This window comes from Endozoicomonas sp. G2_2, assembly GCF_017744135.1.
Taxonomy (GTDB): Bacteria; Pseudomonadota; Gammaproteobacteria; order Nevskiales; family Salinisphaeraceae; genus Salinisphaera.
In genome coordinates, this window is the sequence record NZ_JAGHQU010000006.1 from 1 (window position 1) to 57,671 (window position 57,671).

A 57,671-nucleotide genomic window follows, 5' to 3' on the forward strand; every position below is an offset into this window, starting at 1 on the left:
GGCCATGGAGATCTCGCAGGACTGGCAGACGGGGCGACGCTATCTGAATATGAGCGAGGACGACAGCGAATAGAACGATTACGCCAACGTCAGGATCGCGTTTTTACAGAAAGAATGTTGCTTAATCACCTGCCGCCGCGACTGGCACAACGCATTCGATAACGCTTCATGAAAATACTCGTCACCGGCGGCGCCGGCTTCATCGGCTCGGCACTCATTCGCCATCTCATCCGCGAAACCGGGCACGAAGTCGTCAATATCGATACGCTAACCTACGCGGCCAACCCCGACGCGCTCGAGAATGCTGCCGACGATCCGCGCTACGTCTTCGAACACGTCGATATCTGCAATGGTGACGCCGTGCGGCGCGTGCTGGCGACCCATCAGCCCGACGGCATCATCCACCTCGCCGCCGAATCACACGTGGACCGCTCTATCGACGGCCCGGACGATTTCATCCAGACCAACATCGTCGGCACCTTCAACCTGCTCGAGGCCGCCCGCGCGTACTACGAAGAGCTCGACGGCCAGCGCAAGGCGCGTTTTCGTTTCCACCACGTCTCGACGGACGAAGTCTACGGCTCGCTCGGCGCCGACGGCCTCTTCACGGAAGAAACCCCCTACGCGCCCAACTCGCCCTACTCCGCGTCGAAAGCATCCTCCGATCACCTGGTACGCGCCTGGCAGCACACCTATAACCTGCCGACCGTATTGAGCAACTGCTCCAACAACTACGGCCCGTGGCAGTTCCCGGAAAAGCTTATCCCGTTGATGATTCTTAACGCCCTGCGCGGCCGCGCCCTGCCGGTCTATGGCGACGGGCAGAACGTGCGCGACTGGCTTTACGTGGAAGACCACGCCAACGCACTCCAGCAGGTCTTCGAACACGGCCGAATCGGCGAGCGATACAACATTGGCGGTCGCAACGAGGTCACCAACCTGGATCTGGTCCACACGCTCTGCGCCACGCTCGACGAACTGGCGCCAGACCCCGAACTGGGAGCACGCGAACAACTCATTACTTTTGTCGAGGATCGCAAGGGTCACGATCGTCGCTACGCCATCGATGCCACAAAGATGGTCGGTGAACTGAACTGGCAGCCGCAGCAAACACTGGAAACCGGCCTTCAACGTACCGTGCAATGGTATCTAGACAATCCCCATTGGGCGGCGTCGATACGCAACGCGGGCTACGATGGCCAGCGTCTGGGGCTGGCAAGCAGTCATCGCGCCGCCCCCCGATGACGAGCCGCGACGCTCCATACTCCGCGAAGCTGGGTTCTAATACCGCGCTCCTGGTCGCCAACACGGACTGGTACCTATTCAATTTCCGACTCAACCTGCTCAAAGCGGCAGAACACAACGGCTGGCGCGTCCAGTTCGCCGCGCCGGATACCGGCTATTTCGCGCGTCTACAATCGCAAGGCTATACGGGCCATGTCGTACCGCTCGCATCCTCCAGCCTCAACCCTTGGCATGAACTAAAAGCGCTCATCGCACTCGCGCACACGTTCCGGCGCACCCGGCCGGCGGTGATTCACCTCTTCACGCTCAAATGCGTGCTCTATGGCTGCCTCGCGGCGCCGTTCGCGCGCCGCGCACGCATCATCGGTGCGATCACCGGTATGGGGCATCTGTTCACCACCCATAGTTGGCGTACGCGCCTGCTCAAGACACCCGTGCTCGTCGCGCTCAAGCTTGCGCTCAAGATCGCCGATGCGCATCTGATTTTTCAGAATAGCGCAGACCGCGACGAGTTCGTCGAACACCGGTTGATACTGTTCGAACGCACCACCGTCATCCGCGGCTCCGGTGTCGATTGTGACCGTTTCGAACCCGCGCCAAAGCCACGCGATAACCACAAACGGCCCCGACTACTCTTCTGTGGCAGGCTCATCGAAGAGAAAGGCATCCGCGAATACCTTGAAGCAACACAAATGCTGCGCGACAACGGCTACGTTTTTGAAAGCCAGATCGCCGGCGCACCGTATCCAGGCAATCCGAGTTCGCTAAGCGAAAACGAAGTGGAGCGATTGGCAGAGAGCAACGAACACAGCTTCCTCGGCCACCACGAAGACATGGCGACTCTTTTTAAAGAGACCGATATCGTCGTGCTACCCACTTACCGCGAAGGCACACCCAAGGCTTTGCTCGAAGCCGCAGCGTGTGGCTGCATCATTGTCACGACCGATATCCCGGGCTGCCAGGGTATCGTGGACCACGGCCAGAACGGCGCACTTGTCGAACCGCGAAACGCCGGGGCGATCGCCTCCGCCCTGGAAAAGATTCTGAGCAGTACACTCGAAGAGCGCCAGGCCATGCGCAAGTGCTCACGCGCAATCGCCATCGAGCGATTCAGCGACCACGAAGTCAACCGAAAAACGCTCGACCTCTACGCCCCATAGGCAGGACTGGCCCATAACGCGTAACTCGTAGGTCGGATTAGCCAAAGGCGTAATCCGACAAAACAAGTCGCAAACGCCAGAACACCGTCTTACCTGATACTCATCCCAAAACCCGGATATCTATAATTACCCGGACCAACTCGAACCATCACAACCGCCCATCCGTGTCCGCAACAGGGAACGCATACTTCACGTCATAAACGATATGCGGATCGCGACAATAACCACGAATCACCTCGACCCCGGCTTCTTGAAAATCCCGATGCGCCACGGCGACCACCGCAGCGTCATAGGTGCCGGCTTCCGGTTCTTCGGCTAGCGTCAACCCATATTCGTGATCGACCGTGGCCGCATCCGCCCAGGGGTCGTAAATATCCACGGCCACGTCCATCGACGCCAGTTCCCGCACAATATCGACAACGCGCGTATTCCGAATATCGGGGCAATTTTCCTTAAATGTCAGCCCCATAACCAGCACTCGGGCACCGTTGACTTGGATGCGCTTGCGCAGCATCAGCCGAATCACTTCCTGCGCGATATATCGGCCCATCCCATCGTTTATGCGACGCCCCGCCAGAATCATCTCTGGATGCAGGCCAACGGCCTGCGCCTTATACGTCAGGTAGTATGGATCCACACCGATACAATGGCCACCAACCAAACCTGGCCGAAAAGGCAAGAAGTTCCACTTGGTCCCGGCCGCTTCCAACACTTTCTGTGTATCGATACCCAGCCGTGAAAAGATCTGGGCCAACTCGTTCACCAGCGCTACGTTGATATCGCGCTGAACGTTCTCTATCACCTTGGCGGCTTCTGCCACCGCGATACTGGATGCGCGGTGGATACCCGCCGGCACGATCTCGCCATAAAGCACAGCCAGTCGATCCGCCACGGCCGGTGTCGATCCGGACACCACTTTCACGATGTGAGCGAGGCCATGCTGGGTGTCACCCGGATTGGCCCGCTCTGGGCTGTACCCCACGAAGAAATCTTCGTTGAAGATGAGCCCTGAACCCGCCGCCAACAACGGCACGCACTTCTCTTCCGTGGCCCCTGGATATACCGTGGATTCATAGACCACGACATCGCCGGAGCGCAGGTGCGGCGCCAGCGTTCTAGATGCCGCTTCCAGCGGTCCGAAATCGGGCACTCGTGCGTCGGTGACCGGCGTCGGGACTGTCACGATATAAAGATTCGCCGTGGCGAGCGCATCAGGGTCACTGACAAAACTCAATTGCGACGCACTCGACAACTCGTCTTCCGGTACTTCGCGGGTTCGATCATGGCCGGCCTGCAACTGCGCAATTCGCTGTCCGTCAATGTCGAACCCTAGGGTCGAATACCTCTTGCCGAACGACACCGCCAACGGCAAGCCGACGTAACCCAATCCCAGTACAGCGATACGCGGCTCACTTAACATCGACTCTTTATGCATGAATTGTCCTAGTTAGAATCAAGGGATAGGGCAGTTACCCGCTAACCATTGGCCAGAAACGGTACGGTAGCCACGCATTGCTGTGCGCCGCGTAGTTAAGCCAAACGAACTGCACCAGCGCATAAAACGCGATGATCGCGCCACGCGCCATGAAACGGCTATTGCCGCGCACAAGCTGCGGTAGATAGCTGAAGACCACTAGCTGGATCGGCATGAAATATAACGCGACACGATCTACCGCTGTAGGCGCTTGAAACACCAGCGGCAAGCATATGATCGAGAACGCCGACATCCAGAACCAAAGCTTATGCTCTTCTGCGGCCATACGAAATCGGTCGCGATACAAGAGAAACAGTGCGGCCGGAACCACATTCATGGCAACACGGATTGGCCCACCCTCAGAGGCCTGTGAGTATTCGGCGATGACATAGTTTTGCCACAAACCAGATATACGTTCGGCAAGAAATAACCAGTAAAGTAGCCCGCCGACGATCCCGACCCACAATGATGTCCAGACACGGTTGCGGGTACTGGCGAGCGCCGCCAGCGGCGCGAGGATCACCGCGGATTTGTGGAAAGTGGCAGCGATCGCCAGAAGCAGCATGAAACCGACAATCCTGCGGTCAAGCAGATACGTCAGACCACAGAGCATGAAGCCGAACGCCACGGCCTGGCGGGTATACCCCATCGCCAGGACAATGACCATATAAGGGATTGCGACCGTCACAGCCAACATAGGCGCCGGCAGACGACGCACGAAAAGAATTAGGCCAGTGGAAAAAACGGCCCCCGAAAACAGGTTAACCAACCAGACGCCTGCACCGAGCTGCGCTACGACCCAGTTCAGCAGATAGTAAGCGGGATCTGAAAACGCGAAGAGTTCGACAAAAGCGACATTGCCGGCGCGATAAAAAATCGACACATAAGTGCTCCAGTCGCCGCCAACCTGAAATCTCAGGCCAATAAACGCGCAAAGCAATGCACTCAATAACAGCCAGCTGGCGGATGAAACGCGCAGCTTAACCATCGCACCGGAAGCGGCCAGCACAAAGGCGGCCCAATAAGTCAGCATGTGTGCCGTTATTAGCTAGGGGTTTGGCTTAAATCGACCACTTTCAGCCGATCATTGTAACGCAAAGGCGATAGACCGTATCGATGACGACCGAACTCCCTACAGCAAACCTCTAGAGATAGCACCGCATCGACCTCCGGTATCAGCGATTTCGCACCCTGCATTCTCAAACCAATAATGCAGGAATCCGCGGAACGTAAAGCATGCGGCTCAACTACAGCTCCTTGTCAGGGCCATATCGTTAGTTACAAGCTTTGAATGGAGCAAACGCTTCGAAAATATCAAACATGGTAAAACTTTTTCTACCCCGAAAAAAGCCAGAGATCGACTACCCATCATCACCTTCGCAGACAGCAGTCGAGCTTTTGCCATAAGTCACGGTGATGGGTTTCTCGCGCTTTCTGGCAACATGGCTCATAACAAGACTGACCTTACCATTCGGGCCTTTAGGCAGTATTTCGACAATCTCAGTATCGAGGCGAATATTGTATCCCAGCACACGCTCAAAGCTGTTCTTCACAGCTTGCGATACTGTGGCTTCATCGAATCCAGGTACGAGCACCGCGCGAAGCTGAAATCGATCGTATTCACGTTGTATGACTTGAGATTCTCTCAATCCATCAACGTATTTCAGTGTACGGTAAGTAAACATGCCTAGCGCTCGACCGTCTGGCGTATAAATTAGGTCCTCAACTCGCCCCACCACTCCTTCAACGGTTGGGGTCGTCAAACCGCAAGTACAGGTCGCCAGTTCTTGCTGCTTTAGTCCCGAGACGAGATCGCCGGTACGGTAACGAATTAGAGGCGTTCTATCCTGAACGAAACTTGTCGCAACAATCTCTCCGTCACCTTCATCGCTAACACCGTCGGGCGTTAAAACTTCTAGTATTCCGGACTGCCAACGCACGTGATATACGCCAGCCCGACATTGCTGTACCAACGGCAACCCCTCGCTTGCCGAGTAATAATCAAGGACCGGCGCTTTAGTTTTGAGCTGCAACTCGTCTTTGACCTCGCCTTGAAGCGTCTCAGCAGTTGTGACAATTGCCTTAAGCGACGAGAGCGTTTTGGGTGACCGGGAAAGCAGCCTAACCAACTGCAAGATTGCGGATGGATAGCCATCGATAACGCGTGGCTGCAAGTGCTCTACACGCCGACAAATCGCCCATGCATGATCATCGTCCAAGTGATATGAGGAAACGAAAAGCTGCTGCTCTGCTGCATTATAGACCCAGGGTTTGGCTACCTTTCGCCCCGGCGGTGCAACAAGCCGACCAGAGAGTCTGACGCTAGGCTCGAGAATACCTGCTCCTCCGGCATGCCGGATATGATCAGCTTGAAAAGCAAACCGCCTCTGTATAGATGCAAGATCGTGTTCGACCCGCGTAGGCATGCCAGTAGAACCACTAGTAGAAGACTCGCTATACCGTCGAATACTCTGATTGAGAAAGGCATCGAGATCTTCCTTTAAAGCCGCTTTTCCGAGAAGAGGCAGCATTGCTAACGAATCATAAAGTGACGCGTTTTTCATCTCCAAAAAATCAATGTGCTCGAAGGCTTCCCGATAATGCCTACAACCTTCTCGCGCTGATTCTGCGAGCTGCAGAAGTCTCTTGTGCTGCCACTCTCTTTGGCGCTCGGGATACCAGTCTTCGGAATATTCCACGAAGTCAAGCGTACGGTGAAACTCGCCGCGGTAGCGTACGATCCGATTGCGCACACCCAGGCCGAGGACAAACGCTTGACGCAGTGGCCATGGTAGTGACTCAAAATTTATTTTCACTGGTTACGCGCCACCTATAAAGATATTTGAGATCGACTTGCAAACCGCCGGTCGGGACAGCTACCCCGCGCTCCTGTAAACTGCCAAGTAATTTTCCGCCGTTGTAGCCAACGAAAATTTTTCGATAACTCGTTTTCGTGCGTCATGTCCAAGCGCACAAGCCTCCCGTTTGGATAATTTCAGTGCATTGCTCATGCTTTCCGCGAGAGATTCCGGATCGCGTGGCGCAACTAAAAAGCCGCAGTCGCCTAGAACCTCTTTGACGCCGCCACAATTGGTGGCAACAACGAGTCTTTCACAGGCCATCGCTTCGGCGACTACTAGTCCGAATCCTTCGTAGGAGGAAGACAAGACGAAAACGTCACAAATCGACATCAGTTCGGGTACGTCGTGTCGCACGCCCAAAAAACGTACTTGCGGCGCCACACCTAGAGACTCGGCCAAATCGACTAATTGGGCTCGCAGTGGTCCGTCGCCCACTATTAGCAACTGAGGACAAAAATCCATATTTGAAAGTAGAGCGACAGCGCGCAATAAATTTGGGTAGTCCTTCTGGTTCCATAACCTCCCTACCGCAAGCAGCACGGAAGTATTTTCACCTATCGACAATTCCGCGCGCAATCGCTCACGCACCTCTGGATCGAACACGAAAGCCGTAGTATCGATACCGTTAAACACCGTAATCATGCGTCCAAGAGTAGTGCCGCCTTTTTGACGGAATAACTCAACCGCCTCATCAGACACATTCGTCGAAATATCGGCGAGCCAGTCAGTAACGCGATAAGCCAACATACGCGCGGGCTTCCCTTCGTTGGTGATATGAGCGCTGGAGATCAGCCGCCGCATTGGCGTAACAATCCTAAGCAGTCGCGTAAGAACATTCGCATGTACTAAGTGACTGTTCACGACATCTGGTTCGAACTCACGGATCAACCGCCTCAGCCGCCACAAGCTCCGGATCACCGCATACGGACGCCGTGCCATGCAAAGATCGACTAGGCTGACTCTCGCGTCCAATGGCTTGAGCGAAGCAGGACCGTGAAAATAAGAGAGCACGACTTCATGCCCTTCGCTGACAAATTTATCCGCCAAAGTTGTGACCATGCGCTCGGCACCGCCGACACCAAGGCTCGTAATCACGAAAAGTATTTTCATTTATTTTCAGCCTCGGCGCAGTTCTCAATAAGCTTCGTGATAATCACGTGGATATTTACCTAATGCTCTCTCTTCGCGGCATAACATCGCGTTCTCAATACAGGCGTCTTTGCAGCTCTCGCTTTCGTTAAGCAACGTAAAAAGCTGCTCGATAAACTTCTCAATTTCTAGACACAAGGGATCGATCGAATGCCGCCAACGGCAAGACGTCTTCTATAAATTCAACACAGTAATAACCTGCACTGCGCGCTGATCGCTGGAACGCCTCGCGTATGCACCTCGATGAGAGGTGTAGCGGGGCATTTATGATGGCTGGTAAACGCGAAACGTTTCAAGGGTAATCTTTCTTTTCGCCGAGGGGTGAAGATTGATCAGTTAATGGGCTCTACCCCGTTTCGGCGGACGACTGAGAAAAGGTTAACGGATACTTTCGATCATCAGCCGCCATGCGCTGTCGGATACGCGGATTATGGAAGCGCTCGATGTAATCGAAGACATCGGTTCGGGCTTCGGCCAACGTCTGGTAACGGCGCCGGTTCACGCGCTCTCGCTTGAGCATGCCGAAGAAGCCCTCCGCAGCGGCATTGTCACCGCAATGGCCGACAGCGCTCATACTGCAGATCAGGTTGTGGCCGCGTAGAAAACGCTGGTAGTCGTCGCTCGTAAATTGCGTACCGCGATCCGAATGCAATACGACCGGCTCGTCGTGCGTCTCGCGTTGCCAGAGCGCCATCAGCACGGCTTTGAGTACGAGATCCGGGGTCTGACGGGCGCTCATCGACCAGCCGACCACGGCCTTGTTATAAAGATCGACGACGACGCACAGATACAGCCAGCCTTCGGCGGTCCGGATATAGGTGATATCCGTCACCCATTTCGTGTTGGGTTCGAGCGCGACGAAGTCGCGCTCGAGGTGGTTGCGAACATGATCCGGACGAACACCGGAGGGCTTGGCCCGCCAACGCCGCCGTTGGGGGATGCCCTGAAGGCCGCTGGCGGCCATGAGTCGAGCCACCCGATTGCGGCTGACGCTCTCGCCCTCGAACTGCAGCGTCTCCGTGATCCGCGGTGCACCGAACACGCCATCGCTGTCGCGATGCAGCGTGTGGATCTTCTCGGTCAGGCGCGCATTGGCACGGGCCCGAGCGCTTGGCGACCGGCTCGCCCAGGCGTAATAGCCACTGGTCGAAACTTTCAGGCAGCGGCACATTAGCTGGACAGCGTAATCAGAGCGACAACGCCGGATCGTCGCGTACCTCACGATGATTCCTTGGCGAAGTACGTTGCCGCGTCGCGCAAAAATCGCGCTCCTTCTTGACCTGTGCCAGCTCGCGCTTCAGACGGGCCAATTCCTGGTCACGCGGCGTACCGGTGCCTTGGAACGCGCCTTTTGGCGCACGCCAGGCCTCGCGGCACCAGCGGTTGAGCATCGTCGGACTGAGTCCAAGATCGCGAGCGACTGCGCTCGCACTGCTTGATGACGAGCGCACCAGCTCAACGGCTTCGGCCTTGAACTCGGCACTGTACTTCTTGCGTGGCATAACACTCCTTGTTCGGTTCCATGATGAGCCTTCTTTGAAGTGTCCGCATTAACGGGTGAGAACCCCAACATATCCTAGCGATCAATGCGCTCATAGAAATAAAAATTCGCTAAGGATGTATTACTGGCATCTGCAGGATCAAACGGATATCGATTTAAAACCTTATCTATTAACACAAAGTCATTGACTCTCCGATCGACCCAGTCAGTAAAGATTCGATGTCTCTCATGACCTGATCCAGTGTCGTCGTTAGTATGATTTGATGAGAAAATACCGACATAGCGCTTACCTGCGGCAAATAGCTCCTGCATATAAAGGTCGAAAACGTCATCTTCGACAAGATGATAGATCACATCTAAAGAAAGACTAAGATCTGCGCGCTGCCCACTATAATTAGTTCTCGAAACGAAAGTCTTTGAAACATCACAGCCGAAGCTAGCGCGACACATCTCTACAGCTCTCTGCGATACGTCGACGCCAATATATTCGGGGAAGCGAAATAGTCCGAGTTGATTCCCGTCACCGCACCCAAATTCGATTACGGAACGAATATCGTGAGTCTCGACAAAATTATTCACAACTTCTGCTTTAAAGTCGGCCAGCCTTCCATAGCTGCCGGCCCCGGACGTGCCGGCGTTTGTATATCTTCTTTCCCAATAGTGTGCGCTATTATCAAAGGGAATCCGCTCTGTTCGTGTTATTTTTCGAGCTAAGCTTTCGAGCGGCGTTTCTGCAATGATTTTTTTAGCGAGATCTGCAACTTTGCGAATCATAAATACGTTGTTCCATGACTTGTCTTCTGGTGATTGCGATAGCGATAGCCTTGCCATATGAGATAGCTAGTCCGCGACTCAAGGCGATCGCTGACTCCGCGAATGAAGCTAAGTTTTAGCGCAGTTTGGAGTTGAACCAGCAAGCCTGCTCAGTTTCATTTTAGATCAAATTCACCGAACTAATTCACTCCCAAACTTTTCGGGAATAGCAATGACCAACGAGTGATCGAACGCAGGCATGTCCGACTAATTATAGATGCAATCGCTCCGTCAGAACACATATTCAAAAACGTTTTCAACGATCAAGGGACAGGCCAGGCTTTGCTGTGACGAGCGAGCCAAAAAAGCGAGCATTCATTATCGCTTGCGGAGCAGTCGAATCGACTGGCTCCCGCCGCTAAGGAAATCGTCTGTAAGCTGCTTAATTGATATAACCGGCTAATGCCTAGTGAACAATGCCTATCCGCGTTGAAGAACGGTCGATGCAGAGCCTTTCACTTCGATTTTCGCCAGACTCGCATTAAGGAGTTTCCTTTCCAGCTCGTCAAGAATAGCAACCTTGACTTGGCTGCTTTTATTGGCACAGGGCGTTCCTTCGGAAGTGAGCCACCGCTCGGGACTCCATGTTGGTAGCGCGTGAGTTCATCGTCCCGGCACACTTCGCTAGAAGAAAGCAGTTCGTCTCGCTCTGATTTCCGGATAGGAACGGACATTGAACTTGAAGAGCTCAAACGTTTTGTCGTTTCGCTTAAAAACTGACAACCGCGCTGAACAGGTTGCTAAAATGGATTGAGTGGTTACCGACGTTGTCGCCGATGTTCAATGCAGCCATCTGCGATGATGGACCGGGTGCTGTTCAGAAACTTAAAGATCGCCTCCAATATATCCAATTTGCAACAACCGAATATATCGATTTGGTAACCAATGAAATCATTCGCGAATACGGCTATAGTGTGCTTGCGCGAAGAGCGTGTTTTCGCCACCTCCTTGCCAAGATGATGGGCAACTCATTTCTCCCTAACTTTATCGAGGCCTGAGGCGGCGTCTGTTTCGAGAGACTTCCTGCCTCATATGCCCGCTTCCTTTTCTCTATAGCACCTTCGGCGCAGACGGATACCGGCCCCATGTCGGTTCTTCATAAGAAAACGGTGGTTCAGGCATCAATTACAGCGCGATCGGGTCGCCTACTCTCGCCAAATAAATATCGCGCAGCTTCGCCGCTTCCATCTGCACATCGTAACCCTCGTCGCGCAGGAGAGCGATGTGAGAAGAACTGTTGTTCGCCCTGATCGGCGAAAGGGCGAGAATTCGAGAGACCCATGCGTCGACAGGCAAATTCAAACTCACGGGATAAACGCCGGGACATATGATCGCATCGTTCGGTATGTTCTTGGATATCACACACTGCAATCCGTTGGCCTGCGCTTCAATAAGCGAAATACCTAAACCTTCGAAATGCGAGGGCATCAAGAATATATCCATTGCGCTCATGAATGGACTAACATCGTCTTGTTGGCCGACGAAGAGCACTCGATCGAGCACACCGAGATCATGCGCGAGTTGCTCGGTTGCCGAACGCAGCGGCCCCTCACCGACCAGCATAAGACGCGAATTCGGGCGCTGCGAAGACAACGCTGAGAAAACCCGCATAAGCCATTCATGATTTTTCGCAAAGGCGAATCGACCCGTATGGCCCAATACGAGCGCATCAGCCGGGATACCGTGGGCGCGACGCACTTCTTCCCGACGCTCAGCAGAATAGCGAAAACGGTCAAGGTCGATGGCGTTCCTAATGACCGTAAACGGACAATTGGAGAACATAAAGCGACCGGCCGGCTCGGAACAGGCTAGCCGCGTGGTCGCAAACCAGCTGGCCAAAGGAGCCAATAACGGTTTTGCATAGGCCCTGCGTGAACCTAGAAAACTATAAGTGTGAGAATGGACGATCCGGACCATGTCGTACTTTCGGACCGCAGCAAGCAGGGGCACCCCCCTCAACGCGGAGTGAACGTGCAAGGCCCGATACTCATGCGCGTGATCGCGCAGGATCCCAGCAAACTTGCGCTGGTAGCGTATCGGCGCGTCCAGGTAACGACCCATTGACCATATACGGCCTCCCAACTGCTCGATTTCGTCAAATTGCGGCATCCGCTCTAGCGTATCGACTACGAAATCATATGCAAGACCCATTTCAGCATGGATACGCAGGAAATCGAGTAAAAAACTTTCCACTCCGCCGAAGCGAAATCCAGGTACGAATTGCAGCACTTTCGCGCGGGCGATCATTGTTTCTCAGATTCAATTTTAGACTTTTTCGCGCGTATCACGGTTTTTCCCGGCATTTTTAACCCGATTGCGTCATTTAGATATACTAACGGGAAATGTATGCAGGCCATTCTCATACGTGCCCAAATCGCATTGCCGTCCGAGAGCCATCGCCTCGATAAGGTTTGCTTCGGCATCAAAACGTTCGTTCCGATCTATAACTCTCTCTTGCGATGTATGGAATGCATTCTCCCGCAGTTTCCTTATATCGATTTCATCGTTAAGGATCTTCTCAGTGATATCCACTGCCTCGTCGAAGTCATCCACAAGAAAGCCATTTTTGCCATTCTCGATGTAACCGTCCAGTGAGCCATCGTTCAATCCGATCACCACAGAACCGGTAGCGAAAGATTCGAAAAAGACATTGCCAAGGTTCGAAAAGTCGTAGAAAAACGGGTTGGCTACGGCATAATAGGCGTAGAAGCGGAGATCATCCTGAGCGATGGAGCCTAAGAAGCAAACGTATTCTTTCAACCCGAGCTCCGCGATCAAAGCTTTCACTTCGCTGAGATACTTTTCCGACTGAACGCTGCCGCAAAAATACAAGTGAATTGCATACCCCTTTTCATGTAGGTTTTTCAACATGCGCACCACCTTGTCGTGACGTTTCCACGGATCGAAACGCGCAGCGAAAAATAAATAGGGGTGAGTCGGAACTTCCCGCCTGCTTCGGACCTTATCAATCGGCTTAACCTCTACCCCAGTTTTCCAAAAGAGATACTTATAGCGCTCTTTGCGCGGCCTCCAGGCCTGATAGACAGCATCGCCTCGGGTGCCGTCATCCGTCATAAGAAAATAGCTCTTAGGGAGTCGGAACGATAAGTATTCGGCCGGTTTGCGTAACGCAAGCTTAAAAGCGCCCTGGCGTTGTAGCTCGGGATAAAGCATGGTCCCCATGGCCCGCATTCCGCATGGAATGCCATAAACCTTGGCAAAAATATTGCCGACCAGTCCTTCATAGAAAGCCCAGCAAACAATGAAGTCGTATCGCTCCCGTCTTATCGCTCTGTTTGTATGATAAGCAAGCCGCCCTAACCTACTGAGCCGCCGAAAAATACGTTTGTGCCAAGACGCCTCCAAGGCCGGATCGTAGATATTCGCTTTAAGATTATTTTCTGAAAACCAATCGACTTTAACGTCTGCTTCAACATTGTCATTCGATGTGACGACGAAATCGACCTGGTGGCCGCGCTTAGCCAGCCGGTACCAGGGCTGGAAGAAACCCGGAAGGTGCCTTGCGTCCTCTGCCGTCTTGCCAGACAGGATGTCACGTAGTGGGGTTGCCATTCTGCCGACATAAAGTATTTTCAGCTTCTTTCGGGTTTCGAGCTCTCGCGGTCGGTGTTCGTCCATCGGTCGATATCCTTGATCTTAAATTTTACAGCCTCTCAACGTGCGTCTAGGAACAGCCCATCAACTCAGCGACAATCTTACCGGCAGCATCGCCGGAGCCGTAGTCGACCGACCTCTCTTGAGACTCGGGAGCCGACTCCCGGATCCACTTGGATATAAGATGAGAATTAGCTCCCGCGAGAATATTCCAACCTGACGATATCAACTCGCTCCATTCAGTTTCATCCCGAAGGACGATACAGCGCTTACCGTGAAACCATGCCTCCTTCTGGAGGCCGCCGGAGTCAGTAGCAACTTTGGCGCAATTCTGAATTAGCCACGTCATTTCCAGATAACTGACGGGATCGACCATCCGCACCTGCTCGGCCAAGTCTTCGACCAGCGTGCCGATCTTGCCGCGAAGGCGCGGGTGTACGGGCAGGATTACGGGCGTGTTGCTTTCGGCTAACCCGCGGAAAATGCCCTCCAGCCGCAGCGGATCGTCGGTGTTTTCGGCGCGGTGCACGGTGGCGAGTACAAACTCGTCGGCATGCAGCCCGGTTGCCGCGAACCAGTCGGGGCGGGCGGCCCGCTCGCCGTAGAACAGCGCGGCATCGTACATAACGTCACCGACCTGCCGGACCTTGTCGGTATCGATGCCCTCGTTGCGCAAATGGCCGACGGCTTCGGCGGTTGGCGCAAAGAGTCGGTCGGCAGCATGGTCGGTCAATATGCGGTTGATTTCTTCCGGCATTTTGCGGTTGAAGCTCCGCAGGCCCGCCTCGACATGGGCTACCGGAATGTGCAACTTCGCGGCCGCAAGCGCGCCGGCGAGCGTGGAGTTGGTGTCGCCATAGACAAGCACCCAGTCCGGTTTTTCGTCTATGAATACGCCTTCCACCGCCTCCAGCATCCTGCCGGTCATCTGTCCGTGCGGACCGCCGCCGATGTTCAGGTGGTGGTTGGGCTTCGGAATCGACAATTCATCGAAAAACACGTCAGACATGTTCGCATCATAATGCTGTCCGGTATGCACGATGATTTCCTTGACGTCGTGACGCCCGGCGACCGCCCGCGACACCGTCGCGGCCTTGATGAATTGCGGCCTCGCGCCGACGACGGTCACGATTTTCAAAGCTGCCATATTACTCTTTGTGCCTTGCCGGTTCTGAGAGAGGCCGAAAGTCAGGACAAGATATCGGCATAGATTTGCTGCCATTCCCGCGTGATCGCGACCGGTCCAAAACGACGTTCGCAGCTATTCCGTAATTCCTCGGCGTTCCATTTCTCGCGCTGGCAGTACAGGTTCTCCATCGCATCCGCCAATGCCAAAGCGTTATCATTTGCGACCAGAAACCCTGAGTCTTCGTCGACGATATCTTCTGGGCCGCCGCAGCGCGTCGCAATGACCGGGCGACCCGTGGCAAGTGCTTCTATAAGAACTACTCCGAACGTCTCGAATCGGCTGGACAATACGAATACGTTGCAGTCGCGCATTTCCCGGCGAACCTCTATTCGAGATAGCTTGCCGGGGAACTTGACCTGCTTAGAGATACCAAGTCTCTTTGTCTGTTCGATTAGTGCCGCACGAAACGGCCCATCCCCACCGATAACCAGCTCAACAGCTTCATGCCCAGCGAAGCGTTCGGCAAAGGCGGAAAGGATGATTGTGGCGTTTTTGTTTGCGTCGAGACCGCTTACATGTAAAAAGCGAAATGCCTTTCCTGTTTTCTCTATGAGCGGCGCTTCAAGGAAATCTACGGCAACCGCATTGGGCATAACCGACCATTTGTCGTACGGCATCCCCAGCTTTTCTGCGAGCATTTTCGCAAAGGAGGAACTCACCGCAAAGCGCGCTTCGGCTACCTCTGCTATTTCGCGCGCCACTCTTAGGCCTACCTGGGGCATCTTTGGGCGCCTGAATACCGAACTGTGTTCGCTAACCACGAAAGAGATACCGTATTTCTCATGCAACGCCATCGCTCCCGCGCCGGCGAGCAGCGAGGAGTGGACATGAACTAAATCTGGGCGACCAAAGCGCGCTTCGTATCGGCCATAAACATTCAATGTCAGTCGCGCGAACCGTCGGGCCGCGAGGCGCCACATTTTCGGCGTCCAGTTAATCATCGCACCGCGATAAGTGGCGATTCCCTGGTCGTTCTCAAAATAGAGTCCGCCTCGCTTTCGCCATGAGGACAGCGGATTGCGTAACGAGCGCATTGTCAGCGACAGAACGCCTACATCAATCCCTGCGTCCTTCAACGCAAGCGCCTGGTCTCGAAAAAAACTTCCGCCGATGTCGTCAGCCGATGCCGGATACCAGGACGGCAGGATGAGGATATGCCTCGCATCCGTCCTAGCCTCTCCGACCCTCAGCATGTCCTGCCCATCGGGTTTCATGTCTGCTGTCCCCGAAACAATGACCGGGCATTTTTCATGTCCTCTCCCGGCGATAGGATGAACCGCCACCATTGAACCCGCGAGATTCGGTGCATGAGCAGAAGCCGCACTACGAAGTCCGACGTATAGGCGATGCTTGTCGCTAAGGCCGCTCCGACGATCCCGTAGATCGGAATGAGCAGGATGTTGCCGATCACGTTCACCACGAGAGTGAGGATGGCCAGATACATGTTGATGCCGACCATTCCACGCGCGGCGAGATCATTGGCGATCACGCGCCCGCTGGAGATTAGGACAACACCTGGCAGGAGAACGATAAGCGCCGTTGCCGCACCACGAAACTCTTCGCCGAAAAGCAATTCGGTCAACGGTCCAGAGGCCGCCGCGAGGACGGCTGAGGCGAGTAGCGTGGCCCACATCGTGAGACGTGAAACGAGTGAGGTCAGCGCCCCCCTGCCGACTTCATCCCCTACCATCGCTGACAGTCGAGGTAGCAATACCGTCGATACGGCGGTCGATATCAGCCACAACTGCTCGATAAGTCTTACCGCAACGGAGTAAAGCCCCGTCGCCGCCGGCCCGAGCAGCAGGTTTACTAGGAAAATATCGAGACGGTAATTCAAGAACGCCACGATACTCCCCAACTGCGTCTTGAGACCGAAAGGCAGTGCGAGGCGGAGATATTCAGCACTGTCATCCTTCGCTTCGAGAGGCCCGACGATCCGTCTTACACGCGAGAGCCCCAGTGCCAGCGCGATAACGTGAGAAAGCACCATGGCGACCAGCACTGAGGGCAGACTGAAACTGTCCAATATCCACAACGCAAGCAGAAACGCTAGCGCCACCGTCGGCTGAGCCAGAACTAAAAAGTTATATTCGCGGAAATTCTCAGTTGCTTGAACCAAAGACACCGCGATCATCCTTATCATGTTTGGCGGAAACATCAACAGTGCCAACATCAATATATGCGGTTGCGTGCCGGGAAATAGCACTTCTCCCGCAACCAGAATGACCGACGCGCCGAGCATCAGACCGATCGCGGACATCGCTACGGCTATCTTCCGCGACGCACGCCAAGCTTGGGCCAAGGTATATTGCCCAGAAGCCACGAAGTAGACATTGGCGGGCCCAATTCCAAGGTTCATCAGCAAGGCAAGCAATGCCGGAACCAGAATTGCTACCGTGTATTTCCCAGCTCCCTCAGGACCCAACAGCCTGCTAACAAGAAGGATGATGCCGAGCTGACAAAGGCCGCCTACAAATTGCCGGCCGAATGTCAGAAAAGTATCGAACGATAACCTTCGCAGGCCGAGAGACCTCATGCTAAGCCATCGACGTTGAATTGGGGAGGCACGCTATTTCAGCTGCGTGTAGCTGACATGATATCGATACTGCCCTTGCGCTGGTCTTAGAGTTCGCCGCGCTCACCTTTCACGGCGCCCGAACTTACGCAAGTACGACAGGGCACGTTTGATTCCGTTGGCTCGTCCACGTGACAGCTCAAGCGTGACACCACTCAGGATCTCCCGTCGGGCAGGCTGCTCCGAACGGAGGCTTTGTTCAACAATAAAAGCCAGCGCATCTTCGACCAGCTCCATCCGTCCGGCTTCGGTCTGGTGCCGCTCCAAACTGGAAAAATAATAGTCCCAGCCGACTTTCAGAACTTTCGTCCAACCAAGCTCATTTAGCAGGTCGAAAGTCTCCTTGAATCTCGGTGAGCTTTCGTGAAGTTCAATCTGCATAATGCCATGGTTGGTTCTGAGAAGATCTCGAGCGCCAAGCAATACGCTGTATTCATGCCCCTCCACATCGATTTTTAAAACGATGTTCTTTCCCCGCATGCTCAGTAGTTCGTCAAGCGACTGGGTCCTGATCGTGTCTTCAGACGCATAGGGAAGATCCTTGAACAAGTGCGTATCGCTGATTCCGTTGCCTCCGGAATAATCGGACATTCGACGAAAGCTGGCCGTTCCAGCCTTATCCGAGAGCGCTACATCCATGATTCTGATCTTATCCGCAAAGCCGTTCATTTCGGCATTGCGCCGAATCTCATAAACACAGTCTGACATCGGTTCGAAAGTAAACACTTCCGATATGTTGGGTCGCGCCGCCAGGAAGATCGAATAGACCCCGATATTGGCACCAATATCGAGAAAGGCGACATCGGGCAAGCTTTCGGCCATTTTCCATAGAAAAAATGGTTGAACCGGCTCGAAGACTTGCGTGAGCTCGTTTCGTTTTTTCGAAACAGAAGTCCAGCGAAATTTGTCGTACATTACATACGCCTTTTCGACTTAAGGGCGTCGCACACCGCCCCAATAATCTCGTTTTGGGCCGCCTCGTCCATATAGGGATGCATGGGCAGGCTCATGACCTGTTCGGCAGCCTGCTCGCTTTCGGGGAGCGCGGCTTTAATGTCTTCGACGGCGGGCTGGCGGCTGAGCGGGAGCGAATAGTGCACGGCGGTGGGGACGCCCTGCTTCTTCAACTGCGCCTGGACCGCCTCCCTGTTCGAGACGCGAAGCGTATATTGCGCCCAGGCGCTCGTCCTGTTCGGCCCGATCACGGGCACGGCCAGACCGGCGTCCGCGAACGCCGCATCATAGCGGTCGGCCACGCGCTGGCGGGCGGAAATTTCATCGTCGAGAATCGCCAGTTTGGGCAGCAATATAGCGGCCTGAAGCGTGTCCAGCCTGCTGTTTATTCCCACACGGACGTGATAATAGCGGCGTTCTTGACCGTGCCGCGCGATTTGCCGCGCAACCTTGGCAATTTTGGGGTCCGAGGTTAAAAGCGCCCCGCCGTCTCCATAACAGCCGAGCGGCTTGGAAGGGAAAAAACTGGTGCAGCCGATGGTCGCCAGGCCGCAGGACTTACCGCCCTCATACGACGCGCCAAAGCTTTGCGCTCCGTCCTCGACAACGGCAAGGCCGTGCCGCCCGGCAATGGCGTTGATCGCGTCGAAATCGGCCGGCTGTCCGTAGAGTGATACCGGCAGGATGGCCTTCGTCCGCTCGGTCAGCGCGGGCTCAATCAGCCCCGGGTCAATGTTGTAACTGGCGGGGTCGATATCGACATAGACGGGCTTCGCGCCCAGAAGCGCCGCGGCTTCGGCTGTTGCGATATAAGAGAAACCGGGCGTGATGACCTCGTCGCCCGGCCCGACGCCCAGCGCCATTAGCGCGATCTGCAACGCATCGGTGCCGTTCGCGCAGCTTATGCAATGATCCACACCGCAATATTCAGCGAGCCTTTGCTCCAACTCGTCGACTTCCGGTCCGAGTATGTACCGACCGTGCGCCATAACACCGTTTATGGCGGTCTCGATTTCGGTGCGAAGCCGCTCCTGCTGTGCTGCTAGATCGACAAAGGGAATCATGCCGCTTCTCTCATGCGGACCTTGCCGTCGACCAGCTCGTAGACGTCTCCCGTCGCGCTGCATGTGGCAGTAGCATTACCGGCGAGCGGAAGGTCGAGCCGCACTCCATGCGAGCTCATCCAGCCGATCTGGCGGGCGGGCACACCCGCCATCAGGGCGAAATCGGGCACATCGCGCGTAATAACCGCACCGGCACCGACAAAAGCGTATAGGCCGATGCTCACTCCGCAAACTATCGTGCAATTGGCGCCCAGCGTCGCCCCGCGTCTAACATGAGTAGCGCGATACTCATCCTTGCGCTCCACGAAAGAACGTGGGTTATAGACGTTGGTAAAGACCATAGAAGGCCCACAAAAAACGTCGTCTTCCAGCGTTACTCCATCGTAGATGGGGACGTTATTCTGTACTTTGACGTTTTTTCCGAGCGTCGCACGGTTACCAATAAAAACGTTTTGCCCCAAGGAACAATTCTCACCGATAACGGCACCGGCCGATACGTGCACCCAGTGCCAAATTCGCGTTCCCGCACCCACCATTGCCCCCTCATCTACAATAGCGGTGTCGTGTTTCTGGTAATCGCAACTTTCACGTGTCACGTCTAGTACTCCAGGGGCAACGCAACTTGCCGACCGTCGCGCGCAGAGAGATACGTCGCAATGAGCAGCTCCAATGATTTAAGACCTTCCCGGCCATCGGTCAGAGGTTTGGCCTCCCCACGCAACGTCGCAATCACGTTGTCGTAATATGCAGGATGGCCGAAACCATATACCGATCTTGTTTCGTAATTTACCCGTGTGATCTGCTCATCTTCGGGCTTAGGCTCGTCGAACTCCCAGTGCTGGATTTCGTTTACTGCAACACCCCCAACGCGCACTGTTCCTTTCTCTCCGAGAATGGTGATCGAGCCTTCTAGATTTTTGGGATAGGTCAGCATTGTGACCGCCATGCTGCCGAGGGTGCCATTTCGCCAGCGAATATTTAAGACTCCAGAATCCTCAACTTCTATATCGCGCCCCTGCGTCGCAGTAAAGGAGTGCACGCACTCGACTGGGCCGATAAGCCATTCAAGCAGGTCTACGTAATGACTAGCCTGATTCATGAACGCGCCACCATCGAATTCCCAAGTACCGCGCCAGCCGGCACTGTCGTAATACTCTTGGGGTCGCGTCCAAAACACGTTCAAGTTAACCATGTAGATGCGCCCAAAGCGGCGATCTTCCACTGCTTTCTTGAGTACTTGTAACGTCGCGTTATGTCGGTTCTGTTTGACCACGAATAGCCGTACACCTGCGGAGTCACAAGCTTCCACCATGCGTGTGCCGTCCGACCATCGAGTTGCCATCGGTTTTTCAGTAATCACATGCCTCCCCTCCTGCGCCGCCATAATCGCTTGTTGCGGATGAAGACCGCTCGGAGTGCACAGCACAACTGCGTCGGGATCACTCTGACTGAGCAATTCGCCGAGCGTCTCGTGACCCTTGGCACCAGTTCGGCACATCGCCTCCTGTAATGCTTGCGGATTATCATCACAGACGGCGACTAACTCTAGATTCGCGCTATGCTGCTCGATAGCTTCCAAATGCTTCTGCGCAATGCGACCGCAGCCGACAAGTGCTAAACGTATTTTTCGATTCGTTATTGGCTTCGACGTTACGAACATAGGTCGGAGTGCCTTATGACTTAGTAATATTTGCTGTAAGGCATATTAATGCCTCAGGGTTGGTAACAGTGGGTTTACGGCATCTTGCCTATTAAAAACCACCTTCAGTCGAACTCAGCCCATCTCATTAGTATTGATAGGCGTAGTACCCGTATTTGCCGTAGCCATACTTACGACGATCGACTCTCAGCCCGTTGAATATGGCGCCGGTGAGCTTGATTTCGTCCCGGTGCATGCGGCGGATGGCTTGATCCACTTCGTGTCCGGTACTGTGTTCGCTGCGCACAACAAGGAACGTGGCGGCGGTGCGGTTGGCGACGATATTGGCATCGGTCACGTTCAGGACCGGGGGCAAATCGAATAGGACGTAATCGTACTGGTTTTCGAGTTGCGCTTTCATTTCGTTGAAGTGGCGTGAGATGAGCAACTCGGCGGGGTTGGGCGGGCGTTTGCCCGTTGTCAGCAGGTCCAGGTTATCGACCTTCGATTGCTGGATAACGTCCTTGACGGCGGCATCGCCGGATAGCACCTCCGAAAAGCCAGGGGTCTGCTCAAGATTGAAAGTGCGGAACAGCTGGCCGCGACGGAGATCGGAATCCACAAGAAGCACACGGGCACCGGTCTGGGCGATGAGTGCCGCGGTGTTCGCGGCAATGAAGCTCTTGCCACAGGCCGGTGTGGGGCCGGTGATCGCTATGAACTTGGTATCACCCTCGATCATGGCGAACTGCAGGCTGGTGCGCAGGCTGCGGATGCTTTCGACCGTGGGATCGTCCGGCTTGTGCACGGCGAGCAGATTGAAATCGCGCTTGCGGCGCTTGATGGTACCGACCCAGCTCGAATGCGGGACCGTGGCGTAAACGGGCAAACCGTATTTCGACTCGACTTCGTTCGGGTCGTCAACGGTCACGCGCAGCAGCGCGCGGGTGAGAATGAGCAGCACGGCGATGACGATTCCGCCGAGCAGCCCCACGAACAAATACATTGTTCGGGCGGGCGACACCTTGCCGCTACTGGCATAGGCGCTATCCACGATATGGGACACGCCGGTGATGCCGGCCTTGGTAATCTCAAGACCTTGGGAGGTGTTGAGCAGCTGTGTATACAGCTGGTTATTGACCTCAACGTCGCGGCGCAGTTGCAATAGATCGGACTCTGCCTGGGGCAAAGTCTTGAGTTGTTCCTGCAGTTCCTGGCGCTGGCGCACAAGGCTCTGGCGTTTTTCGTTCGCGGCCTGCACCTGCGGTGCGCGCTGCGTGTACTCCTGAAGGAGTTCCTGGCGCTGGAGTTCGGTTTGCGCGATTTGCTGGTCAATGTTTGTGAGGCGCTGGAAGATCGACTGCGCTTCGGCGCTGAGATCGAGCGTACCGCTCTCGGTCTGATAGGCGCGCAGTTTGGTTTCGGCCTGATCGCGCTGTTCGCGCAGCTCCGGCAGTTGTTCCTTCAGGAAGTCGAGACGGCGTTGGGCCTGTTCCGATTGCTTCTCGACGTTCTGTTCGATATAGGACGCCATAACCGCGTCCAGCCGGCGTTCGGCTTCGGCAGAGGAACTCGCGGTAAGCGTGAGGTTCAACAGGCCCGAGCCCTGCGGCTGCTCCACGATCGATAGCCGGGATTGCAGGCCGGCGACCGCTGACGGATGCGGAACGTAGCGCACGGAAAAATAAGTGCCGGGCTGGGCGTTGAGCGATTCGACGAACAGACGGACAGTACCAATGCCCTGCAGGTTTCCGGTCGCGGTGGTGCCGACGCGACCTTCGAGCACGCGGTCGCCTTCCGGCGTACGCAGTGTGTATTGACCGCCCTCGCCCGCGATCAGTTTGAACGCGGCCGATTTAACCTCCGCCGGCATTTCGATACGGGTGACGTTGACCGATTCATTGCCCCAGGCGTAACCGCCGACGAGCGGCACGCTAAGCGTGCCGCCGAAGTTCGCGCTCACGAATCGGGCAATAGGCTCGCCGATGAGCGGGAAATAATCCGGGGCTGCACGCACGCGCAGGTGCAGCTCGTCTACCGCGTCGCTGATGACAGAGCGAGAGCGGAGAACCGCGGCTTCGGCACTGACGGCCTTGAGCGCGGAACCGCTGCTGGCCATCTGCTGTTCCATGAACGCCTGCGGCGCCATGTTCTGGCTCTGCTCCACGCGCATGAGCGACGTGGCCTGATAAACGTTCGGCGCTTTCCAGGCGAAGTACGTCGCAAGCAGCAGCCCGACGATGGCGAACAGCAGAATCCACGGCCAGCCGTCCAGAATGGTGCCGATATATTCGCGAAGGTCGATCTCCTTTTCTTCGTCGCCGTTGCGTTCGTCGGTAGGGTTCTCTGCTGCTGCCAAAATACGCTTGCCTAGTTGTTGTTGTCGCTGATGTTGTCGTACAGCAGATAGCTCTGCGTGATCGCGCTAAGCGAAGGGAGTACAAGCGCCAGGGCACGGTTGAAGTTCACGAAACTGGCCGGCGCGGCGAAGATGACGTCCCGCGGTTGCAGCTGGAACTGATTGGCCAGCAGCATGCCGCCCGGATTGCTCATATCGAGCTCGAACACATTGGGCCGCATGACGGTGCGCAGGCCGCGGCCCTGCTCGGTCGTGGTGCTTTCGACGAAGCCGCGGATGACATAGATCGCGCTGGTATCGGCGCTGGCCAGGCTTACGCCACCCGCGTCGGCAATCGCGTCGCTCAGATACATGCCGCCAGTAGAATACGGCAGGGCTGTCTGCTGGCTGAACTCGCCCACCATGAACACGCGGTTGGCGCTATCGTCGATCAGCAGACGGTCGTCCGGCTCGAGCGGAACAGGCCGGCCGGTGGCGTAGATTTCGTTGAGATCCAGCGCGATCGATTCGCCGTTGCGCATGAGCACGACGTTCTGTACACCGACGCCGCCGCCCTCTTTCGAGGCCAACGTGTCGCACTGATCGAGCGCCTGCAGCACCGTGAGTGTGATGTCCGTAATGGGCACGGTACAGGGTTTGACGATATCGCCCGATATATAGACGCGCTGGCTGCGGTATTCACGCACGCGCACATCCACCTGCGGTTGGCGAATGAACTCGGACAGGCCGTCGGCAATGCGTTCACGCATTTCCTGCAACGTGCGCCCGGCCGCCTGCACCTGGCCGACGTACGGGTAATAGATATTGCCGTCGGCACTGACCAGTTGGCCCTGGATGCCATCGTTGCTCGTCGTGCCCGCCGGATTGGTCAGCTCCGGATGGCCGAAAACGATAATCTGCAGAATATCGCCCGCACCGACCGTGTAGTTGACCGGCGCCGAACGTGCAGCCGAGATCCGCTGTTGGTCTTCGCCGAGTGTACGGCTGGCCTGCTGCTTCTGTTGGTAATTGATCAGCCCGGGGGTGATCTGCAGCACGCGCGGCTGGTAATCCACCGGTTCTTTCGACAGTTCTTCGTCGTATGTCGCCGAGTCGTCATTGCCGAAGTCGTACCAGCGGCCGTCGACCGAGCCGGAGTCGTAGCCCGGTAACGCACAGGCGGTTGTCAACAGACCGCCCAGTACGAGCGCCGCATAGACTTTTAGCGTTCGTGCCCGGGCGCGCGTCGCGCCGCCACCCACAACTTCGTTATTCATACCGACTTCCCCCAAAACCACTGGCCGCTCTGCTTTGTCTGATGCATGCAAAATAATTGCGGCAAATATCCGAACCGCCGCTCCGGTGTTGCGCGTTAGTATGCCGCACGGCTGGTTATTACGTCCCAAAATTTTTTGTTTCAGGAGGCGTCAAGCGCGCCCGCCACTGTTCCAGCGCCTCAACGAGCTCGGCGTAGACCTGCTCGAAAACATCGGCACTCAAACGATACGGGTCTTGTATATCGAGACCGGTCGTCCAGTGGCTGGCCAAAAATATACGTCCGCGTGCTTCCGGATAGTTGGCCGCCAACCAGTCGCGCTGCGCCTTTTCCATGACCAGCACAAGATCATGCGCCTGAAGCATCGGGCGGGTGATCTGGCAGCCGCGGTGTTCGGCGAGGTCGAGCTTTTCCCGCTTGGCGATCGCGATCGCGGCGTCCGGCATGCGCCCCCCATCGACCGCGCCCACACCGGCTGAGGCAATGGTCAACGACGGCAACTCGCGGCGTAGCCAGCCTTCCGCCAGCGGGCTACGACAGATATTACCCGTACAAACGCACAATATGCGGTTAATATTCATACACTTACGGAATCGCAACTCAAGCCAAGCGCGGCTCGTTATCTCACGCTCGCTTCACCGCGCAGGTTGTCGATCTGATCAACCACACGAATTTTGCTGTAATCCCCCTTGGGCGGCCGCAACGCGACGCAGGAGGCAATAAGCGCCTGGCTGACCGCTGCGTCGAGGCGCGGCGCGTTCCACTCCATGCCGATGGTGAGCGTACCGTTTTCGATGGCGGTCTTGCTGTTATCCAATCGGACGTTATACCCGCCGGTTGGCCGCTGCCCCATCTCGACAATCACGACGCCGCCGCTTGCCATTTCGGCATCGAATTCGTTGATGCCGCGGTAGTCGACCCAATCACCGAACGCTGAGGCATCGGGGAAATACAACACGTTGGAGTCCTGCGACGCGGTCCCGCAATACTGGCTTTCGCCAATAACCTTGGCCTGCGGGCCACCATGGCTGGGGCCCATGGCACAGGCGGCCAAAGCCATGAGCGTCAAACCGGAGAACAACAGTCGATACATAGAAGAACTATCCAAACGTGGCTCGATCGAGCGATGCGGTCGCGATGGCGACGAAGCCTATCATGTTGCGGTTCGGCAGAAGATGAACGCACGCGCAATCTTGCGACGCTTCGGTCGGATTAGCGGTCCGGCGTTGCACGACATCTACACGCAGCTGCGTGACGCGAACGACGACAACGGTCCTGCTCGGCCCTGATTTCAGTCCACAGCAGCAACGAGCTCGTTTTCGATGTAACCGTTGCTACACAGATAGTCGACGATCTGCGTCACGCCGTCGGCGATGCTGGTTTCGCCAGTGCGCACGTGAATTTCCGGGTGGTCCGGCGCCTCGTAGGGCGCGCTGATTCCGGTGAAGTTCGGGATGCTGCCGGCACGGGCTTTCTTGTACAACCCTTTGGGGTCGCGCTGTTCGCAGACGTCGAGCGGCGCATCGACGAATACCTCGATGAAGTCATCATCGCCGCGCTGCGAGAGGTTTCGCGCCATATCGCGGTCCTGACGGTACGGCGAGATGAATGCGGTGAGATTGATGATGCCGGCATCGCGGAATAGCTTGGCCACCTCGCCGATGCGGCGGATATTTTCGATACGGTCTTCCGGGCTGAACGCCAGATCGCGGTTGAGGCCGGTCCGCACATTGTCGCCGTCCAGCCGATACGTGCGACAACCCATACCGTAGAGCCGCTCTTCCAGAGCGACCGAAAGCGTGGACTTGCCGGAACCGGACAGGCCCGTGAACCAGATCGTGAACCCACGATGCTGGTTCAGCACTTCACGATGCTTTCGCGTGATCGTGCCTTCATGCCAGACGATGTTCGAGCTTTTGCTTTTGTTCATTACAAACCTTCAGACAAGCAAACCACGGCGCCGTAGCGCCGAGCGAACCCTCGTTCAAAACCTGCTATTCAAAATCAGCATTCAAGACCCGACGCGAGCGCAGGAAGGACTTGTGCCGCGCGCGCACGCAATCGAACGTTGCACCATTCAGACAGCGCCGTACGCGCCGGGTTGATCTCGATTGTCGCATGACCGGACGCGGCAGCCTGTTGCACGGGTGCCGCGATGTACGGAAAAACCGCCGTTGTACCCACAGCGATCACGAGATCGAAGCCCTGCGACAACGCGAACTCGTAGCGGCGCACCGCGTCGTCGGGCAGCATCTCGCCAAACAATACAACCTCGGGCCGGACGATTCCTGCGCACACCGTGCACCGCGGTGGCAGCGAGGCAAATTGCGCATAATCCTCGACAACGCGGCGATTGCCACAGCGGGTACAGCGCAGCCGATGGGTCGTGCCATGCATCTCGATCACGTCGCGACTGCCGGCCGCTGCGTGAAAACCGTCGACATTCTGCGTAAGCACGCAGAAACGATCGAATCGCGGCGCCATCCGTGCCAGCGCGGCGTGGCCTTCATTGGGCTTGGCGCCGCGACAGGCGCGTTCGATCTGCGCGATGTACTTCCAGGTCAACGCCGGATCACGCGCGAACATGTCGCCCGACAACGCGTCCTCGATTGCGATGCCGTCGTCAGTCAGATCGCGATCGTACAACCCACCGACACCGCGATACGTCGGCAACCCCGAATCCGCAGACATGCCCGCCCCCGTAATGACAAGCACGCGACGGGCAACGCGCATCATCGCAACGGCGCGTTCCATATCTTCCTGCGCGAGCGCGGTGTCTTCCATGCGCTGCGCATGGGACGTCGAGTGATGCATCCGGTTAACGATGACGGGCTGGCTTTGCCCGGCTATTCTGCCCGACCCGTTCGATGTCGCCAAAGCTGACGACAGGTGTGGGCGACGACTGGGAGAAAACACCTCTTGGCGCATATCCGAAATCTCGTGATCGTCCTCGGCGATCAGCTCGACCCCGACCTGTCGGCGCTCGACGACTTCGACCCGGAGCGCGATGTCGTGTGGATGGCCGAGAACGAGACCGAGGCGAACCATGTGTGGTGTCACAAGAAACGCCTCGTGCTGTTCTTCGCCGCCATGCGCCACTACCGCGTAGCGCTCGAAGACCGCGGCCTGGCCGTGGATTACCACGCGCTGACGGCCGACCGCCGACACGACAGCGGCAACGACTTCGACCAGATCCTCACGGCTGCGATCCGACGCCTGAAGCCGCACAGGCTGGTGATGACCGAATGCGGTGATCACCGCGTACGCGAAGTGCTCGAGACCTGCGCCCGGAACAACAACCTGAACCTGCAAGTTCGCCCCGATCGACATTTCTATTGCGATCTGGACGCGTTCGACGCCTGGGCCGACGAGCGCCAGTCGCTCGTGCTCGAGGACTTCTACCGCGCCATGCGCCGCGAGCACGGTGTGCTGATGGCCGGCGACAAGCCCCGCGGCGACGCCTGGAACTTCGACAAGTCCAATCGTGAAAGCTTCGGCCGCGGCGGGCCTTCCGACCTGCCCCATGTACGCCAGTTCCGACCCGACGAGATCACCCGTGACGTGATCGACATGGTCGACGCCCGCTACACCGAGCATCCCGGCGATACCGACGGGTTCGACCTTCCCGTGACGCACGACGAGGCACGCACCGCGCTGCGCGACTTCGTCGATCACCGGCTGGCGAACTTCGGCGCCTATCAGGACGCGCTCTGGACCAATCTGCAGTTCGGCTACCATTCGCGGCTGTCCGCCGCTTTGAACCTGCACCTGATCAGCCCGCGCGCGTGCGTCGACGCCGCGGTGGCCGCTTACGATAACGGCGACGCGCCGATCAACAGCGTCGAAGGCTTCGTGCGCCAGATCCTCGGCTGGCGCGAGTTCGTGCGCGGCGTCTACTGGCGCGAAATGCCCGGCTACATCCGGCGCAACGCGCTGCGTGCGCAACTGCCCGTTCCCAAGGCGTACTGGGACGGCGAAACCGACATGGCATGCGTGCGCGACGCAATGCGTAACGTGCTCGACAACGGCTACGCCCACCATATCCAGCGCCTCATGGTGCTCGGCCTGTTCGCGCTCAACGCCGGCGTGCACCCGCGCGCTTTTCACGACTGGCATATGGCGATGTATCTCGATGCCGTCGACTGGGTCAGCCTGCCCAACGCGCTGGGCATGAGCCAGTTCGGCGATGGCGGCATACTCGGTACGAAACCGTATTGCGCGTCGGGCAATTACATCAACAAGATGAGCAACTACTGCAAGAACTGTCGGTTCGATTACCGTAAGGCCACCGGCGAGAACGCATGTCCCGTCACCACGCTTTACTGGGATTTTCTCGACCGCAACCTCGACCAGTTCGCCCATAACCGCCGCATGGTTTTTCAGGTCAAGAATCTCGAGAAAAAGCGCGACGACCCCGAACTCATGAACGCCATTCGCGACGACGCCCGCGCCTTGCGCCGCCAGATCAAACAACAGGACTATCTATGAAGCAACGAGCGATCGTCTGGTTTCGCCGCGACCTGCGGCTGGCCGATAATCCCGCGCTCAGCGCCGCGCTCAACAGCGATTTCGATGCCATCGTGCCGGTGTTCATTCATGCGCCGGACGAACTGGGCGCCTGGGCGCCCGGCGGCGCACAGCGCGTATGGCTGCACCTCTCGCTCGAACGGTTGAGCGCGCAACTGGAAGCGCTGGGGTCGCGCCTGGTCATCCGTCACGGGCCGACCCGCGAAGCACTCGACACGCTAATCGAAGAAAGCGGCGCGACCGCCGTTTACTGGAACCGTCTATACGACCCGCTCACCATCGCCCGCGACAAAAACGTCAAGAAGCATCTCGACGACAGCGGCATCGAAACCGCCAGTTTTCAGGCGCACCTGCTGCACGAGCCATGGACTGTGGAAACCAAGCAGGGCGGCCCGTACAAGGTGTTCACGCCGTTCTGGAAGGCGATCAAGGACCGTAACCTGGACGCGCCGATGGCCGCGCCGGACGCCCTGCCCGAAGTCTGGTCGCGAATCGGCACCGAAACGCTGGCGTCCCTTGACCTGCTGCCACGTCTCGACTGGGGTCGCAGAATACGCCAGACGTGGACGTCCGGCGAGGACGGCGCGCACGAACGCCTGGAGCAATTCCTCGATAACGCCATCGACAACTACGACAACGATCGTGACCGCCCTGCTCGGCACGGCACGTCGTATCTTTCGCCGCATCTGCACTGGGGCGAGATCGGCCCGCGCCAGATCATGCACCGGCTCGAGGAATGGCTCGACACGCACAGCGGCAAGGCGCTTCAGGATCATGCGGCCAGCTTTCGTAGCGAAATCGGCTGGCGCGAGTTCGCCCACCACGTGCTCTATCACTTCCCCGAAACCCCGGAGAAGCCGCTCGACCCGCGCTTCGAGGCATTCCCCTGGTCCGGCGACGACGAAGGGCTCAAGCGCTGGCAACAGGGCCAGACCGGCATCCCCATGGTCGACGCCGGCATGCGTGAACTTTGGGCGACGGGCTATATGCACAATCGCCTGCGCATGACCGTCGCCTCGTTTCTGACCAAGAACCTGCGCGTGGCCTGGCAACACGGCGAACGCTGGTTCTGGGATACGCTGGTCGACGCGGATCTGGCAAACAACACGCTCGGCTGGCAATGGGCCACCGGCTGCGGCGCGGATGCGGCGCCCTTCTTTCGCATCTTCAACCCGGCACGCCAGGGCGAACGCTTCGACAGCGACGGCGAATACGTGCGGCGCTGGGTACCCGAGCTCGCGAAGCTGGAAAACCGCCATATCCACGAACCATGGAAAGCACCCGCCAAGGCGCTGAAGGTCGCCGGTATCACGCTCGGTGACGATTACCCGCAGCCGATCGTGGACCTGAAGGCATCGCGCCGCGAAGCACTGGAGGCATTCGACCAGATAAAGCAGTCGGACTGACCCGCCGCAATCAAGACCCGGAAGACGGGGCAAAAAAAAGGCTCCCGAAGGAGCCTCCAATTGCTTATCCCGTACATTGTCGTTCTTGGTTACCCGTGCAGGACGGGCATCGACGGGAAGCCAATTCTTTTTCTGCCCGGTGGGCGGTTTATGTTCTACCTCCGAAAGCGCCTGCCGCCTGTGTTATTTTCGTATGGAACGCTGCGGTTCCTGAAACGGCGCGTTTTCTTGATTTCTTTTGTACACGCCCGCCGTGCCGAGGTCAATGTCGTCGCCGTGCCGGGCATTGCCAATCTATCCTGAACTCAGCGCCTTAGCGCTTGGCCCGCGCAACGACCGCGACGCGGCTACACCTTGAGCAGCGTACTCCGGTAATAGGCGAGTTCATCCAGCGAATCGCGAATATCGTCCATGGCGAGATGGCTGGATTTTTTGTTGAAGCCGGTCGCGATTTCCGGCGCCCAGCGCCGCGCCAGTTCCTTGAGCGTGCTCACATCGATATGCCGATAGTGAAAGAACGCTTCCAGTTCCGGCATGTAACGCGCAAGAAAGCGCCGGTCCTGGCAGATACTGTTGCCACACATCGGGGATTTGCCGGCCGGCAGGTATGCCGACAGGAAATCGATCGTCTGGCGCTGAGCCTCGGCTTCATCGACATCGCTGTCTCGAACGCGGGCAGCCAGACCGGACCCGTTGTGCTGTCGCGTATTCCACGCGTCCATCCCGTCGAGCAGCGCGTCGCTCTGGTGCACCGCAAGCACCGGACCTTCGGCGAGCACATTGAGGTTCTTGTCGGTGACGAGTGTGGCGATTTCGATGATGCGATCACTGTCCGGATCGAGGCCGGTCATTTCGAGATCGATCCAGATCAGGTTGTCTTCGGCGTAACTCATAAGGTCGGGATGGAAGATAAAGCCACATTGTGCGGCTGCCCTCGCCCACGCGCAAAGCACAACGACTATCCGCCCACGGTAGCGCCCCTGTTACGGTGAATGCATACCTCGACCAGGAGTACGCAATGACAGCACTTGCCGACCGCCGCTGTGCCCCATGCAATGCGGACAAGCCCGCGTTAGACACGCAGGCGATACAGAACCACCTCGACATGCTCTCCGGTCGCTGGGAGATCGACGCCGACGGGCGTCTGGTGGCGCGGCTCAAGTTCAAGAACTATTACCGCACCCAGGCATTCGTGAATGCCGTGGCCTATATCGCCCACCGCGAAGGCCATCACCCGGATATCAGCTTCGGCTATAACACCTGCCGGATCGAGCTGATCACGCACGCGATCGCCGGTCTGTCCGACAACGACTTCATCAGCGCCGCGAAGATCGACGCCCTGCTCGACTGAGCGCGCCGGTTCGGGCGAGCTAGAACGGCCGCCGGCCGGAAAACGCCTGGCTGAGTGTGCCCGAATCGACGTACTCGAGTTCGCCGCCGATCGGCACACCGTGCGCGATGCGCGATATGCCGGCATCGTGCTGGCGCGCCAGGTCGGCGATGTACTGGGCGGTGGCCTCGCCTTCCACGGTCGCGCCCGTGGCGAGAATCACTTCCTCGACGCTGCCGTCCGCGAGCCGCGAACGCAGAATGTCGAGGCCGAGTTCGTTCGGCCCTACACCGTCGATCGGCGACAGCCGACCGAGAAGCACGAAATAGCGCCCGGTGAAGTCCGTGTTCTGCTCGATCGCCATCACGTCCGCGGGGCTTTCCACCACGCAGACCAATGCGCCATTGCGTCGTTCGTTGGCGCAGATGTCGCAGAGCTCGGCCTCGGTGAACATGCGACACGCGCGGCAGTGCTGCACGCTGGCCATCGCCTGTTCCACGGCTTGCGCCAGATAGCGCCCGCCGTCACGCTCGCGCTGCAACAGATGAAACGCCATGCGCTGGGCGCTTTTCGAGCCGACGCCGGGGAGCACGCGCAACGCGTCGATCAGACGTGTCAAAGCCGGCGAAAACGCCATCGATTCATCTTCCTCGCGAAAAAAGACTGACCGGCGCCATCGCGCCGCTCAGTCGGGCAGGCTTCAGAACGGCAGGTTCATGCCGGGCGGCAGATCCATGCCGCCGGTCAACTCCGACATTTTTTCCTTGGTCGTCGAGCTGACACGCTGCACGGCATCGTTGATCGCCGCGGCGATGAGGTCTTCGGCGAACTCACGGTCTTCCTCGAACACGCTCGGGTCGATCACCACGTTCTTGACCTCGTGCTTGCCGTTCATCACGACCTTGACGAGACCGGCGCCGGATTCGCCGGTAATCTCCATCTTGGCCATCTCTTCCTGGGCTTCCTGCATCTTGCCCTGCATGGCCTGGGCCTGCTGCATGATCTTGCCTAGTTGACCTTTCATAGCTCGTCTCGCTTTTCGGTTGCCGCTTTCGGGTGATGAGGTTTGATGGTTTCGGCACGCAGTTGCGCGCCCAGCCGTTCGCGCAACTGTTGTACGAACGGATCGTTTTCGATCGATGCCACGGCGGCCTGCTGGCGCGCCTGGGCATCTTCCTCGATACGCTGCGCCGGCGTATCGCGTGTTTCATCGACGAATTCGATGACCAGTTTCGGTGTCGATGCGGGCGCCCAATGGCGTGCCAGCGCGTCCTGCAGACTGTCGCGTGCGCTGCCCATCGCCAGGAACTCGTTGGCGCGCGCCAGTGCCAGCACCACCCGCTCGTCATCGAGCCGGCGGCAGACGCCATTGTTGGCCAGCTGCGCGGCAAATCCGCTGATGTTCAGGTCCGATACAAGATCGTGCCACGCATCGACGCCGTTGGCCGTCGCAGCCGGCGTATCGTCGGGCGCGTCATCGGCGTTGTTCTCACTCGCGCTCGCGGCTTCCGCGCGCTCGGGCTCGTCCCCGGTGGTTGCGGCGTTCCCCGCCGCTCCGCCATCGGGTTCCGCCTCGGTTGCCGTTGGGCTGGACGCTTCCTTGGCGGGCACAGCCGATTGCGTCTCCATAGACTCGGAAGCGGGCTGTTGTGCCGGCGCGGGCGCGTCGCTCGCATGCGGCTTTGATTGCGTTTCGCCGGAATCGACAGGCGCCCCTTTGTTCACTTCGGCATCGGGTTGCGGGGACGCTGCCACGGCGGGCCGGGTGTCTTGCACCGCCGGCCCGGGACGTTCGGCAGCCGTCGCACGGTCACTTGCACGCGCCGGGCGGTCCGCCTTGCGCAGCTGTTCCCGAACCTGCGCCACACCACTGGACGCGCTCGTTGTCGCTTTCCGCTCGGGCTGTGGCGTCGCGGCGGGCGTTTCCGTCGGCCCGCCGGACTGTGAAACGCTCAACTGGGCCGGTGCAAATGCCAGCATGCGAAGCACGCACATCTTCACGCCCACGAGCGGATCCGGCGCATGTGCGAGATCGCGTACGCCCGCGACGGCGATATCGTAGAAGACATGAACCGAAGCCGGATCCGCGCGTTCGGCGAGCGATTGCCAGGCCTCGCCGGCGTCGTCCGTGGCTTCGCCAACCACATGAATCGTCGCGATCTGCTGCCACGCCGTGGCCAGCGCCTCGAGCAGGTAACGCATGTCGATACCCTGCGCGTAGAGCGCCGCGAGCGCATTCAGGGCGTGCGCAGCACGGGCATCGACGATCGCCTCGACCAGTTCGGCGACACGCCCCTGGCCGATGGTGCCCAGCATGTCGCGCACCGGCTCGGCCTCCAGCCGGCCGCCACTGAATGCGATCGCCTGATCGAGCAGCGACAGCCCGTCGCGCATGCTCCCGTCCGCCGCGCGGGCGACTTCCGTAAGCGCATCCTCGTCCGCGTCGATCGTTTCGGCGTCGACGATATGGCGCAGCTGGGCCGCGATCTCGGCCACAGGCAGACGTTTGAGCGGAAACTGCAGACAGCGCGAAAGAATGGTCACCGGAATCTTTTCCGGCTCGGTGGTCGCCAGCAGGAACTGCACCCTGGGCGGCGGCTCTTCCAGCGTCTTCAACAGCGCGTTGAAGGAATGCTTGGAGAGCATGTGCACCTCGTCGATGAGATACACCTTCGTACGCCCGCGCGTCGGCGCGTACTGGACGTTGTCCATGAGTTCGCGCGTGTCATCGACGCCGGTACGGGACGCCGCGTCGACCTCGATCAGATCCACGAATCGGCCGTCGTCGATTTCCCGGCAGGTGGCGCAGGCATCGCCGCTGCGACAAGGATGTGCTGTCGTGCCGTGCTCGCAGTTCAGGCATTTGGCGATGATGCGCGCCAGCGTGGTCTTGCCCACGCCGCGCGTGCCCGAGAACAGCAGCGCATGGTGCAGCTTGTCCTGCTCCAGCGCATGCGTGAGCGCGCGTACAACGTGGCTCTGGCCAACGAGCTCGTCGAAGCGGCGCGGCCGCCAAGTGCGTGCAAGCGCCTGAAAACTCATGCGCGAGTACAATCCGATTGGCAGAAATCCGCAGAATGGCTCGTCATGATTCGCCCGGGATGCGCCGCTGTGCCGCGCCGTTGCTCATACGCATGACTATCGCGTTGCAGGCGGCGGGTTTCAAGCGTCGAAGGTGGCGGCCCGCGCCAGCGACACCCCGGCGCCCGAGTCTGCCGCTGCCGCTGCTCCCTTCCGGGCCTGACGGGGTTGACGGCATGTCGTCGCGGGGGCACCGACGCGGGCCACCCTCGAAAGCGGTGGTACGGCCTCGATCGCCAGGCGACCGATCCGTCGTGCGCGCAGACGATACACAAAAAGCGGCGGCTCAGCCAGCGCGGTCTAAAGCGCTGACCCGCGCGCCGTACGCGTGCCCGGAAATACGCCGATCAGCGCATTGGCCCCGAAACACGGATCGGCCCTTGTTCGCGTTCTAGTAGAGCGAGCAGCCGATCCGCCGGGAGCGGCCGACTCAGCAGAAACCCCTGCACTTCGTCACAGCCGATACGCTGCAGATACGCGAGCTGCGCCTCTGTTTCCACGCCCTCGGCCACGACGCGAAGCTGCAACTGGTGCGACAGCCGGATGATCCATTCGACGATCTCGGCCTTGGGCTCGCTGATGTTCGGCAGGTCGGCAATAAAGCTGCGATCGATCTTGAGCTGCTGGATCGGCAACTGCTTGAGATAAAACAGACTCGAGTAGCCCGTACCAAAATCATCGAGTGCGACCTCGATCCCCATGCTCTTGAAGCGCCCGAGCGCACTGCGGGCCTGCGCGATCTCGCGCACCGCGAGCGATTCGGTGATCTCGAAGCTGATATACGCCGGATCCAGCCGGTAGCGTTCCAGACACCCCTGCACCTGGTCCGGCAGGCTCTCGTCGCGGATGCGCACGGCGGACAGGTTCACGGAAATCGGCGGCACGACAAGACCATCGTTGAGCCAGGCCCGAATATGGCCGCCGACCATGTCGAGCACGTTGATCTCGAGTTCGGTAATGAGGCCACAACGTTCGGCAATCGCGATGAAGCGATCCGGCGAAATGAACCCCCGTGTCGGATGCGGCCAGCGAACCAGGGCTTCGGCGCCGACCAGCCGCCGGTCGCCCGTGCGAAACCGCGGCTGGAAATACACCGCGAGGCCGCCGTAGCGAATCGCGTCCCGCAACTCGGATTGCAGCGCAAAGTCGTCGGACATGCGCGCCCCCATGTCTTCGCGATAACGCTGCACGCGATTCTTTCCCGCCAGCTTGCCGCCATACATCGCCATGTCCGCTGCGGTGATCAAGGCATCCAGATCGGCGCCGTCGTTCGGACACAGCGCATATCCCACGCTCGCTGCCAGCTCCCCACCCGCATACTCGACTTGCGAAATCGCCTTGAGCATGCGCGTGCATACCGCCCGGGCATCGTCCTTGTCGGCGATGTCGTTCATGAGCACCACGAACTCGTCGCCGCCAATACGCGCAGCCACGTCGCCGTCGGTCAGCGCATCCCGGAGAACCAGCGCGATCTGTTCGAGCAACTTATCGCCGGCCCGGTGGCCGAGGTGGTCGTTGATGGCCTTGAAGCCGTCGAGGTCGATATAGGCGATCGCGAAACCGACGCCCTGACTTTTCCAGCGCTCCAGGCTCTTGTCGATCCGCTCGTTGAGCAAGGCGCGGTTGGGCAGCCCAGTCAACGGATCATGCCGGCTCATGTGCAACAGCTCGGCGTTCGCGCGGCTTAACGAGGCAACGAGATCGGACGTCGAGTTCTCCAACCGCCGATCGAGGATCGAAACGATCAGCGCGATGGCGAGAAAGATAACGGTCGACGCACCGACGAGCGTACCGAGCCAGACGGTGTCCAGCTTTGCGGACGCGCCGAAGAGGCTGTCGACGCGAAAATGCGCGGCGGCCATGCCCGTGTAGTGCATGCCAGCGATCGCGACCCCGAGCGCGAGCGCGGCGAGAAATTTCCGCCCGAAGCGGCTACCCGCTTGTGCTTGCCGCAGAAACGATGCAATTCGCAGGGCGACGGCGGACGCAGCAAAAGCGATCAAGAGCGATACGCCCACAAGGGTCGGCGTGTATTCGATGCCGGGGTGGAGCCGCATTGCGAACATGCCGGTGTAATGCATGCCGCCGATACCGGCGGCCATCGCGCTCGCGCCCACCACGAGCCGTGCACGCGTCAGCCTGGCGTGCGTGACCGCATTGAGCGCGAAGGCGCAGGCGACGACCGCCATCAGCCACGACGCCGAGGTAATGTCGACGTCGTAGCCCATGTCCAGCGGCAGGCGAAACGCGATCATGCCGACAAAATGCATCGCCCACACGCCGGTACCCAGGGCGAGCGCCCCGCCAGCCAGCCAGCCATAGCAGCGCCAGTCACGCCGTTCGCCCATGCGCCCCACCACGTCCAGCGCGGTATAAGACGCGAGGATCGCGACAACAACCGACAACGCCACCAGACGCTGGTCGTAAGCGCCGGCCATGTAAACGCTTTCCAAGCCCGGCCCCCTCCATGTAACGAGTCCGCCATTACGTGTCGCGCACGGCGCGTCCGAACACCGGCAGTTCGGCAGAGCGGGAAAGAACACCGCTATCGGCCCATATACGGCGCGCCCGCTCGATGCCACGTGGTCTCAGGCTGTAAATCGGCCCGCGCGCCTAAATCTTTATGTATCAGGCAGCTTGCCGGGTCGACACAAGCGCGAGTGCAACGCCTATGCGCCGCGCATCAGTGCCTAAACGCAACCTGATCAACCCGTAAAACGTACGATGCACGCATTGCGCGCAAAACGTCACAATGCGCTATTGCAGGCATTCATTGCGAAAGGACAACAGTATGAAAACGACAGCCTTGCTACTGACTCTCGCGTTCGCCCCGACGCTCGCCGTGGCGGCCAACCAGTGTGAAAAATCCGCCGACGGCGACGTGACCTGTCAGCAGGTCAGCGGCGAGAGCGCCAAGGATTCCGAAACGACGTCGCAGCCGGTCGGCGACGCCCAGCAGACCGAAGATGCGCAGCAATCGGATGAAAAGGAGACGACACAGGGCGGCGAATTCGGCGACGAGACCACCCAGAGTCGAGAAACGGGAATCGAGTACTGATTCGACCGTGGACGCCGGCGCGCAGCGGAATGCGGGCTGGCGCCCGGCCGAAATGGCGGAGAGGGAGGGATTCGAACCCTCGGTACGGGGTTACCGCACACACGCTTTCCAGGCGTGCTCCTTCGACCGCTCGGACACCTCTCCGTTTCGGGAGCGCGGATTGTAACGTATTTCGCCGCGTTACGAAGCCCCGCCTGCGAGCGTCCGCCTCGTGATATGGACGAATCCAGCCAAAGCTATCCAGAAACGCACAGGATATGACCTGCGCTTAAGCGAGCCAGTTTGAAAGACGGGAGAGCAAGCGGCAAAGGCCTGCGTGATCCGCGACAGGCCGACATTGCCCCCTAACGACGGCGTCGACGGTCGGCCGACGGATGAGAGTCTCCCAGGCACGTACGCCGCGTTGCGCCAGATACGGTCTGTCTGGCGGTGTCGGCCTGGGGGCTAGCTTGTTATCGAGCCGCCATCGCCGGCGGCGTCACCAGACAACGGGCCGCGGGGTCTTCGGCGTCGCGATCGGCAGGCACGTCGTCGAAGGTCCCGACCGGTCCGGAAGCGACCTCGGGCACACGCATGCTCGGATCCGGCTCCGGCACATCGAGCCCCGCGGGGCTCTTCAACGGCGGAAACGCCTTGGCGTTCATGTACGGCTGCGATTCGAGACAGGACGGCGTCGAACTGCAGGCCGCCAGTCCGAGCATCGAAAACGCCAGTACGAGTAAAGCCGGTTTAGTCACTGCTACTCCGATAAAAAAGTTATTGACCGCCACGATATCGGCGATCGCATCGTACCACCCGCCCTACGAGCTCACGAGCCCGTAGTCCGCACGAGCGAATGGACCGCGACGACTATTAGCCGACTATCAGGGGCCTGCATCCTCATAATCCTGCCAGTAATCGCCCAGCGCGCGCTGGCCGGTCAAACCGTACAGACTGTAACGGCGCGCCAGCTTCGCACCGCCGTCGCGAGTCAGCGGGCGCCATGCGACCGACGCGTATCGACGGCTCGATTTATTGAAGAACACGTCGAGCGGCATGCTCAGATAAATCCCCTTGTCGAAACCACCCTCGCCGTAGTCATCGCCGGCATCGGTAAACGTCGCGTAGGCGCCGAGACGAACCCCGGAGTCGAACTCGCGGGAAAAATCGAAAGTCGCACCGATGTCCTTCGCCAGGTAGCGCCCTACGCTGATCTTCGCAAGCACGTCCTTGAAACCCGTATCGACATAGGCCGTGGCGTTGCCGACCCAGGTCTCGTAGTCGCGAAGCCCGAACTGCGTATCGAACTCGCGCTGCTTGACCCAGTTCGCATCGATGCCGAAGGCCACGTTGCTGTTGAACGGCCGATAGAGTATTTCGCCACCCGCGCCGGCATACATCTGCTCGAGATAACCGGCATAGGCCATGCCGAACCAGTTATCAGCAAGGCGCGCTGTGCGCGTGTACTGCAGGTTGTAGATGCCAAGATCGGTTTCGTCTAGATATCGCCCGACGAACGTGCGCACGCGCGGCAGATCGGAATCGGCGATGTAGTCGAATTTATCGAAATTGTCTAAAAGCGTGTAAGCGAGCGTGTTCGAGAACCAACCGTGCTCATCGGTCTTGAGCTGCGTATCAAGCCGCGCAAGGATTTGATAGAGATAACCGTCTGGTCCGCCGTAATTCTGGTTGAGACCGGGCGACAGATTCCAAGAAAACACGTCGCCCGCCGATTCGTACACCGTCTCTCCCGCGCTGCTGTCGGCACGAGACTGCGAGGAGGTGATGGACGCAACACCGTGGCGATAGTCGTCGCGACTAAACGTGCTTTCGGGCGCGACTAGAAGCGGGTCTTCCGGCAGCGGCGCACGCGGCAAGATATCCTCTCGCAGATAGAACCCGCGTTCTTTCCAGCGATAACGGAACTTCTGGATATCGCTATCCGCAACGTTGTGCAGTATTTTGTTCGCTCGAAGCTCGGCTTCCGGCATCGACCGGAAACGCGTGGGCTGGCCTTCGACAATCAGTGAATCGGCATCGCGCGTGATCCGTGTCGCCGATATGCCGGCGTTCTGCGAGAGATCGCTCGCCACACGCGACCAATCGTCGGCATGGTGGTCAGTACCCGGTTTGGCCGCGACCGGCGGTGCATCGCTCTTCGGCTGAGACAGGCCCGCCAGGTTTACGCTGAGCGTCGCACCCAACATGGCCGTGTTGCCTCGCTCCCAGGCCGCGGACAATACGAGATTGTCATTCACCCGAAACCGCGCGCCGATGTTTAGGGGCGAATCCTGTTCCTGAGGGTTATTGAGGGGCTCCGTTTCGTAGTCGTTGCCGTCATACTCAAGTTGTAACGTGAGCGGCTTGTAAGGGGTTTGATACTGGATCCCACCGAACAAACTCGGGCGCCCCGAGAAGAGTTGTTTGATATTGAAATCGCCGCCCTGCCCCGTGTCTTCGTCTATACGCTCAGCGAAACGATCGCCGAAGACACGCAGAGGGTTACCGATATCGCCACGCGATCCCAAATAACCCCAACCGAGACCGAGACTGAAGTCGAAATCGTGCCAGCGTTTGTTAGCGACCAAGTATTCGCTGCCGAAAAGCCCGGTGCCGCCGAAGTCGCGAAACCCGACCGCGAGCGTCGGCATATACCGCCCTTCGTCGACCAGTGAAAGCTTGAGATCGACGCCCTTGTCTAGATAATCGCGATCGCCGGCGATGGCCCGTCCGAACAGACGGTTTTCGATCTCCGTATAGCGAAACCCTGCCTCAAACCATTCGAAAGGCTGAAAGCTGAACGCGTAGTGGGTGTAGGGGTCGACTTCGTCATAGGTCAGCGACATTTCACCAAGCGCTGCCATACGGGCCGTGGGCGTCTGCAGCAAACCGACACCACCGAAGTCGCTCTGAAATACCGGTCGGTTGTCGCTGGCGTCGCTTTGGGCGATCGCGCGAGTCGCCCCAAGGGGCAACAGGAACGTCACGCCGACGATGACGATCCCGCGCCCCAACATCCGATTGGGTTGAGCTCTTTCGTCAATCATTTCTTGATTCTTCTTCGACCAAGTTCAACTCGCGACATGCCGACCCAGCCGGCGTATGCGCCAAAAGATGAGCGATAGTGTCGCGAATCCACGGAAACGCCTCGCCGCCCAGGGGTAGTGCAGCAATAATGCGCGTGCCCGGCGATACCCCGGTGTCGCTGTAGTTGAACGCGGCTTGCCCATAATGCTCTATGGCGCCCTCGGGCGTTACTACGGCAACCTTATCGACACCATGCAGTTCAAGCGGGCCATCGCGCCTCGAGAGATCAGAGAGTGCCAGCCCACTCCGCCATTCGACCCGGTCGATTCCACTCGAATCCCACACTTCAACCCAGGACGGTGGCTCACAGGCGCCGATCGCTGCCACGCGTGATAGCGGAGGCGACTGGCTTGGATGCGCCATCAACCACGCCGGGCTCCAGTCGCCAGGCTCACGGTAACGCTCGGTCTCGGACAGCCGGGAGCGCCATGTGTCGATAACGCCCGCCAGGTTACGATACGGCCCGCTCTTGAGCCGCCAACCCAGCTGATCGAACTCCTTGAAAAGGTCTTCTCGCTTCGCCTGTTCGCGAGCACTCGTCGTGTCGGCTCGCAGATACGCGAAAGGCCATTCCACGCTACCGAGTTCCGGAAAACTCAGCCACGCATCGATAAGGCTTCCGGGACGCTGCGCGGACTGTGTTTGCACGAGCGTTGTCGATTCCTGCGCGTAGGACAACGTCGGCAGAACAGCAACGGCCACAAAAGCGGCTAGCGTAATAGCCGCTGCGCGCGCCCAACGACTAAACGAAACCTCGCAACTACAGTTCAAACCCCATTCCCCTTTACATGACCGCTGCCGTCGGTGGCAGATGCCGTGATTACCACCAGGGTCGCGCCACCTGCCAGGTAACCTGCGGCCCGCCGGGCCATGCTACGGCATCACCGGCCCATATACGATTCGTGTCGGGGTGGCGCCACAGCACCGAACGCGTTGTCTTCCCGCTGTCCCATTCCAGTGTCTCGGTGCAGCGACTCAAATCCAACGTCGTCAGCGGCAACTCAACGCTTTCCAGCTCATCGTTACACGCAAACGTTGCCTGGGCACGTCCGGCCTGGGGCTGGCCGCCGGTATTTTCCCAGCTGCGCTCGACGCGATAAATCACGGGCTGATCGGCTGCAAGCCCCCATGGCTGAATATCCTCGCCACCGGATGTCAGACGATTGGATAGCAGGTTACGCTGAAGACCCCGCGTGGAGTTCAAGTAGCCGCCTCGAAAAACGATCGTTTCGCGACTGCTGGATTGCCAGAACGTCAACCCGTCGGCTTGCTCCGCAAGAATGAGCAGGCCGCCCGGCCCACCCACGGACAGGTCTACGGACGCATAAGGTATGGCGGCAGCCTGCTTGCTCAAGTCCTGCGACTTGACGCCCCCGGGGAGCGTGGAAGCAAATGTCGCCACCCACGGGCTCTCGCGCCCGCCGACGCACGCCGAAAGTGTGGCCACCACAGATACAACGGACACACAAAGAAAGACCGCCCGGAGGCGGTCTCTCTTTGCGTACTTGAATGTACGCCTAAGCACTGTTGATCAGCGAACTACTGAGATGTGCCGACCGTGCCCGTGGTGCCGGTTGCACCGAGTTGCACGTTCTCGTCGTCATCGTCGCCACTGTTAGCCAGCGCAATCACGCCGCCAACGAGCGCAGCGGTGGAGAGCGCTGCGAGCGTGCCGTAACCGGCGACTGCGGCGGAGCCAGATCCGGCAGCGCCGCCGGAGGCGACCGCGTTGGAGTTGTTCGCGTTCTGGGCCATGGCAACAGGCGACGCCACAAACATCGCGATGGCCAGAGCTGCAAAAAGGTTTTTCATCGTTATGGCTCCCGTGTAAAGCTAAAGCCTTCGGCTTCATCAACAAAATATCGCGAATACATCTCGCGCGCAAGCGATTTCTACTAAAACGACGCTAGGCCAGCCGTGGGTCAGTTCGTAGTCCCAGTGGTGCCGGTCGTCCCGGTTACCACGTTTTCGTCGTCATCATCACCGCCGCCGCTGTTAGCCAACGCAAAAGCGCCGCCGATAACAGCCGCGGCACCGACGCCGGCCAAGACCGCGTTACTACTCACGGCCGCACTGGTCGATCCAGCGGACCCGCCACCTTCGACCTGCCCGTTAGCGGATTCGCCTTGCGCATTGTTCGCGCTTTGCGCAAATGCCGCGGAGGAAACTGCGAACGCCGCGAATACTGCGGCAATGACTAACTGTTTCATGACTCGATCCGTACCAAGGTTATTAATTTGGTAAGTCATCGCACCATACCACCGCCAGCAGCTAGTACAAGTGACGCTCATTTGACAGCACACACGACGCCTGCCTCTAGCGCACCAACGAGAGTTGCCGCAACGCGTCCAACACCGGCTCATGAAAATGATCCGCGAGCGGCGTCATGGGCAGGCGAATACCCGGGCCGATATAGCCCATCTGGTACAGGGCCCACTTCACGGCAATGGGGTTGGGTTCCAGAAACAGAGCGGTATGCAGCGGCTGCAGCTGCGCGTCCAGTGTTTCCGCCTCTTCACGATTGCCTGCGATCGCTGCGGCGCACATCTCGCGCATCAGCCGTGGCGCGACATTGGCGGTAACCGATATATCGCCCTTGCCGCCGACGAGCATGGTTTCCATGGCCGTGCCGTCGTCGCCGGAGAAGATGTCGATGCCGTCGCCCACTTCTTCGACGAGCGCATGAATGCGTTCGATCGAGCCCTTGGCCTCCTTGAGTGCCACGATGTTGTCGATGTGCGCAAGACGGGCCACGGTCTCGGGCAGCATGTCCACGCCGGTACGGCTGGGCACGTTGTAAAGCACCTGCGGGATGTCGACCGCCATCGCGATGGCATGAAAATGCCGGTACAGGCCTTCCTGGGTCGGCTTGTTGTAGTACGGACAGACCAGCAGACAGGCATCCGCACCGACCCGCTTGGCGTGGCGGGTCAGCCGAATGGCTTCGTCGGTCGCGTTACCGCCGGTACCGGCAATCACCGGCACGCGCTTGTCGACCAGCTCCACCGTGCGTTCGATAACTTCGTCGTGCTCTGAAAAACCCAGCGTCGCAGACTCCCCGGTCGTGCCGACCGAGACGATACCGTCGGTGCCCTCGGCAATATGCCAGTCGATGAGTTTCTCGAGACTTTCCCAGTCGACACTGCCATCGGCATGCATGGGCGTGACGATTGCCACCATGCTGCCACCGAGTTGTGCGCTGCCTTGAGCCAACGTTCTCTCCTCAACACGTTACGGAGCGCCAGTGTAACCGCGTGAAGGCCGCGCTTGTAGTGCTAACATAGCCGGCTTTTACGCACCGCCGTACTCGTTCAGGATCACGTCACGCTCATGCCGGAAATCAAGAAGTATCTGTCTATCGTGGCACTGGGGGCGAACCGCGAGAATCTCGCGCGCGACCTGGTGGGTGCGATCGGGCGTCGCGGCTGCGAGATCAGTGAATGTCGCATCACCCCCCTGGGCGACCATTTTTCCGCTTCGCTGCTGCTCTGCGGCAACTGGAGCGCGATGGGCAAGATGGAGAGCGCTCTCCCTGGTCTCGCGGAACATCTCGGTCTGTCGATCCAGTTTCAGCACACCCGCCCCGCCGAGCCGCACAGCGATTTTCGCCCGTATGCTGCGGAAGTGGTGGCGCCGCAACAGCCGCGCCTGCTCGGAGAGCTGCTGGATTTCTTCACCGATCAAGGCACGAGCGTGGTGGAAGTCAGCTGCCAGGCCTACGACTCGGGACTGACCGGCGCCGCCATGTGTACCATTCACATGGCAGTCCACGTACCGGTCAATCATCACCCGCAGACGTTGCGCGACGCGTTTATGGATGTCTGCGACGACCTGCACGCCGACGGCCTGCTCGATCCGATCAAGACCTAGCGCCGGATCGCAGCCACCCAGACCGCTGAAGGAGTAACCCGACCGATGACGCTGCAAGCCCAGGACCGGGCGCCGGACTTCAACGCCCCTGCCACCGGCGACAAGAAGCTCTCGCTGTCCGACTTCACCGGCCGCACGCTGGTGCTGTATTTCTACCCGCGCGACAACACGCCCGGCTGCACGCAGGAGGGCGAGGCCTTTCGCGATCTTTACGACGCGTTTCGCCGGGCCAATGCCGATATCGTCGGCGTATCCCGCGATTCGCTGCGCAAGCACGACAACTTCCGGGCGAAGTACGACTTCCCGTTCGACCTGATCAGCGACGCGGACGAGAAGCTGTGTAACGCCTTCGGCGTACTCAAGGAAAAGAACATGTACGGCCGCAAGCATATCGGGATCGAGCGCAGCACCTTCGTAATCGACGGCGACGGTCTGATCCGCCATGTCTGGCGCGGCGTAAAAGTCCCCGATCACGCCGACGAGGTGCTCGCCGCCGTGCGCGCACTCGACTAGGGCCTGTTGCCGTTTCATGCGAGCGCCGCGTTGGAGACCGCAAATCGTGTTCTGCAAGGCGCGAGTCGCCGGTCGTGGCGTGCCACGATCAAGGCTCGCAACGCCGCAGAGCGCGATTTGCGGCCCAACCCTTCGGGACAAGGGCTGTTTTGCGGCAATCCAGCGTTCTAGCACGCTTGCGCAGAATGACTGCGCGGCGCGTGCTACGCCTTGTCTTGCCGCAAAACAGCCCTTGGCGCGGACTCGCACGAAACGGCAACAGGCCCTAGAACGACTTCCGGTTCACGCCCGTCCACGGGATCGCTTTTTTTATGTCGCAACGCGTTTTCGTTCTCGATACCAACGTGCTGATGCACGACCCGACCGCGCTGTTCCGGTTTCAGGAACACGACATCTTCATCCCGATGGTCGTGCTGGAGGAACTCGACGCCGGGAAGAAGGGCGTGTCCGAGGTCGCACGCAACGTGCGCCAGGTCAGCCGGTTTCTCGACGAACTCATGGCGCACAAGACGCACGAGGAAATCGACGCCGGGCTCGCACTGGATCAGGGCATCGAATTCAACGGCCACGGCAAGGACGACACGCCGCGGGTCACGGGCCGGCTCTACTTCGAAACGCGACCGGCCGAGGGCACGCTGCCGGCGATGCTGCCGGGCAACAAGGCCGACAATTCGATCCTGATCAGCGCGTTATCGCTGCGCAACGTGTTCATCGACTCCGAAGTCGTGCTGGTATCCAAGGACATCAACCTGCGCATCAAGGCGTCGGTGATCGGGATCGAAGCCGAGGATTACACCAACGACAAGGTGCTGGAAGACCTCGACCTGCTCTATACCGGCCATGCGGAACTGCCCGACGATTTCTGGGAGACGCACGGTCAGACCATGGAGTCCTGGCAGGAGGCCGGCAACGCCTTCTACCGCCTGCGCGGTCCGCAGGTTGCCGACTGGCATCTCAACGAACTGCTGCATTTTCGCCACGACAACGATGTCGAGCTGATCACCCGCGAGTTCGACGGCGAAGGCGAGAACATGGGCAGTGTGCTCGAGCTCGCCCAGGATTACCGCGAAGGCAAGCAGGCGGTCTGGGGCGTGCATGCCCGCAATCGCGAGCAGAACTTCGCGCTCAATCTGCTGATGGATCCGGAGATCGATTTCGTCACCCTGCTGGGTGCGGCCGGTACCGGCAAGACCCTGCTCACCCTGGCCGCCGGCCTGGCCCAGACGCTGGACGAATCGCGCTATCGGGAAATCATCATGACCCGCGTGACCGTGCCCGTGGGCGACGATATCGGCTTTCTCCCCGGTACGGAGGAAGAAAAGATGACGCCCTGGATGGGCGCACTCATGGACAACCTCGAAGTGCTTACCGGCAGCGGTGGCGGCTCCGACTGGGAACGTGCCGCCACGAACGAACTGCTGTCCAAGCGCATCAAGATCCGCTCGGTGAACTTCATGCGCGGGCGCACCTTTCTGGAGCGCTACGTCATCCTGGACGAGGCCCAGAACCTCACACCCAAGCAGATGAAGACCCTGATCACGCGCGCCGGTCCGGGCACCAAGTTCGTCTGTCTCGGCAATCTGGCCCAGATCGACACGCCCTATCTCACCGAAACCACGTCCGGGCTGACCAACGTGGTGGATCGCTTCAGAAACTGGCGCCATGCCGGCCACGTAACACTCGCGAGAGGCGAACGGTCACGGCTTGCCGATTACGCGTCTGATAAACTTTAGCCACTAGGTGGCTTTACCAGCAGTCTCGCTTTTCATGGCTGACGACTGCTGCCCTACCCGGAGATCCTCATGGCCGATGCCGCTATCGCGGACGCTGCCGAAAAGGTGCTTGCGTCCCGTCCCGACAAGGCACAGCTGATCGACAAGCTCGTGGCCGAACTGCCCGAGCACGTGGTTCTGCACGCCGAGGAAGACCTGCGGCCATTCGAATGCGACGGGCTGTCCGCTTATCGGCAGTTGCCGATGATCGTGATCCTGCCGGAAACCATCGATCAGGTGCAGACGGCCATGCGCGTGTGCCACGCCAACGATGTCGCCGTGGTCGCACGCGGCGCCGGCACCGGTCTGTCCGGTGGCGCGTTGCCAATGGATAACGGCGTGCTGTTGTCGCTCGCCAAGTTCAAGCAGATTCTCGATATCGACACCGAGAACCGACGCGCCACGGTACAGCCCGGCGTGCGCAATCTCGCCATCTCGGAAGCGGTTTCACACCTCGGGCTGTACTACGCGCCGGACCCCTCCTCGCAGATCGCCTGCTCGATTGGCGGCAATGTGGCCGAAAACTCTGGCGGCGTGCATTGCCTGAAATACGGTCTGACGACGCACAACATCGTCCAGCTCGAGATCGTCACCGTCGACGGCGAGCGCATGACCATCGGTAGCGAAGCGCTGGACACGCCGGGCTACGACCTGCTCGCACTCATGACGGGCTCCGAGGGCCTGTTAGGGGTGATCGTCGAGGTGGTCGTGAAGCTGTTGCCAAAACCGGAACGTGCCCAGGTGGTTCTGGCCGCGTTCGACGACGTGCGCAAGGCCGGCGACGCGGTCGCGGCGATCATCCAGGCCGGCATCATCCCGGCCGGGCTCGAGATGCTCGACAGTCCGGCGATCATCGCCACCGAGGAATTCGTCCACGCGGATTACCCCACCGACGCGGCCGCCATCCTGTTGTGCGAAGTCGATGGCACGCACGCCGAGGTCGATGAGCATATCGCCGACGTCACCGCGGTGGTCGAACGCGAAGGGGCGACCGAAGTGCGCGTCTCCCGCGACGACGCCGAGCGGGCCGTGTTCTGGGCCGGACGCAAGGCGGCCTTTCCCGCCATGGGTCGTATCTCTCCCGACTACTACTGCATGGACGGCACGATTCCGCGCAAGGCGCTGGCCGACGTACTCATCGGCATCGGCGAGCTGTCGAAGAAGTACGGTCAGCGGGTGGCGAATGTCTTCCACGCGGGCGACGGCAACCTGCACCCACTGATCCTCTACGATGCGAACATCGAGGGCGAACTCGAACGCACCGAGGAATTCGGCGGCGCGATCTGCGAACTGTGTCTGGAACACGGCGGCACGATCACCGGCGAACACGGCGTGGGGGTCGAGAAGATCGACCAGATGTGTGTGCAGTTCCCGCCGGATGAACTCACCCAGTTTCATGCCGTCAAGAACGCGTTCGACGACAAGGGCCTGCTCAATCCCGGCAAGGCCGTGCCTACCCTGCATCGCTGCGCTGAATTCGGCGCCATGCACGTGCACAACGGCGAACTGCCCTTCCCCGAACTGGAGCGACTGTGACGACGTCTGCCGATCAGACCGACCAACTGACCGAACGCGTACGCGCGGCTTTCGAAAGTAAGAGCCCGCTCAAGCTCACCGGCGGCGGCACCAAGGCTTTTCTGGGCGAACAGGTCAAAGGCGATACGCTCGACGTCACCGGCCATACCGGCGTCGTAAACTACGAGCCCGGCGAACTGGTCATGACCGCGCGTGCCGGTACGCCGCTGTCCGAGCTCGAGGCCGTGCTGGAAGCCGAAGGCCAGATGCTTGCATTCGAGCCGCCCCACTACGGCGACAACGCAACGCTGGGCGGCACGATCGTGAGCGGCGTATCCGGTCCGGCCCGGCCGTTCACCGGCGCGGCCCGCGATTTCGTGCTCGGTACCCGTATCATCAACGGCCAGGGCCAAGCGTTGCGCTTCGGCGGCGAAGTGATGAAGAACGTCGCCGGCTACGACCTGTCCCGGCTCATGGCCGGCGCTTACGGCACGCTCGGCGTATTGCTCGACATCAGTCTCAAGGTTCTACCGCTGCCCCGCACGCAGATCACGCGCGTGTTCGAACACGGCCCGTCCGAAGCACTCACCCAGATCAGCGACTGGCAGCGCAAGCCCTGGCCGATTACGGGCGCCTATTGGGAAGATGGCAAGACCTATCTCCGGCTCGCCGGCGCGACCTCGCCGGTCGAATCCGCCTGCGAGAAACTCGGCGGCGAAACGCTGGACGACGACAAGCCTTTCTGGCGCGACGTGCGCGAACAACAGCGCCCCTTCTTCTCGAACGCGGACAAGCCGCTATGGCGGCTGTCGCTACCGCCGGCCGCGCCCATGCTCGACATTGACGGCGACTGTGTCATCGACTGGGGCGGCGCCCAGCGCTGGCTCGCGTCCGATATCGACGCGGTCGCCCTGCGCCGTATCGTCAAGGACGAAGGCGGCCACGCCAGCGTCTATCGCGGCGATGCCAGCCCACGTTTTCATCCCATCGGCGAATCCATGCTGGCGCTGCAACAGCGACTGAAACGATCCATGGATCCCGCGGGTATTCTCAACCCCGGCCGGATCTACCCCGAACTCTAGATTCCGAACCGGCCCGAATTCCAAGCGAAACAACGCCCATGCAAACTTCTATCATTCCGCAACTCCGCGATACGCCGGATGGCGAAGAAGCCGACCGCATCCTGCGCGCCTGCACGCACTGCGGTTTCTGCACGGCGACCTGCCCGACCTATCAACTGCTCGGCGACGAGCGCGACAGTCCGCGTGGCCGCATCTATCTGATCAAGCAGGTGCTCGAGGGCGAAGCGCCGACCCAGAAGACGCAGATGCATCTGGACCGCTGTCTGACCTGTCGTGCCTGTGAAACGACCTGCCCATCGGGCGTCGAATACGCCAAGCTGGCCGATATCGGTCGCGATCTGGTGGATCAGCAGGTCGAGCGGCCCGTTCATGAGCGCGCGATCCGCTGGTTGCTGCGCCATATCGTCGCCTATCGCAACCGCTTCGCGTTCTTCTTCCGGCTGGGGCATTTCTTCAAGCCGCTTCTGGTCGGCCCGCTGGCGCCGCTGAAGCAGAAAATGCCGCCGCGTCGCAAGGCGCTGGCATGGCCGAAGAACGACAATGCAACGCGCACCATGCTCGTGCTCGACGGCTGCGTGCAGCCGGTCGCCGCGCCCAACACCAACGCGCACGCGGCCCGTATCTTCTCACAGCTCGGTGTGCAGCTGATCGCACCCAAGGCGAGCGGCTGCTGCGGCGCCCTGTCCCAGCACCTAAGCCATCGCGAGGAAGCCAACGACTTCGCGCGCCGCAATATCGATGCGTGGTGGCCCTATATCGAGGATGGCGCAGAGGCCATCGTGCTGACCGCGAGTGGCTGCGGCGCGTCGGTGGTCGAATACGGCCACATGCTTCGCAACGATCCGGCGTACGCCGAAAAAGCCGCACGGGTCTCCGAACTCGCGCGGGATCTCAGCGATATCCTGGCCCAGGAAGATCTAAGCCAGCTCGGCGATCTCGGCCACGGGCGCCAGGTCGCTTATCACCCGCCCTGCACGCTGCAGAACGCCCCCCAATTGCACGACAACGTCGCCGAGATCCTGGCCCAGGCCGGCTACAAGCTCACGCATGTGCGTGATTCGCATCTGTGCTGCGGCTCGGCCGGAACCTACTCGATCCTGCAGCCGACGATGGCCAACCAATTGCGGGAGAACAAGCTCGCCTCGCTGAACGCCGGCGATCCGGATGTCATCGTGACGGCCAACGTCGGCTGTCAGCTGCATCTCGAATCCGCGGCCGGCGTGCCGGTACGCCACTGGATCGAACTACTGGAGCCCTCAGCAGCCGCCGCCTGAACAGGCGTCGGGTCGTGCGACGGCGCTGATCGCGAGATCGCCGCTCAGCCGATCTCGCGATCGCTTTGCGGCGACCCGGTGTCCAGCCACGTCTGCGCCTTGCGCGGCCATGCCTTGATGACGGCGTGGACGACGGTGGCCAGCGGGATGGCAAAGAAAATCCCCCAGAAACCCCAGACGCCACCGAAGAATAGCACCGCCGTGATGATCGCTACCGGGTGCAGATCCACCGCTTCGGAAAACAGCACGGGTACCAACACGTTGCCGTCGAGCATCTGCAGCACGCCGTACGCCACCAGCACATAGAGCGTCTGCGCTTCGAAGCCCCACTGTGCATACGCCACCAGCATGACCGGCACCGTCATGCCAAAGGCCCCGATATAGGGCACCAGCACGGAAAAGCCGACCAGCGCAGACAGCAGCATGGCGTACTTGAGTCCGAGCAGCGAAAAGACCAGGTACGCGACGATCCATACGATCACGATCTCGACGGCCTTGCCACGCACGTAATTGCCGAGCTGTGCGTTCACCTCCGCCCACACATTCTGAACAAGGCGGCCGTCGCGTGGCCCGAAGCGCGCGAACCAGGTCAGAATCTGGTGCTTGTCGCGCAGCATGAAGAAGACCATCAGCGGCACGAGCAAGAGATAGACCGTCAGGTAAAGCAGGCTCATACCGACGACGAGCGAGCGGCTGAGCAAGGCCTGTCGCATGGACCCCACGTCGAAGGTCATGCTGTTGACCATGGCATCGATCTGGTCCTGCGTAATCAGTGCCGGATAGCGGCGCGGCAGCGCAGCGATCCAGTCCTGGGCGCTACTGATCAGGCTCGGCACTTCCTGAAGAATCTGGCCAGCCTGGCGCGTAAGCAACGGCAACAGGGCAAAGCTGACCCACACCACACCAATCAACAACGCGGTCGATACCAGCGCCGCGCCCGCCCAGCGCGGCAGGCGCACGCGTTCGAGCCATTGGACCGGCCCGTCGAGCAGGTAGGCCACCACGACCGCCGCGAGTACCGGCGTCAGCAGCGCGCCGAATATCATGACCAGCGCGATACTGCTGACCAGAATCAGAGCCAGCGCGACGACCTGGGGATCGGAAAAGTGGCGGGTGAACCATTCGCGAACGATGTTCATCGCGCAAGCCTGCGAACTTGTATCACGGGCGCGCTCTGGGCGGCGCCTGCCCGCACGGTTGAAGATATCGGCACATTCACTCCTGTGCGCTGCGTGAGCTGCGCGGGCCCAGCCGCCGAGCGACGATTGGCCCTGTGTTTTCCGCAGTTTAATCCAATGAACGAAACACGCTAACCTGCGGTCTGAACTCTCGTCGCCCCTGCATGGCCCGCACGCTCGTAATGACCGCACGCTGCTCGATTAGCCGACTACTCATCGGCCTGCTCGCCTGTCTGACGGTGGTCAGCACGGTGGCGAGCGCGCGCGACTATCAGTTGCCGAGCATCGGCCAGCCCGCGGATGCGTACATGTCACCCGCCGAGGAAGACAAGATCGGCCGGCAGGTGGTCGCACAACTTCTCGAACGCAGCCTGATCATCGAGGATGTCCAGCTGCGCGAATACCTCACGTCGATCGGGACACGGCTGGCCGAACACACCAGCAGCGACGCCAGCGCGTTTCGTTTCTACCCGATCGACAGCAGTCAGATCAACGCGTTCGCCCTGCCTGGCGGCTATATCGGCATCAACGCCGGGCTGGTGACCGAAACCGAAACCGAAAGCGAGCTCGCCGGCGTGGTCGGCCATGAAATGGCGCACGTCACGCAGCGCCACATCGCCCGTCAGATCGAGGCAACCTCCGGCATGGGCTGGGCAACGGCTGCCGCTATCCTGGTGGCCGCCATTGCGGGCGGAGGCGACCCGGATGCTATTTCCGCCGCCGTCACGGCCGGCGTGTCCAATCTCGGTCAACAGCAGACCAACTACACGCGCGCGCACGAATTCGAGGCCGACCGTATCGGTATACGCACGCTGGCCGCGGCGGACTTCAACCCGGACGGCATGGCCAGCTTCTTCGAGAAGATGCAGCGTCGCTCGCGGCTTTATGGCAACCAATTGCCGGAGATTTTGCTCTCGCACCCGGTGAGCAATACGCGCATGGCGGAGGCCGAATCACGCGCGAAGGACTACCCGTCGCCTTCGGTGCGCGAGAGCGATGCCTACCCGCTCATGCGCGAACGCGCCCGCGTGCTGATGAGCCGGCAACTAGGCGAGCTGGTGCGCTACTACGAACAACGCCGCGCGGATGCCGACGACGGCCAACCGAACGCGGCGATCGACTATGGCTACGCGCTTGCGCTGTCGCGAATTGGCCGCAACGCGGAAGCCGCGCAGATTCTCGCGCCGTATGTCGAGCAGAATCCCGACAGCAAGGCGTTCACCCTCGCCCTGGCCGATGCCTACTCGCAGGCCGGCGACACAGGGCGTGCCCGCGACATGCTCGAAGCCGCGCGCCGACAGTTCCCGCGCAGCCCGGCGGTCAAGCTCGACTATGCCCGGCTGCTGGTCGACGGCAGCGATCCGGAAGCCGCACGGGCGTTTCTGCTGCAAGACCGTGACCTGCTCGGCCAGTCCTCGGAAGCGCAGCAAATGCTCGCCCAGGTCGCCGGCCAGCAGAATAATCTCGGCGAGGCCTACTACCGACAGGCGAAATATTACGAACTGCGCGGCGCGTTCGCGCCGGCGATCAACCAGCTCCGCACCGCCCTGCAGACGGCGGAGTTGAACGCCTTCGACAAGGCCCGCCTGCGCGCGTTACTGGACCAGATGGTCCGCGCCTGTCATTCGGCCTGGTCGGAGCGCGAATGCCGCGAACAGGTCACGGCCGACGCGCGCTACTGAGCCAACCCTCCCCGCACGTCTTGGAATTACCCGCTACGCGCGGAGCGTGTCGGCGCCGACTCGGCCGGGCGCACGTCTCGCACCGGCACGATCGTGTTCCATTGGCGGCAGCTCGGACATTGCCAGTGCAGATAACGCCCCGAGAACCCGCACTGGCCACAGTGGTAGGTCGGCTGGCGTTCGATAATCTGGCCAAGCGACTGGCGCAGGCTATCGAGTGGCCCTGTCAGGGTACTGCGGGTCTGGGACCACGTCAGGTCGAGCAGGTGATAGAAGCCGATCCAGTTCGGCTCGCCCTGCAAGTACTGCGAGATATGCGCGATCGCCTCGTCCGTCTTTTTCTGGCGATGCAGAAAACGCGCATACGCAACATGAGGATGCGCGCCGTCGTATAGCGGCATGACCTCACGCAGAAACTGCGCATAGCCGGGCGAGTCGTCGATTGCGTCGAAACAGCGACGCATCGGCTCGATGATTTCGCTGATGAAATCCACATCCTGACGCATCACCTGGCGATAGATCCGAACCGCGCCGCGGTAGTCCTTCGCATGTTCGGCCATGGCGCCGCCCACCAGGCTCGCGCGGGCGCAATCACGAAACGACTGGCGTGCGGATTTGAGATGCCGCTGGGCGATATCCGTCTGGCCGTTGCCGCGCGCCTGCTCCGCCAGTTCGCAGAAATACTGGGCGATCACCGGGCGCAGCGACGTGCCACGCACTGTCTCCAGCCGCCGCGTGGTGGCGATGGCCTGTTCCCAGTCGCGCTCCTGCTCGTAGATGGCCACCAAGCCCGACAGCGCACGCTCGAGAAACAGATTCTGGTCCGCAAGCTCGCGAAACAGGCTTTCGGCGCGATCGAGCACGCCCGCGCGCAAATAATCCTGTGCAAGCTCGTAGCGCGCCTGGTTGCGGTGTGCCGCCTTGAGATTGGGGCGCGCCACCAGGTTCTGGTGCATGCGCAGGGCACGGTCGACCTCGCCCTGCCGGCGGAACAGGTTGCCGAGCGCGAGATGGGTTTCGGCCGTGTCGTTGTCGACTTCGAGCACGCGCACGAAGGTGGCGATAGCCTTGTCGGCGTCGTCGTTGACCAGCTGGCTTATGCCGCGCAGGTAGTCCGCATTGACCGGCGGCGTCGGCTCATCGTCGCCCTGCGCTCGTCCGCGTACGTACCAGCCCGACGCTGCCGCAAGCGGCAGCAAGGCCAGAACGATCCACCAGATGCCATCAAGCATCGTGGATAGGCATGCTCCGCAGATTGGAAATCTCGGCCTGCGCGTCCTTGAGCCGTCGGCGGGAACTCGAAAGCTGGCCACGCAGCCGCGCGATGCGGGCCGTGCAGACCAGTGCCGCGATCACGAGCCCGAGCACGAAGGCAATCACGAGCAGAATGACCAGCGGCGCTTCAGTCGTGGTCCAGAGCAGGTCGATCGATACCAGATCGTAATTGAAGAAACCGAACGCCACGCCGAGCACGAGCCCCACGACCACGATCAGGTTACGAATCAGACGTAGCATTGATTTCCCGTTTTCCGCCCCGGCCGACTCGATCCGCGTCGATTGCGGCCTGTCGATCGGCTATGAATGGCTCGTGTTGACGCGTTCGCGCAGTTCCTTGCCGGGCTTGAAGTGCGGCACGTACTTGCGTGGAATATCGACCGCTTCGCCGGTCTTCGGATTACGCCCACGCCGTGCCGGCCTGTGGTGCACCGAGAAACTGCCAAAGCCGCGGATTTCGACCCGGCCACCGCTGGCCAGCTCCGTAATCACGTCGTCGAGTAGTAGTTTGACGGCAAGCTCAACGTCACGGTGCGACATATGCGCCTGACGCTGGACCAGCCGTTCGATCAGCTCCGATTTAGTCATCCAGCGTCCTCTCCCTGGAAACGCCGCCCCCGTCATATGCCGTTGGGCATATCCCTAATCAGAAAGGTAATTAAAACGCGGGGCGCCTGCAAGCACCCCGCGTCTTTCGCCGCGATATTTTTAGTTGTTGCGGTCGCTTGCGTCGATTTGCTCCTTGAGCAGCTCGCCGAGGCTGGTGGTGCCGGTGGAGGCATCCGTATCGGCGTAATCGCGCATGGCCTGCTGCTCGTCCTTCTCGTCCTTGGCACGGATCGAGAGGCTGATCGTGCGATTGCGACGATCAACGCCAACGAAGCGGGCTTCGACTTCCGAGCCTTCGGACAGCGCGGTGCGCGCGTCTTCGACACGATCGCGGGAGATGTCCGATGCGCGGATGTAGCCGACCACATCGCTGCCGAGATCCACGGTCGCGCCACGGGCGTCCACGCTCTGGATCGTGCCGGACACGACGCTACCCTTCGGGTTGTCGGCAACGAAAGAGCCGATCGGATCCTGCGCCAGCTGCTTGATACCCAGCGAGATGCGCTCGCGGTCGGCGTCGATCGAAAGCACGACGGCTTCAACCTCGTCGCCCTTCGAGTACTCGCGAACCACGTCTTCGCCCTGATCGTTCCAGGACAGATCCGACAGGTGCACGAGGCCGTCGATGTTGCCCGGCAGACCCACGAAAATGCCGAAGTCGGTGATCGACTTGATCTGACCGGAAACCTGGTCGCCGCGCTGATGGTTGGCCGCGAAGTCCTCCCAAGGGTTGGACTTGCACTGCTTCATGCCCAGCGAGATACGACGGCGTTCCTCGTCGATCTCCAGAACCATGACCTCGACTTCGTCGCCGACGTCGACGATCTGGCCCGGATTGACGTTCTTGTTCGTCCAGTCCATCTCGGACACGTGCACCAAGCCTTCGACGCCCTCTTCGATTTCCACGAAGGCGCCGTAGTCGGTGATGTTCGTGACGTTGCCGAACAGGCGCGTGTTTTCCGGATAGCGGCGGGCGATATCGACCCACGGATCGTCGCCGAGCTGCTTCAGACCGAGCGAGACACGGGTGCGCTCGCGGTCGAACTTGAGCACCTTGACCTCGATCTCCTCGCCGACATTGACCACGTCGGTCGGGTCCTTGATGCGCTTCCAGGACATGTCGGTGATATGTAGCAGGCCGTCGATGCCGCCCAGGTCGACGAACGCACCGTAGTCCACCAGGTTCTTGACGATACCCTTGAGGACGATGCCTTCCTGGAGCGTGTCGAGCAGCTGCTTGCGCTCTTCGCTGTACTCTTCCTTGAGCACGTCACGACGCGACACGACCACGTTATTGCGCAGACGGTCCAGCTTGATGACGCGGAATTCGAGCGGCTTGCCTTCGAGATAGGTGGTGTCGCGCACCGGACGCACATCGACCAGCGAACCGGGCAGGAACGCGCGGATGTTGCCCACGTCGACGGTGTAACCACCCTTGACCTTGCCACTGATATGGCCGACCACGGACTCGCTGTTCTCGTACGCCTCGGTGAGGAAGTCCCAGGTGCGGATGCGCTGCGCTTTTTCCTTGGACAGGCGCGTGGCGCCGAAACCGTCTTCCACGGCCTCCAGCGCGACTT

The 57,671-nt window shown here is 59.6% G+C and carries 52 protein-coding genes, 1 tRNA gene and 1 other RNA gene (1 of these 54 running past the window's edge); 14 read left to right on the forward strand and 40 right to left on the reverse strand.

Features of this window, described 5'->3' with window-relative positions:
• Window positions 1-168 precede the first annotated feature (168 nt).
• On the forward strand, window positions 169-1,245 hold the full coding sequence (gene rfbB / locus J7355_RS08470; protein ID WP_209061667.1) for a dTDP-glucose 4,6-dehydratase: 1,077 nt from the start codon (window positions 169-171) through the stop codon (window positions 1,243-1,245).
• Window positions 1,164-2,405: a glycosyltransferase family 4 protein gene (locus J7355_RS08475; protein WP_209061669.1), complete on the forward strand. Its 1,242-nt coding sequence runs from the start codon at window positions 1,164-1,166 to the stop codon at window positions 2,403-2,405. Before rfbB ends, J7355_RS08475 begins: the two co-directional genes overlap by 82 nt.
• A gap of 148 nt (window positions 2,406-2,553) precedes the next feature.
• On the opposite strand, the gene J7355_RS08480 is transcribed toward J7355_RS08475, so the two are convergent.
• The 6 genes from J7355_RS08480 to J7355_RS08505 form a co-directional block, all read right to left on the reverse strand.
• Window positions 2,554-3,840, reverse strand: coding sequence for a nucleotide sugar dehydrogenase (locus tag J7355_RS08480; RefSeq protein ID WP_209061671.1), 1,287 nt, complete (start codon window positions 3,838-3,840; stop codon window positions 2,554-2,556).
• Window positions 3,841-3,874: 34 nt separating this feature from the next.
• Window positions 3,875-4,912, reverse strand: coding sequence for an EpsG family protein (locus J7355_RS08485; RefSeq protein WP_209061673.1), 1,038 nt, complete (start codon window positions 4,910-4,912; stop codon window positions 3,875-3,877).
• A gap of 328 nt (window positions 4,913-5,240) precedes the next feature.
• The gene (locus J7355_RS08490) at window positions 5,241-6,578 is read right to left on the reverse strand and encodes a hypothetical protein (protein ID WP_209061675.1); all 1,338 of its coding nucleotides are present in this window, start codon (window positions 6,576-6,578) and stop codon (window positions 5,241-5,243) included.
• Between the two features lie 177 nt (window positions 6,579-6,755).
• Window positions 6,756-7,850 (reverse strand): glycosyltransferase, encoded by a 1,095-nt coding sequence (locus J7355_RS08495; RefSeq protein WP_209061677.1) that lies wholly within the window; start codon window positions 7,848-7,850, stop codon window positions 6,756-6,758.
• Between the two features lie 385 nt (window positions 7,851-8,235).
• Window positions 8,236-9,391 (reverse strand): IS3 family transposase gene (locus J7355_RS08500; protein WP_209061679.1). Its coding sequence is split into 2 segments (ribosomal slippage): window positions 8,236-9,151 and window positions 9,150-9,391, totalling 1,158 coding nucleotides; the frame shifts between segments, so codons are not numbered across the junction.
• A gap of 74 nt (window positions 9,392-9,465) precedes the next feature.
• Window positions 9,466-10,221, reverse strand: coding sequence for a class I SAM-dependent methyltransferase (locus tag J7355_RS08505; RefSeq protein ID WP_209061681.1), 756 nt, complete (start codon window positions 10,219-10,221; stop codon window positions 9,466-9,468).
• Window positions 10,222-10,979: 758 nt separating this feature from the next.
• Here J7355_RS08505 and J7355_RS08510 point away from each other — a divergent pair.
• A complete protein-coding gene (locus J7355_RS08510) occupies window positions 10,980-11,201 on the forward strand; it encodes a hypothetical protein (RefSeq protein WP_209061684.1) in 222 nt (73 codons plus the stop codon).
• Between the two features lie 127 nt (window positions 11,202-11,328).
• Here the strand turns inward: J7355_RS08510 and J7355_RS08515 are convergent, their stop codons facing one another.
• The 15 genes from J7355_RS08515 to J7355_RS08585 all read right to left on the reverse strand — a co-directional run bounded on the left by J7355_RS08515 (window position 11,329) and on the right by J7355_RS08585 (window position 27,901).
• Entirely contained in the window at window positions 11,329-12,450 is a 1,122-nt protein-coding gene (locus J7355_RS08515; RefSeq protein WP_209061686.1) for a glycosyltransferase, read from the reverse strand.
• Between the two features lie 72 nt (window positions 12,451-12,522).
• The gene (locus tag J7355_RS08520) at window positions 12,523-13,842 is read right to left on the reverse strand and encodes a glycosyltransferase (protein WP_209061688.1); all 1,320 of its coding nucleotides are present in this window, start codon (window positions 13,840-13,842) and stop codon (window positions 12,523-12,525) included.
• A 46-nt stretch (window positions 13,843-13,888) separates the two neighbouring features.
• On the reverse strand, window positions 13,889-14,965 hold the full coding sequence (gene wecB / locus J7355_RS08525; protein ID WP_209061690.1) for a UDP-N-acetylglucosamine 2-epimerase (non-hydrolyzing): 1,077 nt from the start codon (window positions 14,963-14,965) through the stop codon (window positions 13,889-13,891).
• A gap of 41 nt (window positions 14,966-15,006) precedes the next feature.
• Window positions 15,007-16,221: a glycosyltransferase gene (locus J7355_RS08530; protein ID WP_209061691.1), complete on the reverse strand. Its 1,215-nt coding sequence runs from the start codon at window positions 16,219-16,221 to the stop codon at window positions 15,007-15,009.
• Window positions 16,218-17,543 (reverse strand): flippase, encoded by a 1,326-nt coding sequence (locus J7355_RS08535; RefSeq protein WP_209061693.1) that lies wholly within the window; start codon window positions 17,541-17,543, stop codon window positions 16,218-16,220. The genes J7355_RS08530 and J7355_RS08535 overlap by 4 nt, the downstream gene beginning before the upstream one ends.
• A gap of 102 nt (window positions 17,544-17,645) precedes the next feature.
• Window positions 17,646-18,497 carry an FkbM family methyltransferase gene (locus J7355_RS08540; protein WP_209061695.1) on the reverse strand — a complete coding sequence of 284 codons (852 nt, stop codon included), beginning with the start codon at window positions 18,495-18,497 and terminating at the stop codon, window positions 17,646-17,648.
• Window positions 18,497-19,600 carry a DegT/DnrJ/EryC1/StrS family aminotransferase gene (locus tag J7355_RS08545; protein WP_209061697.1) on the reverse strand — a complete coding sequence of 368 codons (1,104 nt, stop codon included), beginning with the start codon at window positions 19,598-19,600 and terminating at the stop codon, window positions 18,497-18,499. Before J7355_RS08545 ends, J7355_RS08540 begins: the two co-directional genes overlap by 1 nt.
• Entirely contained in the window at window positions 19,597-20,196 is a 600-nt protein-coding gene (locus J7355_RS08550) for an acyltransferase (RefSeq protein WP_348523012.1), read from the reverse strand. The genes J7355_RS08545 and J7355_RS08550 overlap by 4 nt, the downstream gene beginning before the upstream one ends.
• A gap of 2 nt (window positions 20,197-20,198) precedes the next feature.
• Complete coding sequence (locus tag J7355_RS08555) at window positions 20,199-21,260, reverse strand: Gfo/Idh/MocA family oxidoreductase (RefSeq protein ID WP_209061699.1); 1,062 nt, start codon at window positions 21,258-21,260, stop codon at window positions 20,199-20,201.
• A 127-nt stretch (window positions 21,261-21,387) separates the two neighbouring features.
• The gene (locus J7355_RS08560; RefSeq protein ID WP_209061701.1) at window positions 21,388-23,598 is read right to left on the reverse strand and encodes a polysaccharide biosynthesis tyrosine autokinase; all 2,211 of its coding nucleotides are present in this window, start codon (window positions 23,596-23,598) and stop codon (window positions 21,388-21,390) included.
• Between the two features lie 11 nt (window positions 23,599-23,609).
• Window positions 23,610-24,854, reverse strand: a complete 1,245-nt coding sequence (locus tag J7355_RS08565; protein WP_209061703.1) for a polysaccharide biosynthesis/export family protein — start codon at window positions 24,852-24,854, stop codon at window positions 23,610-23,612.
• A gap of 118 nt (window positions 24,855-24,972) precedes the next feature.
• Window positions 24,973-25,434 carry a low molecular weight protein-tyrosine-phosphatase gene (locus J7355_RS08570; protein ID WP_209061705.1) on the reverse strand — a complete coding sequence of 154 codons (462 nt, stop codon included), beginning with the start codon at window positions 25,432-25,434 and terminating at the stop codon, window positions 24,973-24,975.
• A gap of 38 nt (window positions 25,435-25,472) precedes the next feature.
• A complete protein-coding gene (locus J7355_RS08575) occupies window positions 25,473-25,946 on the reverse strand; it encodes a protease complex subunit PrcB family protein (RefSeq protein ID WP_209061706.1) in 474 nt (157 codons plus the stop codon).
• A gap of 198 nt (window positions 25,947-26,144) precedes the next feature.
• Window positions 26,145-26,783 carry an adenylyl-sulfate kinase gene (gene cysC, locus J7355_RS08580; protein ID WP_209061708.1) on the reverse strand — a complete coding sequence of 213 codons (639 nt, stop codon included), beginning with the start codon at window positions 26,781-26,783 and terminating at the stop codon, window positions 26,145-26,147.
• A gap of 74 nt (window positions 26,784-26,857) precedes the next feature.
• Window positions 26,858-27,901 (reverse strand): NAD-dependent deacylase, encoded by a 1,044-nt coding sequence (locus J7355_RS08585; RefSeq protein WP_348523022.1) that lies wholly within the window; start codon window positions 27,899-27,901, stop codon window positions 26,858-26,860.
• On the opposite strand from J7355_RS08585, the gene J7355_RS08590 reads away from it, so the two are divergent.
• Together J7355_RS08590 and J7355_RS08595 are read left to right on the forward strand one after the other, a co-directional pair.
• Window positions 27,794-29,341: a cryptochrome/photolyase family protein gene (locus J7355_RS08590; RefSeq protein ID WP_348523013.1), complete on the forward strand. Its 1,548-nt coding sequence runs from the start codon at window positions 27,794-27,796 to the stop codon at window positions 29,339-29,341. The genes J7355_RS08585 and J7355_RS08590 overlap by 108 nt on opposite strands.
• Window positions 29,338-30,786, forward strand: a complete 1,449-nt coding sequence (locus J7355_RS08595) for a deoxyribodipyrimidine photo-lyase (protein ID WP_209061713.1) — start codon at window positions 29,338-29,340, stop codon at window positions 30,784-30,786. Before J7355_RS08590 ends, J7355_RS08595 begins: the two co-directional genes overlap by 4 nt.
• 347 nt (window positions 30,787-31,133) lie before the next feature.
• Here J7355_RS08595 and orn read toward each other — a convergent pair whose 3' ends face one another.
• Entirely contained in the window at window positions 31,134-31,679 is a 546-nt protein-coding gene (gene orn, locus J7355_RS08600; protein ID WP_209061715.1) for an oligoribonuclease, read from the reverse strand.
• A 125-nt stretch (window positions 31,680-31,804) separates the two neighbouring features.
• Here orn and J7355_RS08605 point away from each other — a divergent pair, with 125 nt between their 5' ends.
• Window positions 31,805-32,137: a 4a-hydroxytetrahydrobiopterin dehydratase gene (locus tag J7355_RS08605; RefSeq protein WP_209061716.1), complete on the forward strand. Its 333-nt coding sequence runs from the start codon at window positions 31,805-31,807 to the stop codon at window positions 32,135-32,137.
• 19 nt (window positions 32,138-32,156) lie between these two features.
• Here the strand turns inward: J7355_RS08605 and recR are convergent, their stop codons facing one another.
• The 5 genes from recR to J7355_RS08630 form a co-directional block, all read right to left on the reverse strand.
• A complete protein-coding gene (gene recR, locus J7355_RS08610) occupies window positions 32,157-32,753 on the reverse strand; it encodes a recombination mediator RecR (RefSeq protein WP_209061718.1) in 597 nt (198 codons plus the stop codon).
• Between the two features lie 63 nt (window positions 32,754-32,816).
• Complete coding sequence (locus J7355_RS08615; RefSeq protein WP_209061721.1) at window positions 32,817-33,140, reverse strand: YbaB/EbfC family nucleoid-associated protein; 324 nt, start codon at window positions 33,138-33,140, stop codon at window positions 32,817-32,819.
• Window positions 33,137-35,158: a DNA polymerase III subunit gamma/tau gene (gene dnaX, locus J7355_RS08620; RefSeq protein ID WP_209061723.1), complete on the reverse strand. Its 2,022-nt coding sequence runs from the start codon at window positions 35,156-35,158 to the stop codon at window positions 33,137-33,139. The genes J7355_RS08615 and dnaX overlap by 4 nt, the downstream gene beginning before the upstream one ends.
• Window positions 35,159-35,299: 141 nt before the next feature.
• Window positions 35,300-35,396: signal recognition particle sRNA small type (ffs, locus tag J7355_RS08625), an RNA gene on the reverse strand.
• Between the two features lie 148 nt (window positions 35,397-35,544).
• The gene (locus J7355_RS08630) at window positions 35,545-37,650 is read right to left on the reverse strand and encodes an EAL domain-containing protein (RefSeq protein WP_209061725.1); all 2,106 of its coding nucleotides are present in this window, start codon (window positions 37,648-37,650) and stop codon (window positions 35,545-35,547) included.
• Between the two features lie 338 nt (window positions 37,651-37,988).
• Between J7355_RS08630 and J7355_RS08635 the strand changes: the two genes are divergently transcribed.
• Window positions 37,989-38,255, forward strand: coding sequence for a hypothetical protein (locus J7355_RS08635; RefSeq protein ID WP_209061727.1), 267 nt, complete (start codon window positions 37,989-37,991; stop codon window positions 38,253-38,255).
• A gap of 53 nt (window positions 38,256-38,308) precedes the next feature.
• On the opposite strand, the gene J7355_RS08640 is transcribed toward J7355_RS08635, so the two are convergent.
• The 8 genes from J7355_RS08640 to dapA form a co-directional block, all read right to left on the reverse strand.
• Window positions 38,309-38,399 (reverse strand) — tRNA-Ser (locus J7355_RS08640).
• A gap of 308 nt (window positions 38,400-38,707) precedes the next feature.
• Window positions 38,708-38,992, reverse strand: a complete 285-nt coding sequence (locus tag J7355_RS08645; protein ID WP_209061729.1) for a hypothetical protein — start codon at window positions 38,990-38,992, stop codon at window positions 38,708-38,710.
• Between the two features lie 126 nt (window positions 38,993-39,118).
• Window positions 39,119-41,281 carry a YjbH domain-containing protein gene (locus J7355_RS08650; protein ID WP_247739880.1) on the reverse strand — a complete coding sequence of 721 codons (2,163 nt, stop codon included), beginning with the start codon at window positions 41,279-41,281 and terminating at the stop codon, window positions 39,119-39,121.
• Window positions 41,274-41,999: a hypothetical protein gene (locus tag J7355_RS08655; protein WP_209061731.1), complete on the reverse strand. Its 726-nt coding sequence runs from the start codon at window positions 41,997-41,999 to the stop codon at window positions 41,274-41,276. The genes J7355_RS08650 and J7355_RS08655 overlap by 8 nt, the downstream gene beginning before the upstream one ends.
• Window positions 42,000-42,141: 142 nt before the next feature.
• Window positions 42,142-42,675: a YjbF family lipoprotein gene (locus J7355_RS08660; RefSeq protein WP_209061733.1), complete on the reverse strand. Its 534-nt coding sequence runs from the start codon at window positions 42,673-42,675 to the stop codon at window positions 42,142-42,144.
• Between the two features lie 185 nt (window positions 42,676-42,860).
• A complete protein-coding gene (locus tag J7355_RS08665; RefSeq protein ID WP_209061735.1) occupies window positions 42,861-43,133 on the reverse strand; it encodes a hypothetical protein in 273 nt (90 codons plus the stop codon).
• 110 nt (window positions 43,134-43,243) lie between these two features.
• Window positions 43,244-43,531 carry a hypothetical protein gene (locus tag J7355_RS08670; protein WP_209061737.1) on the reverse strand — a complete coding sequence of 96 codons (288 nt, stop codon included), beginning with the start codon at window positions 43,529-43,531 and terminating at the stop codon, window positions 43,244-43,246.
• Between the two features lie 106 nt (window positions 43,532-43,637).
• Window positions 43,638-44,501, reverse strand: coding sequence for a 4-hydroxy-tetrahydrodipicolinate synthase (gene dapA, locus J7355_RS08675; protein ID WP_209062068.1), 864 nt, complete (start codon window positions 44,499-44,501; stop codon window positions 43,638-43,640).
• 150 nt (window positions 44,502-44,651) lie between these two features.
• Here dapA and J7355_RS08680 point away from each other — a divergent pair, with 150 nt between their 5' ends.
• From J7355_RS08680 to glcF, 6 genes are all read left to right on the forward strand, one after another.
• Entirely contained in the window at window positions 44,652-45,191 is a 540-nt protein-coding gene (locus tag J7355_RS08680; protein WP_209061739.1) for an ACT domain-containing protein, read from the forward strand.
• A 45-nt stretch (window positions 45,192-45,236) separates the two neighbouring features.
• Window positions 45,237-45,704 (forward strand): peroxiredoxin, encoded by a 468-nt coding sequence (locus tag J7355_RS08685; protein WP_209061741.1) that lies wholly within the window; start codon window positions 45,237-45,239, stop codon window positions 45,702-45,704.
• Window positions 45,705-46,015: 311 nt separating this feature from the next.
• Window positions 46,016-47,437: a PhoH family protein gene (locus J7355_RS08690; RefSeq protein WP_209061743.1), complete on the forward strand. Its 1,422-nt coding sequence runs from the start codon at window positions 46,016-46,018 to the stop codon at window positions 47,435-47,437.
• 69 nt (window positions 47,438-47,506) lie between these two features.
• Window positions 47,507-49,012, forward strand: a complete 1,506-nt coding sequence (locus J7355_RS08695; RefSeq protein ID WP_209061744.1) for an FAD-linked oxidase C-terminal domain-containing protein — start codon at window positions 47,507-47,509, stop codon at window positions 49,010-49,012.
• Window positions 49,009-50,073 carry a glycolate oxidase subunit GlcE gene (gene glcE, locus J7355_RS08700; protein WP_209061746.1) on the forward strand — a complete coding sequence of 355 codons (1,065 nt, stop codon included), beginning with the start codon at window positions 49,009-49,011 and terminating at the stop codon, window positions 50,071-50,073. Before J7355_RS08695 ends, glcE begins: the two co-directional genes overlap by 4 nt.
• A gap of 38 nt (window positions 50,074-50,111) precedes the next feature.
• On the forward strand, window positions 50,112-51,347 hold the full coding sequence (glcF, locus tag J7355_RS08705) for a glycolate oxidase subunit GlcF (protein WP_209061748.1): 1,236 nt from the start codon (window positions 50,112-50,114) through the stop codon (window positions 51,345-51,347).
• Window positions 51,348-51,391: 44 nt separating this feature from the next.
• Here the strand turns inward: glcF and J7355_RS08710 are convergent, their stop codons facing one another.
• Complete coding sequence (locus J7355_RS08710) at window positions 51,392-52,486, reverse strand: AI-2E family transporter (RefSeq protein WP_209061750.1); 1,095 nt, start codon at window positions 52,484-52,486, stop codon at window positions 51,392-51,394.
• Between the two features lie 203 nt (window positions 52,487-52,689).
• On the opposite strand from J7355_RS08710, the gene J7355_RS08715 reads away from it, so the two are divergent.
• The gene (locus J7355_RS08715; RefSeq protein WP_209061752.1) at window positions 52,690-54,207 is read left to right on the forward strand and encodes a M48 family metalloprotease; all 1,518 of its coding nucleotides are present in this window, start codon (window positions 52,690-52,692) and stop codon (window positions 54,205-54,207) included.
• Between the two features lie 26 nt (window positions 54,208-54,233).
• Here the strand turns inward: J7355_RS08715 and lapB are convergent, their stop codons facing one another.
• The 4 genes from lapB to rpsA all read right to left on the reverse strand — a co-directional run.
• Window positions 54,234-55,439 carry a lipopolysaccharide assembly protein LapB gene (gene lapB, locus J7355_RS08720; RefSeq protein ID WP_209061754.1) on the reverse strand — a complete coding sequence of 402 codons (1,206 nt, stop codon included), beginning with the start codon at window positions 55,437-55,439 and terminating at the stop codon, window positions 54,234-54,236.
• Complete coding sequence (locus tag J7355_RS08725) at window positions 55,432-55,722, reverse strand: LapA family protein (protein WP_209061756.1); 291 nt, start codon at window positions 55,720-55,722, stop codon at window positions 55,432-55,434. Before J7355_RS08725 ends, lapB begins: the two co-directional genes overlap by 8 nt.
• Before the next feature lie 60 nt (window positions 55,723-55,782).
• Complete coding sequence (locus tag J7355_RS08730; RefSeq protein WP_209061758.1) at window positions 55,783-56,070, reverse strand: integration host factor subunit beta; 288 nt, start codon at window positions 56,068-56,070, stop codon at window positions 55,783-55,785.
• 120 nt (window positions 56,071-56,190) lie between these two features.
• Window positions 56,191-57,671, reverse strand: the 3' portion of a protein-coding gene (gene rpsA / locus J7355_RS08735; protein ID WP_209061760.1) for a 30S ribosomal protein S1. 205 nt of this gene lie beyond the right edge of the window; the window shows 1,481 of its 1,686 coding nt (coding positions 206-1,686); its start codon lies off the right edge, out of view; it ends in the stop codon at window positions 56,191-56,193.

Bases quoted from the DNA above. Each gene is read 5' to 3' on its own strand.
- cysC (WP_209061708.1), bottom strand. From the start codon at position 26,783: ATGAACAAAAGCAAAAGCTCGAACATCGTCTGGCATGAAGGCACGATC.
- J7355_RS08695 (WP_209061744.1), top strand. From the start codon at position 47,507: ATGGCCGATGCCGCTATCGCGGACGCTGCCGAAAAGGTGCTTGCGTCC.
- lapB (WP_209061754.1), bottom strand. From the start codon at position 55,439: ATGCTTGATGGCATCTGGTGGATCGTTCTGGCCTTGCTGCCGCTTGCG.
- J7355_RS08515 (WP_209061686.1), bottom strand. From the start codon at position 12,450: ATGATCGCCCGCGCGAAAGTGCTGCAATTCGTACCTGGATTTCGCTTC.
- J7355_RS08480 (WP_209061671.1), bottom strand. From the start codon at position 3,840: ATGCATAAAGAGTCGATGTTAAGTGAGCCGCGTATCGCTGTACTGGGA.
- J7355_RS08690 (WP_209061743.1), top strand. From the start codon at position 46,016: ATGTCGCAACGCGTTTTCGTTCTCGATACCAACGTGCTGATGCACGAC.
- J7355_RS08570 (WP_209061705.1), bottom strand. From the start codon at position 25,434: ATGAATATTAACCGCATATTGTGCGTTTGTACGGGTAATATCTGTCGT.
- J7355_RS08635 (WP_209061727.1), top strand. From the start codon at position 37,989: ATGAAAACGACAGCCTTGCTACTGACTCTCGCGTTCGCCCCGACGCTC.
- recR (WP_209061718.1), bottom strand. From the start codon at position 32,753: ATGGCGTTTTCGCCGGCTTTGACACGTCTGATCGACGCGTTGCGCGTG.
- dnaX (WP_209061723.1), bottom strand. From the start codon at position 35,158: ATGAGTTTTCAGGCGCTTGCACGCACTTGGCGGCCGCGCCGCTTCGAC.
- J7355_RS08540 (WP_209061695.1), bottom strand. From the start codon at position 18,497: ATGTACGACAAATTTCGCTGGACTTCTGTTTCGAAAAAACGAAACGAG.
- J7355_RS08530 (WP_209061691.1), bottom strand. From the start codon at position 16,221: ATGAAACCCGATGGGCAGGACATGCTGAGGGTCGGAGAGGCTAGGACG.
- J7355_RS08710 (WP_209061750.1), bottom strand. From the start codon at position 52,486: ATGAACATCGTTCGCGAATGGTTCACCCGCCACTTTTCCGATCCCCAG.
- J7355_RS08595 (WP_209061713.1), top strand. From the start codon at position 29,338: ATGAAGCAACGAGCGATCGTCTGGTTTCGCCGCGACCTGCGGCTGGCC.
- J7355_RS08535 (WP_209061693.1), bottom strand. From the start codon at position 17,543: ATGAGGTCTCTCGGCCTGCGAAGGTTATCGTTCGATACTTTTCTGACA.
- J7355_RS08680 (WP_209061739.1), top strand. From the start codon at position 44,652: ATGCCGGAAATCAAGAAGTATCTGTCTATCGTGGCACTGGGGGCGAAC.
- J7355_RS08575 (WP_209061706.1), bottom strand. From the start codon at position 25,946: ATGTATCGACTGTTGTTCTCCGGTTTGACGCTCATGGCTTTGGCCGCC.
- rfbB (WP_209061667.1), top strand. From the start codon at position 169: ATGAAAATACTCGTCACCGGCGGCGCCGGCTTCATCGGCTCGGCACTC.
- J7355_RS08485 (WP_209061673.1), bottom strand. From the start codon at position 4,912: ATGCTGACTTATTGGGCCGCCTTTGTGCTGGCCGCTTCCGGTGCGATG.
- orn (WP_209061715.1), bottom strand. From the start codon at position 31,679: ATGAGTTACGCCGAAGACAACCTGATCTGGATCGATCTCGAAATGACC.
- J7355_RS08505 (WP_209061681.1), bottom strand. From the start codon at position 10,221: ATGGCAAGGCTATCGCTATCGCAATCACCAGAAGACAAGTCATGGAAC.
- J7355_RS08650 (WP_247739880.1), bottom strand. From the start codon at position 41,281: ATGATTGACGAAAGAGCTCAACCCAATCGGATGTTGGGGCGCGGGATC.
- J7355_RS08715 (WP_209061752.1), top strand. From the start codon at position 52,690: ATGGCCCGCACGCTCGTAATGACCGCACGCTGCTCGATTAGCCGACTA.
- J7355_RS08585 (WP_348523022.1), bottom strand. From the start codon at position 27,901: ATGGTTCGCCTCGGTCTCGTTCTCGGCCATCCACACGACATCGCGCTC.
- J7355_RS08725 (WP_209061756.1), bottom strand. From the start codon at position 55,722: ATGCTACGTCTGATTCGTAACCTGATCGTGGTCGTGGGGCTCGTGCTC.
- J7355_RS08730 (WP_209061758.1), bottom strand. From the start codon at position 56,070: ATGACTAAATCGGAGCTGATCGAACGGCTGGTCCAGCGTCAGGCGCAT.
- J7355_RS08615 (WP_209061721.1), bottom strand. From the start codon at position 33,140: ATGAAAGGTCAACTAGGCAAGATCATGCAGCAGGCCCAGGCCATGCAG.
- J7355_RS08555 (WP_209061699.1), bottom strand. From the start codon at position 21,260: ATGTTCGTAACGTCGAAGCCAATAACGAATCGAAAAATACGTTTAGCA.
- J7355_RS08565 (WP_209061703.1), bottom strand. From the start codon at position 24,854: ATGAATAACGAAGTTGTGGGTGGCGGCGCGACGCGCGCCCGGGCACGA.
- J7355_RS08510 (WP_209061684.1), top strand. From the start codon at position 10,980: ATGTTCAATGCAGCCATCTGCGATGATGGACCGGGTGCTGTTCAGAAA.
- dapA (WP_209062068.1), bottom strand. From the start codon at position 44,501: ATGGTGGCAATCGTCACGCCCATGCATGCCGATGGCAGTGTCGACTGG.
- J7355_RS08685 (WP_209061741.1), top strand. From the start codon at position 45,237: ATGACGCTGCAAGCCCAGGACCGGGCGCCGGACTTCAACGCCCCTGCC.
- J7355_RS08520 (WP_209061688.1), bottom strand. From the start codon at position 13,842: ATGGACGAACACCGACCGCGAGAGCTCGAAACCCGAAAGAAGCTGAAA.
- J7355_RS08670 (WP_209061737.1), bottom strand. From the start codon at position 43,531: ATGAAACAGTTAGTCATTGCCGCAGTATTCGCGGCGTTCGCAGTTTCC.
- J7355_RS08665 (WP_209061735.1), bottom strand. From the start codon at position 43,133: ATGAAAAACCTTTTTGCAGCTCTGGCCATCGCGATGTTTGTGGCGTCG.
- J7355_RS08605 (WP_209061716.1), top strand. From the start codon at position 31,805: ATGACAGCACTTGCCGACCGCCGCTGTGCCCCATGCAATGCGGACAAG.
- wecB (WP_209061690.1), bottom strand. From the start codon at position 14,965: ATGGCAGCTTTGAAAATCGTGACCGTCGTCGGCGCGAGGCCGCAATTC.
- J7355_RS08545 (WP_209061697.1), bottom strand. From the start codon at position 19,600: ATGATTCCCTTTGTCGATCTAGCAGCACAGCAGGAGCGGCTTCGCACC.
- J7355_RS08495 (WP_209061677.1), bottom strand. From the start codon at position 7,850: ATGAAAATACTTTTCGTGATTACGAGCCTTGGTGTCGGCGGTGCCGAG.
- glcF (WP_209061748.1), top strand. From the start codon at position 50,112: ATGCAAACTTCTATCATTCCGCAACTCCGCGATACGCCGGATGGCGAA.